The following is a 45,205-nucleotide window of genomic DNA, read 5'->3' as shown; positions in this document are numbered from 1 at the left end:
GTGCGCTTAACGTACTTTGTTTCTGTCTTTTCCATAATGTTACTTTTTGTTGTAACGCTATTTCAGGACTAGACAGTCGTAAAAATAAAGGGGGGGGGGAGAATTGCGGTTGCGGCCAATATCATATTTAATCTTCTGATACTTGGAACATTTAAGTACTACAATTTCTTTATATCGAATTTTTGCAGTTTGCTTGAAGCTTTCGGATTCCATGCTGATTTCCCTATAATTAATCTTGTATTACCTGTTGGTATTTCGTTTTATACATTTCAAGCCTTGAGTTATTCGATTGATGTTTATCGGGGCAATCTCAATGCTACGCGAGATATTGTCGCTTTCTTTGCGTATATCAGTTTCTTTCCACAACTGGTTGCAGGACCTATAGAACGGGCGACGAATCTGTTACCGCAGATGACACAAAAACGTTATTTTGTTTATGGTGATGCTGTTGATGGTATGAGACAAATGCTATGGGGCTTTTTTAAGAAGATGGTAGTAGCTGACAATTGCGCGATGGTAGTTGATGAAGTATGGGCTAATTATTCATCTTTCTCTGGGTTTGTATTATGTCTTGTTGCCATCCTCTTCGCCTTTCAGATATATTGTGATTTCTCCGGTTATTCAGATATAGCTATCGGTTGTGCAAAATTATTTGGTATCAAGTTAATGCAAAATTTCAATCATCCATATTTCTCTCGCAATGTAAGAGAGTTTTGGAACAGGTGGCATATTTCTCTGATGTCTTGGTTCCGAGATTATATCTATTTTCCTTTGGGGGGAAGCCGATGTTCAAAATGGAAGACGATCAGAAATACGATTATTATTTTTATTGTGAACGGTCTTTGGCACGGTGCAAATTGGACTTTTATATTATGGGGAATCTATCATGCATTGCTATTTTTGCCCTTGATTATTTGGAAAAGAGCAAAATACAAAAACGCGGCAACTGCAGGGGAAAACGCATCCTCGGCAAAGGAAGTGATGAAAATAGGATTGACGTTCCTTCTTGTAATGTTTGGATGGGTATTGTTTAGATCGCCGTCTGTTGGTGATGCGTATTTATATGTAAGCAAAATATTTTCGCTGACTTTTTTTGATGTTTCCATAATAGGGAAACGTTGCTTTTTGTATATCACTATTCTTTGTGTATGCGAATGGTTTCGGCGGGGGCATCCGTATGTCCTTGATGAATTGGAAAAAATCGCTTTTTTTAAGGTACGGACGATAAGATGGGCCTTATATTTATGTCTGTTTGGTCTGACGATGTTGTTGGCAGGAGGCCAATCCGATTTTATTTACTTTCAATTTTAAATCGTCATGAAAAAGTTTTTAATTTATATTTCTGGTTTTTCGATACTCGTTTTTATTCTGTTTGGGGGTGTGGAATTATTACTTCTATTAGTTCCTAATGAATATACATATAAATTAAACTATTTGAAAAGACATAAAGACGACATTAAGTGTTTGGTTATTGGCAATAGCCATGCTTCCACAGGAATAGATGCTGGCAGACTTGGAGATAGCGCTTTCAATGCCGCAATATCCGGCCGTTTTATTTATTATGATGCAAAATTGGCCGAACTATATATCCCGGAGATGAGAAATTTACGTTTTGTAATTATGCCTCTCTCTTATGATACGCAGTATTTCAGTTATCAGTATAAGGATATTTGGAATTACCCGTCAGATTTCGAAACAACGTATAGATGTATGTATGCGAAATATGCTGGAATATATTATAACAATGAAAGACAATACTGTTCAGAAATACTCTTTTCGAAGATGAATTTATTGGGTAGATTGTTGGGCCGAAATCAGATTATGTGTGATTCCTTGGGACTTGAACGTTTCCCGCTGACAGAACGTCGAAATGACTGGGATAAGGCCAGTCTTGTTAGGGAAAGACTCAAATCCCACAAAAATGCCGAAAAATGTGTGGATGAAATAACCGGTTATTTTGAACGAATTTGCAAAGTGTGTAAAGATGCAAATGTTCAGTTGATTCTGTTCACAATACCATATTACAAAACCGCAAGAGATAGTGTTACACAAACGGGTGTTAAGGAAATGCATTCAATCGCCGAACGATTATGTCGATGTTATGGTGTAAAATATCATGATTATATGTATGATAATCGTTTCTCTGAAGCTGACTTTAAAAATGCAACGCATTTAAATGAACTGGGAGCAGCAAAATTATCGGATATTATCAGAGAAGATTTTTTGAAGTAGAGTATAATATACATTCTGAATTAACCATTCTCTTGCATAAGGGCATTTATTCATCAAATGTATTATAAAATTCTTTTCACAATAGACAATAGCGATAATGTTGACAGAGATAGACGTCTAATATTGTTTTGATTATTTTAACGTTGTGTCATTTATGCATATCGGAATCGTAACGCTTCCAATACATGACAATTATGGCATGATTTTGCAGAATTATGCCTTGCAAAAAGTTTTAAGGAGTTTGGGTCATACCCCCATAACTCTAAATTTTTTGTATCCGACACCTTTATGGCGGGTTGTGCTATCAACATGTAAAACGCTCTTATTATATTTCATACCAGGAAGGCGGTGTTCGTTTTCCTCTTATCGTGTTAAACAAAGTCCACAAATAAAGGTGTTTGTTGATAAATACATTATTCGCACTCGCCCGATCAGAAGGTATACTCGTAGATTGCTTTGCAAATATCGTATCGAAGGTCTGATTGTCGGTAGCGATCAGGTCTGGAGACCGCGTTTCAACCGCTATCTCGAAGATATGTTTCTGCGCTTCGCACAGCATGAGAAGATACGGAAAGTCGCCTATGCCGCCTCTTTCGGGGTTGGCACCTTGGAATTCAGCGAGCGGCAGTTGCAACGCTGTGCGCCGCTATTGCAACAATTCGATAAGGTATCCGTTCGTGAGGCTTCCGGAGTGGATTTATGTCGGAACTATTTCCATGTCGAGGCCGAACACGTGCTCGACCCGACGCTCCTGTTAGACCACTCCGACTACGAACGGCTTTGTGCCGAGGTCCCGCGCCGCACGGAAAAATTCATGGCCTGTTACATTCTCGACTCTACCGAAGAGCAACGGCGGCATATCGACCGTATGGCGCAACAGATGCATATGACTACAAAATATTTTACCTCCTACCACTCTTCCTTAACCGTGGAAGAGTGGTTGGCGATGTTCCGCGATGCTGCCTACGTGGTTACGGACTCGTTTCACGGTACAGTCTTTTCTATTATTTTCGGAAAGCCGTTTACCACGATTCTCAATAAAGACCGCGGAGAAGATCGATTCACATCGTTACTACGAATGTTAAGCTTGGAGAAATGCTTAATATCTTCGGTGAAAGAGTTGCCGGAAGAATTGTACAATTGGCATATGAATGATGCCGTTGATGCCGTTCTGTCCCTTGCGCGGAAGGCGGCTAAGATCTACTTGCAAGACGCATTAAAGTGAATTTTTGTGTGGGAACGGGATGGATTTATGTATTAGATGTTAATAACAATACTTCGGTAAATAATTAATCAAATACTTTAAAATCAGCGATTTAAATTAATAATGGCTCGCATAAAAAGAATAGATCAAGCGCCTGATTTTCAGTAACTTTATGTTGCCATACATAAATTAAACATGGAAATATCAGGAGCGCTCAACCAATATATGAATATCTGCAGGGATGCCTTTAATAGATATACTACAAAGTTAAACAAAAGTAAGAAATATGTAGTAATGGAGACATTGCTTTTATTTATGGTCATACCAAGAAAAATGGACTTCACACAGCTGGTGCGCTACGGGAACTGAGCGAGCAGTGTTACAGGCAGACTTTTGCGAAGAAGTTTGACTAGGTGCAGTATAATCAGAACCTGATGGAAAAGCTGTTTGGCAGGAATGGCAGAAAGGCAATAGCCATAGATCCGAGCTATATATCCAAATCGGGGAAACATACTCCAAATATCGGTTACTTCTGATCCGGTGTTGCAGGGGCGGCTAAAAGGGGTTTTGAAATACTTGGGATAGGAATCATAGACATTGACATGAAAGACTGTCTCATGTTCAAGGCAGAGCAAACACCAAATGCAGAAAATCTGCAAGGGAAGAATTATACTCTTACTGACTGGTATCTGCATGTATTTAAAGGGAGGAAGGACAGGCCACTGGCCATATCAAAGTACGTAGTGGCTGATGCATATTTTGCAAAAGCAACTTTCGTTCAGGAAATTGCTGAATTGAGATTCCATCTTGTCAGCAGGCTTAGGGACGATGCAAATCTCATGTACATATACAAAGGCAGACCTACAGGTAAAAGAGGGAGGCCTAAAATATATGGAGAGAAAATAGACTTTGAGAACCTCGACTATTCTAAAATGGAAAGAATAGAGACCGGATCGGAAGATGGAGAACTCTATACGCTTATCGCATACTCAAAGACCATGAAGAGGGACATTAGGCTGTCATATGAAAAAACGGGAAAAGAAGGCACCAACTTTACTTTCCCTCTGATGTCAGCATATCCGGTAAAGAGGTCATTGAATTTTACAGGACAAGATTCCAAATCGAATTCTGCTACCGTGATGCAAAACAATACACCGGATTGTATCACTACTAGGCAAGGGATGAAAGAACACTTGACTTCGCATTCAATGCTTCATTTACCGCTATCAATGCGGCAAAAATAATAATACGATGGGCCATTCTCTGTCGAGTCCTTAAAGTCTCTGATTTTTAACTCATATCTGCTTGACCGATTTTTCAAGTTGTCTGGTGCAAGACCAAACAAGAGGATAAATGCTAAACTTGTCAAAGAACTCATTGATATAGTTGCTTACAGGGCAACGTGAAAATATTTACAAATAATTTTATAACTAACTATTATTAATAAATAATGTTCCTCTGTCTCTTGTTTATACTGTGCATGTTATGCACAGTATACAAAATTAATGGCGATCGGAGAACGCAACTGATATTCGTTTGGGGATTCTGTTTTATTTGTTTTATTCTTACCGGAACACGATGGCATTTCGGAGGAGATTGGAGCTCTTATTTAAATTATTTCAATGAAACAAAAACGCTGGATTTTAATCGTAGCGAATTTCAAGCGGATTATGGCTGGATACTGCTGACATGGGCTGTTAAAACAATATGCCCTTCATATATTGTTTTTCAGTTTTTAATGGCTATCATTATTTTTTTACAACCTATCAAAGCATTAAATATTTTTCTCCTGTTCCTTTGTTGTCGTATATGGTATTATTCTCATTGAATAGTGGTGGCATTGCTTATGTCAGGACGGTAATAGCGACATCTATTTTTTTGTATTCATATATTTATGTATCCCAACGAAAGTTTTTCCCTTTTTTATTGTGTGTCTTATTTGCTACTTCTATCCATTTCTCTTCAATAATAGGGTTGCCTTTATATTGGATATATCACAATAAATCTGCATATTCAAGATATCTTATTATTTTCTTATGTTGCTCAATTTTTTTCTATGTCTATGGTCGCTTATTTTTCTCTAATGTATCATTGTTCGGATCATATATTCAATATAAATTAGACCATTACATTACCGGACAAGACGCTGGAATCGATTTTGGAGAGACAATATCATGTGAAAAGGCCATGATAAATCATTTAATAAAGAAAGGAATAATCCTGTTTTTTTTATATGTTTATTGCAGGAAAGAGTATGCTAAAAATCCTGTTTTGAGAGGATTTACGAATATCTTTATAGCTGGTTCAATTATATATTGTTCTTTGGCTCCGCTGTCAATGCAATTTGGCAGAATGGCTCCTTATATGGATTGTGTAGAAATTTTCCTCGTAGCATTCATTTTTTCATGCATACATAAAAGAGCAAATAAAATATTATTCTTTTTAATAATTATTACCATGAGTATCATAAGACTTTGTGGTCATGTCTTTCCCGATCCGCTGCTTTATAATTATCATAATATAATAGAATTATGAAACGAATACTCTATTTGGCATCATTTGATATTTCTCAAAGAACTGGTGGCGGGCTTGCCTCTTTATGCTATTATAATGCGTTATGCCGTATCCGGCCTGGATTGGTTGACCTTGTCTTGCCGGCAGAATGTTGTTGCGGAATATATAAAAATGCCATTGGTTTACCAAAACGTAATTTTATTGATTTTCTCTTTGATTTCAGTATGCATCGTGGCAGAAAGTTTATCAAAAACTTTTTGCGCCAACATGGTCGAGAATATGATATATGCGTAATTAATGACAGCAGGTATGGTGGAGATTTAATGGATATGATACATAATTATGATATCAAAATAGTAATGATACATCATAATTATGAAGTAGAATATTGTATGAGCAATAAAACATGGCAGACCCTCCATGGCATAATTCCGTATTGGGTGTCCTATATTGAAAAAAAAGCATATAGAGATGCTGATGCTAATTGCTATCTCACACGAGATGACATAAAACTAATTACTAATGCTTATGGGGAAAGCCACGGTAAGGCACATCTACTTGGGGTATTCGATTATATGGACTTGGAGTATCGTCCAGCAAATAGTGGTATATTAACCACGGCGATTATAACGGGCAGTTTAAATGACTATCAAACATATCATAGCATACAAATATTTGAAAAGGATTATTATCCAATAGTGCAAAGATTGTATCCTCATATGAATTTGATTATTGCTGGCAGAAATCCTGACAATGTAATACTGCAATTTGAAACACGATATAAAGGAAATATAAAGGTTAGAAAACAATGGATGATGTAATAGAACAGGGCTCTTTTGTAATATGTCCAGTTTGCATTGGAGGCGGATTGAAGTTGAGATTAATGGATGGTTTAAAACGTGGATTGCCTATATTGGTACATAAAGTATCGGCAAGAGGATATGACTGTTTCCATGGTCAGCCTTATTTTCAAGTTTACGAAAGTCCGGAATCTTTCGAGTCTGGACTCAAAAACATTGTAGAATATATGAAAGCCAACACGGCATACAAAGAAGAAATACTTACTACATACAAACAATATTTTAGTTTCAAGGCAGGAGTAAGCCGAATAAATAGAATTATTGAAAATATAAATTGAAACATTCATAAAATGAATACATTGTATTTAACCTTGGATTACGAACTTTTTTTAAATGACCGAACTGGAGATGTCAACAATTGTCTTATTGCACCAACAAATCATCTTATTGCAATCTTGGAGAAATATGATGCAAAAGCCACCTTTTTTGTAGATGTGGCATTTCTTTTCCGTTTGTATGAATTAAAAGCCGAATGGGCGATTTTACAAACTGATTATGATAAAATTGTTGAACAAATTAGAGCGCTGGATCAGAAAGGACATGAAATAGCATTGCATATACACCCACAATGGTTCTATTCGAATTTTGATGGGAAAAAATGGGTAATAGACTATGCATATTATAAATTATCTGACATGCCTCAATCTGATGCAGACAAACGTTTCGTTGATTGTGTGCATCTATTGAAAGGTATTGTAGGACAACCTATAACAGCTTTCCGAGCAGGCGGATATTCGATTCAAGATTACAAATCATTTCCAGAGATACTCCTTTCAAACGGGATATGTAAGGATTCCTCCGTATTACCTGGAATGAAATATGTCTCAAAATTACAATATTATGATTATACATTGTTAAATAGTGCGGACATATATACTTTTAACGACAACATACTTTCCCCCGTTACAGACGGAGATATCCAAGAGTTTCCTATTGCGACTGCAAAAATATCATTTTTACAATATTGTTTCTATAAATTGTACAATAGCATTATAAAAAACAATCAAAATTGGGGCAATGGAGGGGATTTCTCAACCCATAGATGGAAAGAATTTATAAAAAATATTTTACAAAAACTATTTATCTGTACATACATTTCAGCGACTATCGATTATCAGAGTTTCACATCGACTGATTATGTTCTAAAACACATTAAAAATAAATATTCGAATATTGTTATCATTGGACATCCCAAGAATTTTTCGCCGGCGTCACTAAATTATTTACAAAAATTGTTAAATAGCAAGGAATATTGTTTTAATACTCTGTAAATCATGAAAAAAATCTATTTTATATGTGGGGCTCAAGACCCAAGATGTTATAAACGAATACAGGAATTTATCAATAGAGGCTACGAAGTAAAAATATTCAGTTTTGAAAGACAATCCATCAGACCTGTCAATAAATTACCCACAGAATATATTGGTTCGTTTTCTAATACCACACCATATATTCAGCGGATATATATGTATTTTTGTTCTATGTGGCGCTTGTTCCGGAAATATGGAGGAAAGAATGAGTTATGGTATTACTTCGGATTGCCAACCTGTATGTTTGCATTTATCTTCAATAGGAAAGGGTGGTATATTTTAGAAGAATCCGACATGTCACATTTAAATTTGAAAAGTAAATTAATAAGAACTATTTTAGAATACATAAATATCTTCCTTATAAAAAAATCGTTGGTATCTGTTTTTACATCAGAAGGATTTATAGATTTTCATTTCCCCGATAAATCGAAACGTCCCGACAATTTAGCATTAATGCCGAATAAACTGAATCCCAACATAACACAACTGAAAACCGTTGAAAAAAAAACTATTAATGTCTCACGCATTCGTTTCGGTTTTGTTGGCTTTTTAAGATATCAAACCATCTTTAACGTATCAGATGTGATTTCTAAAAATTTCCCTTATCATGAATTTCATTTTTATGGTATCCCAGACAGCAAAAAAAATAGGGAACTATTTGACCAATTAAAGAGTCGGAATAATGTATTTTTTCATGGACCTTTTAAAAACCCTGAAGATTTGCCCACGATATATTCAAATATAGACATTGTCGTGTCCACTTATGATACAACTTCGATAAATGTCTTATATGCAGAGCCGAATAAGTTATATGAATCAATTTATTTTAGGACGCCGATAATCGTCAGTGAAAAAACATTTTTAGCTACACAGGTTTCTAAATATAAATCTGGTTATATTGTCAATCCTTTTTGCGAAGAACAGATAGTGTTGTTAATCAAGAAAATAGAATCTTCTTTACCTGTTATCTCTGCTGCCATGATAAATATACCAAGAGAGACTGCTATCGATTCTGCTGAAGATCTATTTTTAATTATGGACAAAAAATTGTCATCGTCATGAAAAGCCATGGACCGAATGCGTTTTTAATATCATCTATCGGACAGATAAATATACCATGTTTTAATTAACGCCCCATAATATGTATACGATGATTCTATTCCGTGTACACAAGCAAGTAAATTGCGGTAGTATCAGGATTCTTTTGATAAAATGAATATTCCAACTCATTTACGCACAGTTTCTCATCTGCGAATCCGGCAAGTTGTATATCAGATTCGCTATAGGCTGTTCACGCCTTGTTTTCAAAGCCTGTCCGCTACTAATCCTTTTATTCCCCCGAATAGGACAGATTGGATTCCCAAATCAGTCTCGTATAGCAATGGGCAGTTTATGTTCTTGAACTTGTCAGCACCATTCCGTTCGTGGCAAGATGTGTCGAAAGGTATGCTTTGGGCATACAATCTTAACTATATGGATTGGTTGTGCCAGCCCGATATGGATTTTGAAACAGGAGCGGGATGGATTGAACGATTTATCTCTGACTTGCCGAACAATGCCATCGGGTTACAACCCTATCCGACTGCTCTCCGAGGTATCAACTGGATAAAATTCATTGCCAAATACGACGAATGTCTTCCTTCATCGCAACATAAACGTTGGAACGATTCACTTTATTCCCAATACGAGTATCTTTCTCGCCGCTTGGAATATCATCTTTTAGGCAATCACCTGCTCGAAGATGCTTTTTCACTTTATGTAGGAGCGCTATATTTTCGCGATTCAGGATTTTATAGATGCAGTTCAAGATTGTTGCGTGCCCAATTAAACGAACAAATCCTGTCCGATGGAGCACATTACGAGCAGTCACCGATGTATCACTGCATTTTACTTGATCGACTGCTTGATTGTTATAACTTCTCTGCAAATAACATAGCTTTCAATAGTCAGAAGTCAATAACCTTACTACTTGCGCGGAAAGCTTGTCAAATGCTCGGATATTTAGAGAGTATCGTATGGAGAGACGGGACGATACCCCTGTTGAACGATTCAGCATACAATATTGCGCCAACACCTGCTGAAATTTTTGAGTATGCCCGTCGGTTGGGACTTCGGTGGCAGGTGATACCGCTCGGTGCATCGGGCTATCGTAAATTTCTAAATGAATATTTCGAAGCAGTTGTTGATATCGGAAATATTGCAGCACACTACCAGCCCGGACACGCACATGCCGATACGTTCAATTATGAATTGCGTATCGCCGGGCACCCTTTTATTGTGGATACGGGCATTTCGACCTATGAAAAGAATGTCCGCAGACAATACGAACGCTCTACGGCAGCACACAATACGGTATCGATAGGCAATAGGGACTCCTGTGAAGTATGGGGTGGTTTTCGGGTAGGCAGACGGGCGCTGGTGAAAATAATAGACGACACCTCTAAGTATCTTGCAGCTTTTCATAACGGGTTCGGGAAACAGTATCTTCACAAACGTGTATTTTTCTTATCGCAGGACGAATTCACCATAATAGATACACTGCCTACTGAATGTACGGGGGTAAGTTATATACATTTTGCCCCTGGAGTTACTGTTGTGGAATGGGATAAAAAACATATCGTCACAAACCTTGCAGTAATTCACATAAACGGATCCTATAAAATAGAAATAACGGAAGGACTCGTGTCGCAGGAATACAACCGACTACTTCCCGCCAAAATTGTAAATTTTTTTTTACAAAACGATACAATACATCGTTCATTAAAAACCTCTTTATGAAAATACTGTTTTTGGCAGACGGCTTTCCTCCGGAAGTCAGTGCTCAGGCTTCACGCACCTATGACCATTGTCGGGAGTGGGCAAAAAACGGCGACGAAGTAACCGTCATAACGTGTGTTCCGAATTATCCCTATGGGAAAGTGTATTCAGGTTACAGAAACCATTGGCGGCAAGAGGAAACCATAGATGGCATTCGTATAATCAGGGTATGGAGTTATATGGTGCCCAATAAAGGTGTGTTCAAGCGAACACTGGATTATGTCAGTTTTTCGATTACTTCATTCCTCACCGGATTGTTCGTTACAACAGATGTTATTATTGCTACTTCCCCACAATTCTTCACGGCATTGAGCGGCCGAACCCTCGCATTCTGGAAACGTAAACCATGGATTATGGAGGTCCGAGATTTATGGCCGGACAGCATAACGACTGTTGGGGCATTGAAAGACGGCCTGTTTATCCGCTATTTCTCTTGGCAGGAGTTTCGTTGCTACAATGCGGCGAAGAAAATCATTGTAGTAACCGACGCTTTCCGTAAAAAAATTATTTCTCGCGGCATTCCTGCGGAGAAAATCAGTGTCGTGAAAAATGGCGTCAACCGCCAGCAGTTTGCCCCGATGGAAAAAGACAGTCGATTGATTGAAAAATTAGGCTTGACCGGAAAAAAGATTATCGGATACATCGGGACACATGGTATGGCGCATAAGTTGGATTTTATCCTGCAATGTGCCCACAAGTTGGATAACGGGACAAACAATTACCATTTTCTGCTGATGGGCGATGGGGCTGAAAAAGCGAATCTGCTCGAACTAAAAGAGAAACTTGGCTGTAAAAATGTAACAATGCTGGATTCCGTGCCCAAACAGGAAGTACGGCAATATATCTCCATATTGGATATATGTCTTATCAATTTACGGAAAGCGGATCTATTTACGACGGTCATACCCTCGAAAATTTTTGAGAATGCCGCTATGGAAATTCCCATTTTGATGGGTGTTGAGGGGGAGGCGAAAGAGATTGTCGAACACTATGAGGCCGGTATTTGTTTCGAACCGGAAAACGAGACCGATTTCTTCGTCAAACTTGCAGAAATTTGCCATCCGGAAGTTCAGGAACGGTTGCATAAGGGCTGTATGCGTTTGGCCGCAGACTTCGATAGACAAGTATTAGCCAGAAAGATGCAACAAATCATTCACGAAACAATATGAAAAAAGTATTATTGGTCTTCGGAACTCGCCCCGAAGCCATCAAGATGGCGCCGTTGGTCAAGGAGTTCCGGAAACACGACTCCGAGTTCGAGACCGTCGTGTGCGTTACGGGGCAGCACCGCGAGATGCTCGACCAGGTGTTGCGCATCTTCGATATCACGCCCGACTACGACCTCAATATCATGAAGCAGGGGCAGGACCTCTACGACGTTACCGCCCGCGTGCTGACCGGCATGCGCGACGTACTCGACACGGTGCATCCCGATGCTGTCCTCGTTCACGGCGACACGACCACCTCGACGGCTGCCGCGCTGGCGGCGTTCTACCGGCAGATTCCCGTCGGACACGTCGAGGCCGGATTGCGGACACACGACATTTACAGCCCGTGGCCCGAAGAGATGAACCGCCAGATTACCGGACGCATCGCCACCTATCATTTCGCTCCTACGCCGTTGAGCCGTCAAAACCTGCTGGATGAAGGCGTGAAAGACAGACAAATCACCGTTACGGGCAACACGGTCATCGATGCGCTCTATTGGGTGGTGGATAACATCAAACACGATACGTCGCTCTCCCGTTCATTGGAGGAAGAACTGCACACGAGCGGTTACGATACGGCCCGTCTGAACGGCGGTCGGAAAATGGTCTTGATTACGGGACACCGGCGCGAGAATTTCGGTGAGGGATTCATCTCTATATGCCGTGCCATAAAAACGCTGTCACAGCGATTCCAAAAGGTGGATTTCATCTATCCGATGCACCTAAATCCGAACGTGCGGCGGCCGATACACGAGGTGTTCGGTGAGAACCTGTCGGACTTGGGAAATCTGTTTTTCATCGAGCCGTTGGAATACCTGTCGTTCGTCTATCTGATGGAGAAATCGACGGTGGTGCTGACCGACAGCGGCGGCATCCAGGAGGAGGCGCCGGGATTAGGCAAGCCTGTCTTGGTGATGCGCGACACGACGGAACGGCCGGAAGCGTTGGAGGCCGGCACGGTGAAATTGGTCGGCACGGACTACAACAAGATTGTCGGCGAGGTTTCGACTCTGCTCACAGATTCTTCGGCCTACGATCGAATGAGCAAGGCTGTGAATCCGTATGGGGATGGAAAGGCGTGCGAGAAAATTGTAAAGTATGTACACATGTGATTAAAATAAAAGTTATGATTCGGACAAAAGAGGATTTAAGATTGTACCTGCAAAAAGACAAGGAGGCATTGGAAATTACACGCAAACGCCCTCGTATAATCGGTGATGAAATCTGGAAATTCCAGATAGCCCTTCGGAAACATGAATATTATAAAAATTCGGGGGGGGGTATTTTATTGATTATATGGAAATTAATCCATTATCTGCGTGGAATTAGGCTTGGATTCGATATCCCGACCAATGTTTTCGACTACGGACTGCGTATCAATCATTACGGTTATTTAGTCGTCAATGGCAATGCGCGGATAGGTAAATTCTGCGATATACATCAAGGCGTTAATATCGGACAGAATATAGAACCGGGCAGCGTTCCGATGATAGGCGACAATGTGTATATAGGCCCCGGAGCAAAATTGTTTGGTAAGATAACAATTGCAAATCGTATAATGATAGGCGCGAATGCCGTGGTTAACAAATCCTTTTTAGAGGAGAATATCACCATAGCAGGTGTTCCGGCGCGAAAAGTCAAGGACTCCGGAGATCCATATCACAGAAAATAAAGTGAAAGTGATTGAAACAAGTAATGAAATTCTATCTACTCACACAGTAAGCTTTGGCGGACGGCACGGTGAAAATGGTCGGTACGGATTACGAGAAAATCGTCGGCGAGGTTTCGACCCTGCTTACCGACACGGCTGCCTACGAAAAAATGAGTCGCGCCATAAATCCCTACGGCGACGGAAAAGCGTGTGAAAGAATTATCGAATATATAAAATGCAATGACTGATAGAAGTAACAAATGATACCGAAAAAGATTCATTATTGCTGGTTTGGAGGGAATCCGTTGCCCGAATTGGCGCGGAAATGTATTGCCTCGTGGCGGAAATATCTCCCGGAGTACGAAATCAAGGAGTGGAACGAAACCACGTTCGACATTCACAGCAATGCCTATGTCGAAGAAGCATACGAAGCTCGAACATACGCCTTTGTAACGGATTATGTTCGGTTATATGCATTGTATCATGAAGGCGGCGTCTATATGGATACGGATGTCGAGGTCTTGAAGCCGTTAGATGATTTGTTGGGCTATGAGGCGGTGTCTGGATTTGAGGCTCCGTCTCAAATCCCGACTGGCCTAATGGCCAGTCGGGAGGGACACCCTTTCATCAAAGAATTGTTAGCAGACTATGATAACATACATTTCAAACGGGCCGACGGGACCTTGGATATGACGACGAATGTACGCCGTATTACCGACCATTGCCTGCGATACGGACTACAACTGAATAACAAGCAGCAAACGGTAAATGGATTTACATTGCTTCCCAAAGATTATCTGTGTCCGATACAATTTGGACACTGTTTTTTAACGGCTAATACGCTATGTATTCACCATTTTGCAGGCAGTTGGATTACCAAAAGAGATAGGCGAAAAAAATGGTTTATACGATTAATAGGATGGCGACTGACGGTCGTATGCATAAAAATCAAATCTTTTTTTCGGAATTTGTGTGGAATAAGTAGGTAGGTTTTACTTTTATTATGCCTGACACTTATGCCGAAATTTGTGCACATCGCTTTAATCTTTTATGGATATGGTATTTAAAGGAATTTATTATGAAAATCAATATTATTTACATTGTTCCCTCTCTTATCGAATGTGGGCCGATTAATGTGCTGTACAATCTCGTCAAACACTTGGATCGCAATCATTTCGAACCTATAATCGTCGAGTTGCGCGAACATCCGTTGATTGACAGACATAATCATATGTGGTTTGAGAATCAGGGCATCAAAATCGACCGACGAAATTATTCGTTATGGTACATACAGATGAACATCAAGCGTATCGCAAAGGAATTATCAAATAAATATAGCGAACCAAACACAGTGTTTCATGCCCATTGCCATTATCCTACACTGATAACTGCAGCTATGAAAGGTAGGCATACCATGAATACTATTCACAATATATGTGATGAAGATTATGCCATGCAATTTAACCGCTGGATAGCCTGCTATATGGCATATCGTTTTCATAAGTCGTTAAAAAAGTTACCGTTGTGCGCTGCAATATGCGATAGCATGAAAGATTATTATGTGGATGATGGCGCAAATCTTACGGTAGTGCATAATGGTGTGGAAATTCCTCAAATAATTTCAGATAATGAGAAACTGTTGATCCGTGAAAAAGTGGGAATTTCAAGCAACACAATTGTAATGCTCTATCCTGCCGAACTGGGAGAACGTAAAAATCAAAAGTGCATCATTGAGGCTGTAAAGTTGAGTAAACGAACAGACATTGTAATACTATTTGCGGGTATGGGTAAGGAAGCAATAGAAATGATGCTCAAGAAATTTGCGGGTCATGATAGTCGCATTCGTTTCCTTGGTTATCAAAAGGATATGAGAGAGTGGTGGGCGGTAGCTGACTATATGATAAGTGCAGCGTATTCTGAAGGTATGCCTATGGCTGTACTTGAAGCATTGATGCATGGAAAACTTTGTATTTTGTCAGACATTCCGATACATCGTCAGATTGCCACTTCGGTATATGGAAGCGATGCTATTTTATTCGATCCAAACAGTCCTCAAGCATTGGTCTCGATTATTGATAATGGATTTGCTTGTGGTATATCCGAGCAAGAAATTGCCGCCAAAGCAAAGATGATTTATTCGTCAGAGATTATGACTCGTAATTATGAGAAATGCTACAACGAATTAGTGAAATGTTGATATGTGCAGTGCAGCGTATCAGAAAAAAAAGGTTTTGTAATGTACAATCGTGAGATGTGTGAGCATGGAAACACGCCTAACCGTCATACTCATATTGTTTTATATATTTTGTTGCGTGGTCGAAACCACACGAACACACCGGCATAGTGTTTTGGCGCTTGCCTGTTTTGTATTAACTCTTATTGTTGGCTTTCGTTCTCTTGAATGGTCGGATACGGGAGTTTATGCTTATGCATTCCAGCATTATACCAATACTTTATTCCGGTATTCTATGCAGGACGATCCTTATGGGTATGCGGAGGGAGGATTTTATTTTTTATCTTCTTTCATACGGACATTTACTGCGGACTATACGATATATTTCCTGCTTATTTCTGCTATCACGTTTTTTTTCATATACAAGTCATTGAGGGTCTATTGCGTGTATCCTTTAATTGGATTGTGTGTATATATTTCCCGTTTTTTGTTGGATCGCAATATGATGCAAATTCGGGCAGCGCTGGCAATAGCAGTGATAGTATATGCCTTACAATATGTTGCTGAACGCAATTTCAAAAAATATTTCATTTATATTGTGATAGGGTCATTGCTGCATCATAGTATCCTGTTGGCATTGCCTTTTTATTGGTTCAATAAAATTCCTTTTTCGCGTAAGACGATATGCCTAGCAATTGCAGGTAGCTATGTCCTTGCTACACTGTTTAGTCCAATAATCTTCGATAAGGTCGCGGCATTCAGCGCAATATACAATATCGCTCCTTCTTACACTAGTGACACCTCACCTTATACCAGTGGAAAAGGACTGGCCAATCCCATGATATACTATCAAGTCGTTGTCCTGCTGGCCTATACTTATATGGAAAGAAAACTCGTAAACATGACACCCTATTATCAAACCATCAGAAACGGATATTTGTATTCTACAATTATTTTGATACTTATGTCTTCTTTTGCGAGTTTGTCAGGGCGTACAAGTACCATATTTGCCACTTTGGAGATATTTATGATTCCAACATTTTTCGCGGCATTCAAACCGAAAGGCAAATTGGTGGCGTTCTTTGGAATCGGCGTGGTGGTTGCGGGGTTCTTCTATTTGAATATAATACAGTGAGAATTAATTGTATCGTTTCCTCGTTGGCAGACAAGGAACATTTTGTTGGCAAATATAGGAATCCACAAATATAATCATGCCATTTTCAGTATTGCTTTCCTTGTACAGCAAGGAAAATCCGGCTTATTTGCGTCAAAGTTTGGACAGTGTTTTCGGCCAGACCCTACCGCCTGACGAGGTTGTACTGGTAGAAGACGGCCCGCTGACCGCGGCATTGTATGCGGTGGTGGAAGAGTATGCGGGCAAATACCCGGCCTTGAAAATCGTCCCGCTGACCGAGAATGTCGGGCTGGGCCGCGCCTTAAACGAAGGGTTGAAACATTGTTCCCATGAATTGGTCGTCCGTATGGACACCGACGACATAGCGATGCCCGACCGTTTCGAAAAACAGCTTGCGTATATGGCGGCACATCCTGAATGTGATTTGCTGGGCGGGCAGATTACGGAATTTATTGACCGAGAAACGAATATAGTCTGTGCACGCAAGGTTCCTTGCACCCATGAAAAAATACTCATGTGGTTAAAGGGACGAAGTCCCTTTAACCACATGAGCGTAACTATGTTACGCTCACGTGTGATTGCCTGCGGCAATTATCTTGACTGGCATTTTAATGAGGACTATTACCTGTGGATTCGAATGGCACTTAACGGTTGCCGGTTTGCCAATCTGCCGGACACGCTGGTGAATGTGCGTGTCGGAAAGGAGATGTATCGGCGACGCGGTGGCTGGCAGTATTTTAAGAGTACGTCCGCACTGCAAAAATATATGCTCGTTCATGGCCTCATATCTCCCTTGAGGTATATGTTCAACGTTTCGGTAAGGTTTGTCGTGCAAGTATTGATGCCAAACAATGCAAAGCAATTCGTGTATCGGCATTTTCTCAGAAAATAGTCCTTTTCGTAAATTGCTTTTGTAAAACCTTCCCGCTTTTGCTTTTAGAAAATCATGGGAACTCCCGACAGACTGTAAAAGGTTTGTCGGGAGTTCTTTTTTGGAAAAACAGAGAAGGTCACAAAGGGTGCAAACTTCAAACGGTTTTCTCATAAAAAACAAAAAAATGAAAAGTTATAGAATACGGGCTATGTAGGACTGTCAATCGCAATGTTACTGGCACAGCATCACTATGTGAAGGCGGAAAACTCTGTGGCTTGGCACGTTGTTGTATTTCTATATTAACGTAAACTCGGCGAATTTTAATCATTTTGGAAAGATTCGGAGGGCCCAAAATAGTCCTGTCACACCAAGTGGCAGATTATCAATAAATTAGTGCGACACCTTAGGGTCTTTGGTAAACATTTCCGCGGAAAAATAAAAAATACCTTGCCTTTAAAGGCAGCCTATTTTTTATTTTATTCCAAAAAAGTTTGCACAGTCCTGTCACTGTCGCAGCAACCGACTGTGTATCAGCAAATTGGTGCGACAGGACTGTTTTACACATGCCAAAACCCCGTTTTTCTTCCGTCTTTTTTCACGGGCAATTCCTTCCGTCCTGACGCCGTGCCGGTTGACCCCCTGACGAAGTGCTTCCTCCCCTCCTCATAAAGCACTGCATGACACCCTCACGAAGCACTGCGTCGGAACTTCAGGAAGTGCTGCGTGGCGGAGTAAGAGAATAACAAGTCCGCGCAAACTGTGATAGCCGGCAAGGGACGATTCCCAATGGTAGCTGTACGATTTCTCTCTTTTTGTAATAGGCCGATCATTGCCTTTTTGAGAAGAAACTGAGAAGGACACAAAGGATGAAATGCAGAAAAGCAAAATTTCACTTTTATATTTCTCCCATTCTTTCTATATTTGTTCACTGAATAATCGGACGGAGAAAGTTATGGAGAGCGCGACAACAACGTCTCACAACAAACTTCAAACGGTTTTATATAAAAACAAAAAAATGAAAGATTATAGAATAGCCGTAGCCGGAACGGGCTACGTGGGACTGTCGATCGCAACGCTGCTGGCACAGCATCACCAGGTGAAGGCGGTGGACGTGATTCGGGAAAAGGTAGAGAAGATAAACAAACGGATCAGCCCGATACAGGACGAGTATATCGAGAAGTATCTGGCGGAAAAGGAACTGAACCTGACAGCCACGCTGAATGGACGCGAAGCCTACCGGGACGCAGACTTCGTGGTGATAGCAGCACCGACGAACTATGACCCGGTGAAGAACTACTTCGACACAAGCCACGTGGAAGAGGTGATAGACTTGGTGCTGGAGGTGAACCCGGACACCACGATGGTAATCAAGAGTACAATTCCGGTGGGATATTGCCGGAGTCTGTACGTGAAGTATGCACGAGTGTTCCAGAACTCCCCTGCCCTACAAGGCAAGACGTTCAACCTGCTGTTCTCGCCGGAATTCCTGCGGGAGAGCAAGGCACTGTATGACAATCTGCATCCAAGCCGGATCATCGTGGGCTATCCAAAGCTGATCGAGGGACTGGACGAGGAAAACGAAGCCATCCGCACCATTGCCGGCAAGAACCTGGAGGAAAAGGCACGAGAGTTTGCGGCCCTGTTGCAGGAAGGAGCCATCAAAGAGAACATAGACACGCTTTTCATGGGCCTGAAGGAGGCGGAGGCGGTGAAGCTCTTCGCCAATACGTACCTGGCACTGAGAGTGAGCTATTTCAACGAACTGGACACGTATGCAGAGGTGAAAGGACTGGATACGAAAGCAATCATTGACGGCATCTGCCTGGACCCACGCATCGGAACGCACTATAACAATCCGAGCTTCGGCTACGGGGGATATTGCCTGCCGAAGGACACGAAACAGCTGCTGGCAAACTATCGGGATGTGCCGGAGAACCTGATACATGCCATCGTGGAGAGCAACCGGACGAGAAAAGACTTTATAGCGGACCAGGTGCTGCACAAGGCGGGATATTACGACTACTACAACCGGGGGGACTACAACCCGGCAGAGGAACGGAAGTGTACGATCGGGGTGTACCGACTGACGATGAAATCGAACAGCGACAACTTCCGGCAAAGCTCAATCCAGGGAGTGATGAAACGCATCAAGGCAAAGGGAGCGACGGTAATCATCTATGAACCGACGCTGGAGAACGGGACGACGTTCTTCGGATCGGCGGTGGTGAACGACCTGGAGGCTTTCAAACAGCAGTCTAATGCAATCATTGCGAACCGCTACGACGCATGTCTGGACGATGTAAGGGAAAAGGTTTATACAAGAGACCTGTTTAATAGAGATTAGAAGTGAGGGAATCGTTTTAATTCTCCGTTTTCAATTATCCAATGGAATTACTTGTCTACAAAGCATCGGCAGGATCGGGAAAAACGTTTACACTGGCCGTAGAATATATCAAGCACCTGATTGAGAATCCCAGGGCGTACCGGCAGATTTTGGCGGTGACCTTCACAAACAAGGCCACAGCAGAGATGAAGGAACGCATCGTGCAGCAGCTGTACGGCATCTGGAAAGGAGACCGGGACTCGAAAGCGTACCTGAACCGCATCCGGGAGGACTTGAAGAAAGACATGAACACGAAGGAGCTAAGGGAAAGGGCCGGCATGGCTCTGCAGTATATGCTGCATGACTATAGCCGCTTCCGGGTGGAGACGATCGACTCGTTCTTCCAGTCGGTGATGAGAAATCTGGCAAGAGAGCTGGAACTGACCCCCAACCTGAACATCGAACTGAACAACACGGATGTGCTGGACGAAGCGGTGGACAGCCTGATAGAGAAACTGACGCCGGACGCTCCGGTCATGGGATGGTTGTTGGACTACATCAACGAACGCATCGCAGACGACAAACGGTGGAACGTATCGAACGAGATAAAGAGCTTCGGACGGAACATCTTCGACGAAAGCTACTTAGAGAAAGGCGGACTGTTGAGGGAATGCCTGAAGGAGCCCCAACTGATGAAGCTGTACAAGGAAGCGCTGAAGGAGCTGGAAACGGAAGCACTGGAGCAGATGAAAGCCTTCAACGACCAGTTTGAAAAGGAGCTGGACGGTCACGGACTGGCTTCGGAGGATCTGAAGAACGGATCGAGAGGTATCGGAAGCTACTTCCGCAAACTGAGGGACGGGCGACTGAGCGACAAGGACGTGGTGAACGCAACGCTACAGGGATGTCTGGCCAACGCGAACAACTGGAGCACGAAGACGTCGAAGCAACGAAAAGAAATCACGGCACTGGCGGAACGAAGCCTGATACCACTGTTGCAGGAAGCGGAACGCATAAGGCCGCAACGGTGCCGGACGGTGAACAGCTGCCGCCTGACACGCCAGCACTTGAACAAGCTGCAACTGCTGAACCACATCGACGAGGAGGTAAAAACGTTGAACAGGGAGCAGAACCGCTTTCTGTTGTCGGACACGAATGCCCTGCTGCACCGGCTGGTGAGAGAGGGAGACTCGTCGTTCGTATTCGAAAAGATAGGAGCCAGCATCCGTAATGTGATGATCGACGAATTCCAAGATACGAGCCGGATGCAATGGGACAACTTCCGCCTATTGTTACTGGAAGGACTGGCACAGGGAGAAGACAGCCTTATCGTAGGCGACGTGAAACAGTCGATCTACCGCTGGAGGAACGGTGACTGGAGAATTCTGAACGGACTGAAGAAAAAACTGGGACACTTCCCCATCCGACTGGAAACACTGAAGGTAAACCGACGGAGCGAAGCGAACGTGACGGACTTCAACAACCGGGTATTCAGAGAAGTGGTTGACTACCTGAACAGTCTGCATTTGGCCGAACTGAAAACAGAATGCAGGGAACTGAAAGAAGCGTATGAGGACGTGAAACAGGAGTCGGTCAAGGAGAAGGCACGGGGATATGTGCAGGTAGAATTCCTGGAACCGGATGAGGAAAGGGACTATACGGAAGCTACCTTACAAGCACTGGGCAAGTCAGTGGAGGAACTGCTGTCCGAAGGAGTAAAACTAAACGACATGGCCATCCTGATACGCAAGAACAAGCACATCGCACCAATCGCAGACTACTTCGACCGAGAGCTGAAGATACCGGTAGTGTCGGACGAGGCATTCCGGCTGGACGCCTCGCAAGCAGTGTGTATGTTGATAGACGCCCTGCGTTATCTGTCGGACGAAACGGACAGGGTGGCACTGGCTTCGCTTGTGATGAACTATTGTACAGGGGTGAAGGAACAGGAAGGGAATACGGACAGGCTGCTGGCCGGAAACATGGAAGAGCTGTTGCCGGAGGGACTGACCACACGGCGAGAGGAACTAAGGCTGATGCCTCTATACGAACTGCTGGAGGAACTGTTCGGCCTGCTGGAAGTGAAACGGCTGAAGAAGCAGGACGCTTACCTCTTTGCCTTCTTCGACGCAGTGATGGACTACCTGCAGAACCACTCGTCGGACCTGGACGGATTTCTGCATTACTGGGACGAAAAGCTGTGCATGAAGACCATCCCAAGCGGAGAACTGGAAGGCATCCGCATCCTGTCTATCCACAAATCAAAAGGACTGGAATTCCACACGGTGCTGATCCCCTTCTGCGACTGGAAGACGGAAAACGAGACGAACAACCAACTGGTGTGGTGCTCGCCGAAAGAGAAGCCCTATAACGGACTGGGACTGATACCGGTGAACTATTCGCCCCTGATGGCGGAATCGGTGTATCGGGAAGATTATCTGGAAGAACGACTTCAGCTGTGGGTGGACAATCTGAACCTGTTGTACGTGGCCTTCACGCGTGCAGGGAAAAACCTGCTGGTGTGGAGTCGGAAGGGGCAACGGGGAACAATGGCCGAACTGCTGGGCTATGCCCTGCCCCACTTAGCCGAAGGAGGACACGGCACATGGGACGAAGAGAACGAACGGTATGAACGGGGAGTTCTGTGTGTTTCGGAAGAAAAAAAGGAAAAACAGACGGGCAACCGACTGGCACAAAAAGCAACGAAAAGGCCGGTAATCATGGAAAGCCTGAAGCACGAAATCGAGTTCAGACAGTCCAACCGATCGGCGGACTTTATAGCAGGCGTGGACGAAGAGGAGTCGGAACAACGCTTCATCAATCGTGGACGGTTGCTGCACACACTGTTCTCGGCCATACGAACAGAAACGGACATCGAGGATGCCATTAGCAGGTTGGTGTTTGAAGGCGTAATAGGACAGCCGGAAACGGAGGACGAAATCAGGGAATTGACGAAACGGGCTTTTGAGCTGCCGCAGGTAAAAGAATGGTATGACGGAACATGGAAGCTATTCAATGAATGTGACATCATTTGGAAAGAAAACGGAGCATTGAAAAACCGACGTCCAGACCGTGTGATGATGAAGAACGGAAAGCTGGTAGTGGTGGATTTTAAATTCGGAAAGCCCAGTAAAAGTTACAACCGCCAAGTGAAAGGCTATATGCAACTGCTGACGCGTATGGGATATGATCCGAAACAGATGGAAGGATATCTGTGGTATGTAACGGAAGGAGAAATAGAAAAAGTACAAAATGACTCACAAAAATAATGTCATATAAGAATATGAATTATGGAAACATTTCTGCAACTGGTTGCACAAGAACTATATAAAAAAACAGGAAACGACTTGAGCCGGACAGTGGTTGTCTTCCCGAACAAAAGAGCAAGCCTGTTCTTCAACGAACAGCTGGCCGCGCAAAGCGACCATCCGCTGTGGTCGCCGACCTACGTAAGCATCAGCGATTTGTTCCGTCAACTGTCGCCTTGGAAGGCGGGAGATCCCATACGACTGGTGTGTGAACTCTATCGGGTGTTCCGCGAAGAAACGAAAAGCGAAGAGACACTGGACGACTTCTACTTCTGGGGAGAGCTGCTGATTAGTGATTTTGACGACGTGGACAAGAATCTGGTAGATGCTGACCGGCTCTTCGGCAATTTGCAGGATCTGAAGAACATCATGGACGTCCCCGACTACCTGAGCCAGGAACAGGAAGAGGCGATACAAGAATTCTTTCGGAACTTTTCTATCGAGAAGCGGACGGAACTGAAAGAGAAATTCATCAGTCTATGGGATAAACTGGGAGCCATCTATCGACACTACCGCAAACGGCTGGCGGAGTTGGGCATTGCCTACGAAGGCATGATGTACCGCCAAGTGATGGAGGAACTGGATACGCAGCGGCTGGACTACGACCGCTATGTGTTCGTAGGCTTCAATGTACTGAACCGGGTGGAACAGGCATTCTTCCTGCGCCTGCAAGAGGCCGGAAAGGCCTGGTTTTACTGGGACTACGACGTGTTCTACACCCGACGTCCGTCTGAATCGCAGCCACCTTATAAGCACGAGGCTGGCGAGTTTATCCTGCGCAACCTGAAACTGTTTCCCAACCAGTTACCGGAAAGTTGCCTGGACGTGATGAGCCGACCCAAGCAGATACGTTTCCTCTCGTCGCCTACGGAAAACGCACAGGCACGTTTTCTGCCCCAATGGATGAAGGGACTGGAACTGCCGGAGGGAGCACAACAGAAGGAGAATGCCGTAGTGCTTTGCAACGAGGCAATGCTTGTGCCCATACTTCACACTCTGCCTGAGGAGGTGAAAGACGTGAACATCACCATGGGTTTCCCCTTAGCACAGACACCGGTGTACAGTTACATCAATGCCTTGATGGAACTTCAGACCGACGGTTACCGGGCAGACAGCGGGCGCTATATCTATGAAGCAGTAATGGCGGTGCTAAAGCATCCTTACGTCAAACAGCTGTCAACCGAAGCAGAAAAATTGGAACGGAGACTGACACGCGACAACCGCTTCTATCCCCTGCCTTCGGAACTGAAAGCAGACGCTTTCCTGGAACAGATATTCACTCCGCAGACCGGACTGAAAGCCCTCTGTACCTGGCTGACGGAACGGATCAAAGACGTATCGGTTCTGTATCGAAACGAACCGGAAGAGAAAGGAAAAGATATATTTGGACAACTGTATCGGGAATCACTCTTCAAAAGCTATACCCTCGTGAATCGTCTGTTAAATCTATTGGAGACGGGCGAGCTGGAAGGTGTGCGGACAGGCATCCTGAAACGGCTGATAAATCGCCTGCTGACGGCAGCCAACATTCCCTTTCATGGCGAACCGGCCATCGGCATGCAGGTGATGGGCGTGTTGGAGACAAGAAACTTAGACTTCAAAAACCTAATCATACTGTCGCTCAACGAAGGGAAGCTGCCCAAGGCTGGAGGTGAGTCGTCGTTCATCCCCTACAACCTGCGCAAGGCATTCGGCATGACAACCATCGAACACAAGAATGCCGTGTATGCTTACTACTTCTACCGCCTGATGCAACGGGCGGAAAACGTGACGCTGATGTACAACACGTCGACCGACGGACTGAACCGAGGGGAGATGTCGCGCTTCATGCTGCAATTTTTGGTGGAATGGCCGCATGAAATCCGACGGGAATATCTGGAAACAGGGCAATCGCCCCAAACGGAACGGACTATCCGCGTGGAAAAGACCAAAGAAATGGTAGAACGGATGCACCAACGGTACGACGTGGAAAAGCATCCAAAAACCTTCTTCTCGCCCTCGGCACTGAATACGTACTTAGACTGTCGGCTGCGCTTCTACTACCGTTATGTAGCAGGACTGAAACTGCCTGAAGAGGTGACAGCGGAGATAGACTCAGCCCTGTTCGGCACCATTTTCCACCGTTCGGCGGAGTTAGTGTACACCGAACTGACGGAACATGGGAAAGAAATCCGTAAAGAAGATCTGGAAAGGTTGTTGAAGAATGAAGGGAAACTGCAGAGATACGTAGACCGGGCATTCAAAGAAAAATTCTTCCACGTACCGGAAGAGGAACAGCCGGAATACAACGGTACACAACTGATACACGCACGGGTGATTGCTTCGTACCTGCGACAGTTACTGCGCAATGACCTGAACTATGCTCCATTCAGCATGGAAGGCATGGAACAGGAAGTAAAAGAGGTAATGGAAATAGACACACCGGCCGGAAAACTGAAGATACAAATCGGCGGAACCATCGACCGCATGGACAGCAAAAACGACACCCTACGTATCGTGGACTACAAGACGGGAGGCCAACCCAAGACACCGGAAAACATTGCCCAACTGTTCACTCCAGCAGAGGGAAGGCCTAACTATATCTTCCAGACATTCCTGTATGCATCCATTCTCTGCCGCAAACAGACGAAGAAAGTAGCCCCTGCCCTACTCTACATCCATAAGGCTGCGCAGGACACTTATTCACCGGTCATCGAAATGGGGGCGGCGCGTCAACCGAAGCAGCCCGTGAACAACTTCAGCTTCTACGAAGAGGAATTCCACGAAAGGCTCCAGCAACTCCTGGAGGAGATATTCAGCCTGCATACATCATTCGACCAGACGGAACAGACACGGCAATGTGAATATTGTGACTTCAGGCGTCTGTGCAGGCGATGAAGGATGTCAATCTTCCGAGAAATTGTAGTCGGCCATGCTGGCTTGTTCTTCGGTTTCGATCTTACCGGGAATGCTGAAGTCTTTGTCGGAAAAGAGAGCGGCAAGACCGGAAATTTGCTTCAGGCGGAGCACTTCGTCGCGGTCCATACCAATGTTCTTCATAATCCATTCGTCCGTCATGCCGATACGGTCGAGTTCGGCCACAATATCGGACATCAGTTCGATGTTGTGGGTACCACGGGCACGATTGTGGCGGATTGTGGAAGCCATTCGGTTGGATATATCTTTGTCGATAACTACTACGGGAAGCATACCTTTCTCGCGCTCATAGATACGCTTGGACGTTTTCAGTACCTGGTAGCGGTGAAAGCCGTCTACAATAATGTAAATGTCCCGTTTGGAATCATAATAACACACGCAAGGCATAGTAAATCCGTCTTCCCAGATAGACAGTTCGAGCAGCCTCATCTCTGGCGGAGCCACAACATTGGGATTGTAATTGTTGGCTTCCACTTTTTCTACCGGGACAGCCTTTACGGCATAGACAGGACTCATATATTCATCACTACTCATAGCATCATGTTTTTAAATTCTTCCATTATTTTATCTCTCTTGTAGGCATCTTCCTTGTTGATGGAAAAGCCCATGTACTTGCAGATATGATCATTCTTAAGTATGCATACGCATACCCGTTTGTATGTAGGAATCTCACGGAACTCACGGATGTTGATATCGTCCAGATACTCCATGCGAACCGGCTTTTTCCGAGTCTTATAATTGGACTTTGCACCTACTTCGATGGGAATATTCAAATCGCGGAGTTTCTTGATAGTTTCATCACTCAGGCAACCTCCCTTCTTTCTCCAGAACTCAATGCTGACCGTCAGCTTGTTCAGGTAATTACGACGGGCGGGCTCAGGAAGCGTGGAAAGCAGGAATTGCATGTACGACTTCCAGGTATGTCCCTTGGGAAGATTGATTTTATGGCCTGTCCCCATAGCCCGCGTATTGCCGTAAATCCCTGCGAATTGCACACCGTTCACACGACAAATCATCTTACCCCATGTATTGGGATCAATTACCTGATAGAGTCTGAGGCTCTCCTGCGCTTCACCTAAAAAAGGACTGGCCACACGCTGACGTTCGATATTAACTCCAGCCTTATAATAAAGGTCGTAGAGCCTGTTGTAGTCGAAGCGATATTTCCCGTTAGCCACCCAGATATCGGTCGTCTTCCAATCGTAAATGGGATAAGCATTGAATATATCTATACCAATCTTGGAAGTCCAACGATAGGTGTGATACATCTGATACTTACGGGCTAAGTATATGCAACGCCAACGGCTGAAGCTTTCCTGTGTCCGAATACCGATCATATAACAGGAACGATTGGCCTTTTTCCGGTCATGAAGCCATTGGGCAAAGTGCATTTGAAACTCATAGTCCCACATGTTTTCGGCATAGAATTCGAAATCTTCTTTATTATAGCAACCGGGAGGCTTCTGACGTACCCACAGATCTTTCATATCATCATCCCACGGACGCCAAAAAGACTGATACATAGACGTGCAGGTGGAAACCTTTACAGGAACACAGATACGGTAAACTTCCAGAATGTCTTTGTTGGCCTCCAGCATACGATCCACATAATCAATGGTTACCGAATACTGAATCTCGTAGTCGATATGAAATACACAAAGTTTCCGCTTCAGATTGTTCCGACGGATATAGTCGATGCAGAGATTGAGCAATACGCCACTGTCTTTCCCACCCGAAAACGACACACAGACGTTGTCAAAATCTTCAAAAACAATCTTCAGACGTTCCTGCGCCAATTCATATACGTTCTTTCCATACGAATCATTTATCATATTTCCTCCGTTACCTATTCTTAATCATCTTCACGTAACGTTTCCACACATTCACTTCCTCAAATCCCTGCTCACGAAAAACATCACGATCCTCCAGAAAACTGATAGACACCAACGTGTGCTTCTCTTCCGAAGCGACATCTATAATCCTTTGCAACAAAGCAACCAACACCGTATTGTCGCGCTCCTTGATATAGTAGTTATTAATGATCCATCCACTTCTTCGGCGTTCTACAGGGATAAAGCCAACCACAACCTCATCATCATCCACTGCGACAAACCAACGAAAGGCCTGAGTTGTTCGAAAAGGGAAATTATAATTCTGCTTCAAAACAGCAGGATTCATCACCAAAGGGCCGACACATGGATATAAAGCGGCATCCAATCCTTCAAATTCCAATATTTTATTCATATTTATTATCTTCGATTACTTCTAAATAGAAAAACCTTATACGAGGTAAAGATATAGTTTTTCTATCTATCAGCCAAAGAATTATCCCCAAAAATAAGTCTATTAACTTCATAGACTACATTTTTTAACTTTCATATCAGGTCATTGAATTTCAAACAGGAAATGGCCGGTTTCGTATAGGGAAAACAGTGCGATCTTCCGTCGAAAACGCCGTTTTCGTTTTGTGCTTCCTTCTTTAGGTTTGAACTATCCTTGCCCTCCAATCATTCATAAAAAACATTCTATCGACCATGCGCGGCGTATCATAGGAAAAGTTCTAAGCCTCCTTCCTGCCGCGTCGTTCGTAATAACCGATGATAACCAGAGTACCGACAACAAGCAGAACGGTGCAGAGCAGTGAACCTTCGAAGCCGAAATTACCTCCCGTCAGCAGTTCACTGCCCGTCAAACGGAGAGTCAGCAAAGTTTCACCACTGTCCATGCCACTGACTTCATAACCCAACACCGGTCCCTGCAGCCAGTTCCAAAACCAATGCAGCACGATGGGAAAGCACAAGTTACGTGTATATAGGAAGGAAGCACCCAACAGACAGCCCCCTAACAGGACGTTAACAAAGGGCAGGAGTACAAAATTGGGATTGAGCAAATGCATGGCCGAGAAAAGGGCCGATGACAAAAACAGAGCCACAAAGCGGTTCATACCTTCCGAAAGCATCCGTCCCAGCACGAAACCGCGCACCATTATCTCTTCTGTAACAGCCATCAACAGGAAGAGCAGCAGCCTACCCAACAAGTTACGGGGCACTAACTGCACACTCGCTACTTCGACCATCCCTATCAGAAGCGATACACCGAACCCAACGGCATATAGCAACACTGCTACCCCCAATCCAGCCAACAGGTCTTTTCCCCGGCCTTTCAGAGACAATCCCAATAGCGATAAAGGTAGTTTACGCCAACGTAACATCAGTATTGCCGCACTTAGATAACCGACCAGCATCAGCAGACTCTCCAAAACAAGTAAGGGCAAACCGTCTTTCTGTATCTTCATTCCTGATACTATATGTACCACGAAAAGGGGAACGTGCAGAAATACCATAATCAACGTCCCTATCACATAAAACAGCAGAATATCCTTTGCCACTCGACCTGTGGATTTCCATATAATATTGCTTTTCATTTCCATGCTTTAGAAGTCACTTTAATACGCCCGTAAAAATACTAATAAATAAAAGAAAAAAGTTATCTATTATCGACAAATCTTCCGTATCTTTGAGAGCAAATCCTAAAACTGAAAGAAAATGACATTAAGAAACATACTGCTTGTTGCAGCTGGCTTCTGCATCACATGGGGAGGAGCTTACGCCCAAAAGAAGAAAACTTTTTATGTACCCAAAGCGGGTACACTGGTGGAACTGTTGACTGAGAATGAAGCCAACCAGATAACCCATCTCATCCTGCAAGGCAAACTTAACGCTATCGACTTCTGTCATCTGCGAGACGAATTCACCAACCTCAAAGTACTGGATATTTCGAATGCCACCATCAACATGTACACTGGGAAAAACGGTACCTACCCCGACCGCATCTACGTCTATCCGGGTAACTGCATCCCTGCCTACGCTTTCTGCAAAAAACGGAGTGACGGAAGTTTTCAAGGAAAGCAAACCCTGGAACGCATCATCCTGTCGGACAAAACGAAAAATATAGAAGACGCTGCCTTCAAGGGATGTACCAATCTGAAGATTTGTCAGATCAGAAAGAAAAAGGCTCCTAATCTGTTGCCCGAAGCATTGGCCGACAGCATCACGGCGATATTCGTTCCGTTGGGAAGCACGGATTCCTATCGCAACAAGGAAAGATGGGAGAACTTTTCCTTCATTGAAGGAGATCCCACGACGGTTACTGTACAGATTGGCCCCATGAGCAGTCTGGCAAGCGAACTTATGCGTAAAGGCATTCAACCGCGTGACGTCAACTTCCTGACCATCGAAGGCAAAATGGACGAAGCAGATTTCAAGCTGCTCCGTGACTATATGCCGAATCTGGTTTCCGTCAATATGGAAAACTGTACCTCGACTGCTATTCCCGAATATACGTTCACGCAAAAGAAATACATGCTGGACGTTACTCTTCCCAAAGATTTGCAAACCATCGGCCAACGTGCGTTCAGCGGCTGTACCCGTCTGTCCGGTTCCCTGATATTGCCGGGCGGAGTGAAAGCTATCGAATATGGTGCCTTCATCGGATGCGACAACCTGAAGCGTGTAGTAGCAACCGGCAACAAAATTACAACTCTGGGCGACAAACTTTTCGGAGAAAGCGACAACAGAATAGTCTATCAAACAAAACCTTAAAGAAAACGGAATGCAGGTATTCCCTCCCTGTACACCAATAAAGAGGCACGAACCACACCACATATAAACCATACGAATTATTGTAATAGTCAAGATTTGTCAGAACAAATCTTGACTATGCACCTAATTATTGCCAATACCTTAAAAAAAACGGAGGTGTAAAGATACACAATTGTCTTCTTCTCAGACTGCCAATGTGACATAAAAATCGTAACTTTGCGGCGTTTTCTGAAAAAGTAGACATTTTGGCAAAGTTTTTGTCGGAAAGAAGAATAACAGAGACGCGCCGGACACATCCAGTCGTCTACCCGCAACAATAACAAAAAATAAAAAAGATATGGATCCGAAAAAAGAAACCATGAATGAAGAAGAGCTGAAAGACCACACTGCTCATACTGGCCAGGAAGACCAAGGCGAAACAGAAGAAACGGCAACCGAGACACAGGAAAAAGCGGAAACAGAAGAAACTGAGCAAATGGGCGAACTGACTAAACTTCAGGAAGAGCTGGACAACATGAAAGATAAATACCTGCGCCTTTCTGCAGAATTCGACAACTACCGCAAACGCACCATGAAAGAGAAAGCCGAACTGATTCTGAACGGAGGTGAGAAAAGCATCAGCAGCATTCTTCCTATCGTCGATGACTTTGAGCGTGCACTGAAGAACATGGAAACAGCCGAAGACGTAGCAGCTGTCAAAGAAGGCGTGGAACTGATCTACAACAAGTTTATGACCGTCCTCGGACAGAACGGAGTGAAAGTCATTGAGACCAAAGAACAGCCCCTCAATACCGATTTCCACGAAGCTATCGCCGTCATCCCCGCTCAGGAAGAAAAACTGAAAGGTAAAATCTTAGACTGTGTCCAAACTGGATATACATTAAACGACAAGGTTATCCGTCATGCCAAAGTGGTAGTCGGAGAATAAGAAGACAAGCTGAATTATGGAAAAAAGAGATTACTACGAGGTATTAGGAGTAGACAAGAGTGCATCGGCCGACGAAATAAAGAAAGCCTACCGCAAAAAAGCCATCCAATATCACCCCGACAAAAATCCGGGTGACAAAGAAGCGGAAGAGAAATTCAAGGAAGCGGCAGAAGCCTACGACGTGTTGAGCAATCCCGACAAACGCGCCCGCTACGACCAATTCGGCTTTGCAGGCATGAGTGGTGCGGCAGGCAACGGAGGTCCTTTCGGCGGATTCAGTGGTGGCATGTCCATGGATGACATCTTCTCTATGTTTGGCGACATCTTTGGCGGACACGGAGGAGGCTTTGGCGGTTTCGGTTTTGGCGGAGGAGGTGGCGCACAACAACACCGTCGTTCCCGCGGTTCCGACCTCCGAGTCAAAGTGAAGCTCAATCTGACAGAGATATCCACTGGCGTAGAAAAGAAATTCAAGTTGAAAAAGTACGTCACCTGTACCCACTGTCACGGCACCGGCGCCGAAAACAATGGAGGAAGCGAGACCTGTCCTACCTGTAAAGGTTCAGGAACCGTCATCCGTAACCAGCAGACTATTTTAGGTACCATGCAAACACGTACCACCTGCCCTACCTGCGGCGGCGAAGGCAAGGTCATCAAGAATAAATGTAAGGAGTGTGCAGGCGAAGGCATCGTCTACGGCGAAGAAGTAGTAACGGTCAAGATACCGGCCGGCGTAGCCGAAGGCATGCAACTCTCCATGAGCGGCAAAGGAAACGCAGGCAAGCATAACGGCGTACCTGGCGACCTGCTTGTCCTCATCGAAGAAGAACCGGACAAAGAACTGATCCGCGAAGAGAACGATCTCATCTATAACCTCCTGTTGAGCTTCCCTACCGCAGCCTTGGGAGGAGCCGTAGAAATCCCTATCATTGACGGCAAGGTGAAAGTGAGGATCGAACCGGGAACTCAGCCCGGCAAGGTTCTCCGCCTGCGTAACAAGGGACTGCCCAACATCAACGGTTACGGCACCGGCGATTTGCTTGTCAATGTCAGCATCTACGTGCCTGAAACCTTGAGCAAGGATGAAAAGAAAGCACTGGAAGAAATGGAGACATCAGACAACTTCAAGCCGAACGCCTCCGTCAAGGAAAAAATCTTCCGAAAATTCAAGAGCCTGTTCGAATAAACACTTACTTCGATCATAATGAAACAACCAGTCAGTCCGTTTTCCTGCGAAGGAAATAGGCTGAACTGATTGTTATCATCATCCTTCTTCATCCAATCTCTACGTTACGGACAGAAAGGTCAGGACTATATTGGTAGAATTAAGGGTTAGAAAGCGATATTCTCACTATAGTAGGAGTACGTACTCCAGGCTTAACTTCACCATTTATATAAAAGATTGCATTCTTGTAAGGTACAGCTACCGCACCCGCACGAGCCAGCATAGAAGTAGTACATACAGTTTGCCATTCACGATTAATAACATGATAAGCCAATAATTCCCGATTAAACTTATACCATTCTGCAGGATGAGACAAATAATCTGGATCCGGCCGACGCAAAGCCTGTAAAAACACATCTTTATTCACCCCTCCCATACAAAGGAACAAACTATCACCAACTGAGACTGCCGCACCACCGCCCAACGAAACAGCCTCATTGTGACTATCCTGAGGAGAAGACAAAGGTACCCATGTATTTTTCTCCAACAGATATTTATATCCATCTGTCGACAATGAAGCCTCCACTTCCGAAGTAGAAATAGAAAATCCACCCCACATATATATAGCCATTTCACCTGTCTCGTCTTGTTGAGCTGCGCACACCGGCTGAATACGGGGTTTCCCAGGAAATGAAAGAAGTTCAACCCATCCCTCAGAAAGATTATCCAAGTCCAAACGAAAAAAAGCATTGGATGCCTGCCCGTCCTTATTTCCTCCTACAACAAATAAACTGTTATTGACAAGACAACCGGACATATTATCCAAAGCAGAAGGCAAAGAGGGCAAATTTTCCATTTTCAGCTTCCCATTTACCATTGACAAACGGAAAACTTTTTCCATTGCTCCATCCTCATTCATTCCACCCACACAAACAATGCCATCAGGAGTCGAGACAGAAAAACCGTAAGCCACAGGTTGCAGGAGCTCTCCCACTTTTTTCCAAGACAACAAAGAATCGGCCTCAATCGTTGCCGCATAAACATCCTTATAAAATACTTTAGCCCCACCTTTTTCTGCCGGAACATCAGGGAAATTACACCCACCGGCTATCACCAAATCATCACCTATACATCCGGCAAAAGGTGCTGATACGCCTTTTGCAAAGGCCTTATTCTTTAGAGGAGAAACAGACATCAGATGCAAGCTGAGGGCTTCTGATAAAGCAGGCGCATGGGCACAAAAGGTAGATGCAGGAAGCTCCTCACTATTCACCAGATTAGCACGCGTAAAAGGCTGCCAAGCATAACGTATATGACGTGGATGCATGATTTCCTCACTGAAAACTTTTAAGGTATCACCAACAACTTTCACCATAGCCGGTTTATAAAGACCTTCAAATTCAGCCAATTCAAAAGATGTAATAGGAGTATTGCCTGCACCATGCATATCTTTCCCATGATCAAAAAGGACTTCCACCGTTTGTCCATTAAATCTAACAGATTTAAACAATGGGCCAGAAGGAACAATATGCCTCCAACGATATGTCTGATATAACGCCCAACGTGCCAACCGTTCCCCCACAGGCTTCTTATCCCTAGGATGTACATCCAAGGAATCACCTTTATCACTGCTAACAACCATCGCAACATTGGGAATTTTGTCCATCAATCGGCGCTGACTGTCACGAAAAGATGGCCAAGAAGGGCGATTCAAACTGGAAAGCTGTACATAATAAAACGGTAAATTCCTATTATTCCAATTCTTTCGCCAACTATCTATCAACAAAGTAAACAAGCGTTCATGAGCTTCCACGTTATGTGCATTCGATTCCCCTTGATACCAGATAACTCCCCTCAGAGGAAAGTGTTCCAATGGTTGAATCCCAGCTTCGTACAAATAACAAGGCTCATAAGGATGACGTTGCAATTTATTTGTTGACAAACTGACATTCAACGAAGCCCGCTCACGTACCCAAGGCTGTATAAAATCATTAGTACGCCAATTTCTCATAATATCCGGGAAGTGTTTTTCCAATGTCTGGCGGTCAATCCATGACTCAGTAGGCGATCCGCCAACAGCATTACAAATCAATCCAACAGGTACTTTCAAACTATCCTGGAGCATTTTCCCAAAATAATAGGCCACTGCAGAAAATTTTTCCACCGTTTCCGGGGCAGCTACCTCCCAGCAAGCATCTTTATAATATTGTAATTTATTTATCGAATCCAATGCATGCTCACTCCATTTTACTGCATTGGTTTTCCAACGTGCCGTTTGATTAAACAAGCGGATTTCGTTACAATAGGAATCTGGAATATCTGTAGAAGCGGTACTAGCCGATTGCATCATAAATTCCATATTCGATTGCCCCGAACAAAGCCAAACTTCTCCTACAAGCACATTCTCATAACGCAGACACTTCTTCCCATCTGTAACAACCAATGTATACGGTCCTCCTGCTTTCAAAGGAGACAATTGTACCTCCCAATACCCGTCACTCCCAGTTATAGCCGTATGCGATTGTTTCCCTATCGTCACTGTTATTTTATCATCCGCATTGGCCTTTCCTACGATTTTCAATTCTACTTCCCGTTGCAAGACCATATTATCCGTATAGATATCCGGCATACGCAGCCCCCCGAAATCTCCCGTTATTGCCGAATATGCAGCATAAGCCAATTTTTCGGCGCCCTCAGGATTAGGGTGTATTGCATCAGGTAACAAATGTGGATATGCATATAGGGGTTTCTCAAAATCCACATGTTCCACTCCAGTCACACGTACCACCGTTTCAATCAAATACTGAATGGATGTACGCCAATCCCGTGTTCCAGATACAAAACGTGGATGATATACAGTAATCGGCGTTAAACGTGCTACAATTACCCTACAATTCGGATTGACCCTTCTGAATGAATTGATGAGATCTACATAATCACTAACAAAATCATCTTTGTAATTAGGCCAGTTTCGCGGATCGGTATCATTAATTCCCAAATGTATCAGTACAATGTCCGCTGCAAAGTCCAGTGCATCCTTGTATTCTGAAGTACGGATATAGGGATTGTGCCCCTTTGACAACAGCGTAGTTCCTGATTTACCAAAATTTCTTACTTCATAAGCATCACCCAACATCCGCTGTAAACAAACCGGATAAGCTTGTTCGTCACGCAAAGGCAATGTCATTCCATACGTAATGCTATTCCCTACGCAAGCAACCCTAACCGTTTTCCCGATAATTGGAATATTTGTCTGTAGGATTACCCATAATAAAAGACATCCAATAAGTTTCTTCATTTCCTTCCTAAATAAGGTTTTATTATTTCTACCCATTTCAGATAACCTTTACCCAACAGATGCAAACCGTCATTGGTATATTCTATTTTCATCTTTCCTGTCTCACTATCCACAAAACCGTTATATAGGTCAATGTAAACCACTCCTTCTCTATCCGCTATCTCCTTTATCCCGGCATTTATGATCGGAACGATTTCCGGGTGTGAAGTGTGGCTGCCAAATTTCTTATAATAATCGGTCACTGGCAACAAGCTCTGCAAATAGAGCTTGGTTGTGGGGGAGTCACATCTTATTTTTTGTACGATCTTCTCTATTCGCCCCACTATCGTATCGGCAGGCAGTCCGGCACTGACATCATTTATTCCAATCATTAAAAAGATTTTAGCCGGTTTTCCTCTCAAGATAGGAGACAGACGGTCGTAAACTCCCATACAAACATCTCCACTAATACCTCTGTTCTTTACATGGCTATTGTCCAGCAATTCTGCCCATTCAGCCCCGTTGGTAATACTGTTCCCAAGGAAAATAATATCATCCGGTGTCACAGGAAGCTCTTCAAAAAGAGTCGCACGCTGATAGTAAAATGTGGAATACTTGTTTTCTTGAGCCTCTATTGGCAACAAGAACAATGCACATGTCACAATAACAAAAATAACTGTTCTCATAATCTTATTCTTTTTTATTATACAACAAATTAAAGTCTGAAAATTTATGTAGTCAGCATCAACATAGCAACGTTTTCCTAACGACCAAGACTAAGCTGCATCTTCCCGATTATCGTTATTGTTTCAGTTTTTCAGGTGCATAAACCAACCCTTCTACAGCATCAGTTCCATCTGGCGTTACAAATACAACGGTAAACATCCATTTAATCAAACGTACCTCATTTGAACTGAATTTCCCTATCGGCAACTTTAACAAGACCTTATTCCATCCCTTGTTCAGGCCTACTAATATAGGGGGACGGGACACGAAGTTCTCGTTACCTAAAGGTATTTCGTTATCTTTTACCCGATGAGTAGCTGTCCATGTGGGAGGTAGAATCTCTTTATCATTAATCCAAATGCGGCTTCCCTTATAGTCCCATGTACCTTGCAAAGGCGGCAGATCCATTTCCGAACGGCTGTAATTCTGAAATTCTGCCCACAATCCGACTTCTTGTTTCTTGGGAGAATAAACGTAAGTATATGCATAGGCCGTATGATTTTCTTGAGGATCCTGATAAAAAGCAGGCACGATTTTTCCCCAAACGTGGCGAAGATAAATACCTGCACCTATGGCGTCATATGTTTTATATGATTTCCCTTCATAAACATACGTTTCTTTTAGTTCCTTTTCTGGAGGAAATACTTGTTTCAGGTCACCTTCGTTTGGGAAGGCATCCGTTATCTTCCACTGCACGTTCGTCTGCTTAACGTAAGCAAAAGGAAAACCGGTAAAAGTGTTCTTTTTATGCCAAAGCATCCGACGTTCGAAATCTTCAAAATCAAGATAGATATCCGATTGCTTATCTATCGGAAGCATTATACCCCTGCCATTGAAATATTCACTTCCTCCCCCTCTCCATGAACGCTCTGCAACAGCCAACATATTGGGATAAAAATTATTTTCCAACAGAATGTCCATCTCGTTTTCAAGCAAACGATCATTCCACACACACATCATCACTCCAGCCACATTATCACCTCGTCCGGCAGTCCCAACCCTGCTATTGTACAAAGCAACAATATCGCCAAAAGTATCATAATGATTTAAATAATGAAAACGGGAATCTATAAAAGGAACGCCTTCAAGCGCCTTTCCTCTCGATCCCCAAAGTTGCAGCATATCTATTTCTCCTAAACCATATTGCCACCCTGGATTCCATGAAATTACTTTTTTCCCTTTAGAACGCACATAACTAACCATTTCAGGAACAAAATCCTTATCCTTAAACTTCACTTCGTCAGTTCCAATATGAAGATAAGGAACATCGAATGTTTCACAAATCTCATCTAACAACAATTTCAAGATCTGTTTTCCCTCCCTGCTTTGCATATCATGACGAAATGTACGTCTGAAAGCATCACTATGTCCGGGCATATCAATTTCAGGAATCAACAAGACATGATGTTTTTTACAAAAATCTACGAGTTCCCGAGCTTCTTCCAATTTATAATATTTCCCCTTCATTCGAGTCATATTCGAACTGTCATTCAGCATAGGAAATATTTTACTTTCCAATCGCCAGGCTTGATTTTCGGTCAGATGCCAATGAAATGTATTTATCTTAAACCTTGACAAGATGGCTATTTCCCGCTTCAATTCTTCAAGAGACAGATAGCTACGCCCCACATCATGCATGAACCCGCGAATAGGAAATGCCGGCCAGTCCAAAATCTCACAGCCTCTGATTACCACCCGACCACTGTCATAAGCCACCAACTGACGTAAAGTCTGTAAAGCCATATAAACTCCACGTGAGGCTGTCGCTTCAATATCAATTCGTTTTACGCCCACCTTCAGCCGATAAGCTTCATCTGAATGAACCGGAACTTGAAATAGAGAGTCACACAATGTTACCACTATAGAAGAAGAGGCTGTTGACTCAATTATTCCTCCCTGTTCGATAACAAAAGTTTCCAGTTCCTCCCGAAGAACCGAAGAAACAAGTTTCACTTTGTCTATTCGGAAAGAATTTGAATAAAAAAAGACTTGCTGAGGCTTAGGGAGCAAATAATCCTTATCATTTGCCCATAGTGACAATGTACAAAAAAGTCCAAGCAACCAACAAATATTTATTTTCCCATACATAATCAATTATTATTTATCAATTTCAATTGTATAAATCCCCATGTCAGTAAACAACGTACAAATAGAATTATTTATTATCTTGTAGGATGACCAAACTTATCCATAACAAAGAATCCCTGCACGCTGTGTTGGACAAAGATACAATAAAAAAATGAAATACTACCTCATTTATCCGTAGCAAAACATCGTTTTGTCATAATAAAAGCAACCTTATAGAAGTCATAAAACCATTCTTTATCAGTTAAAGACAGGCTGTCAATGGAAATAACTTCCCGTAGAAGGGTTGTTTAGTGGTAAGGTTCTGAAATACAGTTCCGTATTCCATCATATAATAGCTGGCGCAGGAAAGGTGAGCGGAAATCTCTTTGATTACACTTTCTCGGCAAATATTACCCATTCTGAATCGTTTTGAAACGACGGCCGCAAGGAACTGGAAATCATAAAATTACATAGCTTTTATTGCAATATTGTTTTAATGAACTGTTTAAGAAAAGAGATGTCTAAATCGCTTCATTCATAAAATTGCTGCTTTGCAACATTCCCATTCCTCCTAAAATACCAAAACAATCTACAACAAAAGACATTCTATAAAAATTGGAAGAACAGATCATGGCAAATCTAATTCTTCCAATTCTATAAAGTTGATTATATCCTACAAATTCAATACCGTCAAATGAAACTCGTGCAAATTATTCTCCACTCATTTCGTAACCCGGAGTCTGTTCCAATAAGGGGTCATTACTCAAGTCCGAAGTACTAAGCGGCCAAAGTACACGGTAGGCCAAATCTTCCGAAAGGATTGGTTCTACCACAATTTCGGGCGGTGTTGATACTTCCCATTTGTTGGGGCTAAGTTCTTTCATATTCTCTGTGATTTCCAATCCGTAAGCCACGTGACCTTCTTCATGGAACACCAAATGATCCAGCTCACCACAATTTGCACTTACCGACATACGGCGTACATCATACCAACGCTGGCCTTCTTGAACAAATTCCTTATCTTTCTCGTGAAGAATAGCCACTTCGTTTTCTACAAACGAGCCAGCCGTGTAGCCATAAGCAGCCGGATCCCAATTATCACCGTAAGCACGTTCACGAATTAGATTGACATATCTTTCCACATTCGTATTATCTCCTTCCATATTGGCAATTTCTGCCAAAGAGAGATATGCCAACGGCAAACGATATAAAGGCTGGTCGCCGTTGTAGCAACGATAACCGGTACTTTCACGAATGGAGCCCAAATTCTTGCAAACAAAAGTTCCCCGTAACTGCGTAACGGCCTGATCGTGCCAGGAAGCAATAAACGTAGCATCACGACGGGTATCTTCGGCATCGTACTGATACCACAAGGCGTTGGTAAACTGATAGCGACTTACAGACGATGCGACAGTCAGCGGGTTATCCCACAAGTTTCCTTCACTATCATAAGCAGCGCCAATGGTATATCCGGTCACGATTCCATATACATAACTGGAAGGAATACCGTTTGTCACTTCAGTCTCATCTGCATCGAAAGCTAAAATAATCTCCGAGTTTTGTTCATTATCTACGTTGAACACATCGGCAAATTCATCTTGCAGCGATAACCCATAGTTGTTTACTACATTCTGGAAATACGTCTTAGCTATTGCCAAATCACCTGGAATAATGTCCTGATCACCGGTAGCCACCTTAGCACTCCACAAGTAAACCTCACCGGCCAACATCTCGGTAGCAGCCTTTGACCAATAATATTTGGCATTCTTGCTGTCTCCATTGAAGTTGAAAGAAGTCTGATTGCCGAAGTATTCCAACGACTTGGCTATGTCTGCCTTAATCTGAGCTAAAGTTTCCGAAGCCTTGGCACGCCCCATATAGAGAGTAGACTGGTCATAGTTGCCATTCTCTACGTCAGGTGTCAAACGCAAAGGCACACCGCCATAAGCACGATACATCAGAAAATAATAATAAGCACGCATACCATAAACCATACCCAAACAATAATTCTTGGTATCTTCGCTGGAGAAATAGGTAGCATTCTCCACATTATAGATAAAAAGATTGGCGGCAGAAATCAGTCCCCAATACCCTCCGAAATTAGAAACTCCATAGTTAGTCTGTGACAAGTTTTGATCACGAAGATATTGAGCCGAAAGGCTGGCACCATCACTTCCACCGGTCTGCCGGGTATAAGCACCGCCACGGATTTCACCGTAGGTAATATTAATCTGAAAATTAAAACCACGCAATTGAGACATCTGTGCATTCAAGTTACCGATAGCTTGTGATTCCGTCTGCCAGAAATTACCAGCACCATAATAGTCAATAGGGGAAAGATCCAACCAATCCGAGCACGATGACATCCCCATACCTGCGGCCACAAGGGTAGCAGAAACAAAGGTATATAATTTATTTTTTCTCATATTCATGTATATTAAAAAGGTTAGAATGTAATGTCAAGTCCGAAAAGAACTGTACGGGGCAAAGCATAAGTACCTCCCCACCCAGCTGTATTTCCATCTGTATATTGGGTATAGTCAGGAATGGCAGAAGCACTACTAGTCCAATACCCCAAATTCTGCCCTGTAACCGATAGTCTCAAACCTTCACAACGAAATTTACTGCAAAAACTCTTCGGCAAATCATAAGATAGCTGTAATTCACGGAATGCCAAATAATTACCTTTAGTTGCCCAAAACTCGGATGTACGGATATAGTTATTCTTTCCCAACTGATCGGCCCATACATAGCGAGGATATTTAGCATTCGGGTTCTCAGGAGTCCAAGAATCCCAAATATCAGTTGTCATGCTATAGGCACCTTGTCCACAGCCATCAATCCATTGTTTCAAACCATCATAAGTAGTAAAACCTAAACCAAAATCTGTACGTAAATAAAGAGACAAACCTTTCCAAGTAAACGTGGTATTCAAACCGCCATTCCATTTCGGAGTATTAGTACCCAGTACTTTCCGGTCATATGAATCAATGATACCGTCACCATTGATATCCTCGAACATCAGGTCACCACATTCCAATTCATATGCCTTACCAGTCCAGCCCACATCCTGTAGTTTCTGATACCCTTTATCGCCATAGTAAACAGCAATGCTTTGAGACATATCGCAATAACCATCTACCAAATCACTCTCCGAACGAACCATCTTGTCTACCCCGTAGCCTACAATCACATCGTACGGAGTTACACCTTCCTGTAAACCACCTACATAATATGTCTCGTTACCGTTCCCTGTATAGATTTCTGTACCTCCCTGACGATTCTTGTCCAAACCGTTATAAGGAAGTTCCACTACTGTGTTTTTATTATAAGAGATATTGGCACCCAACGTCCAGCTAAAGTCTTTCATCTTGAGCAGGTTTGCATTGATATCAATTTCAATACCACGATTACGGAACTTACCATTATTGTTCGTAATGGAACTCCACCCCGTCGTCGAAGGCAGCACAAGTGATGCATACTTGTCCGATGTCAGACGGTCATAAAACGTAAAACCGAGCGTAAAACGGTTATTCAGGAAGCCTAAGTCAAGACCAATTTCTGCAGTACGTGTCTTTTCCCAGCGAAGATCAGGATTAGACAAGGTTGTCAGACGGAAACCCGTATTCCCGTTATACGTAGATGAACTATAAGCACCATGCAATGTATAAATGCCAATATAATTAGTATCGATGCTGCCATTTACCCCATAGCTGGCACGTAACTTTCCATAATTCACAATCCCCTTCAGTGGAGAATAGAAATCTTCTTCGGAAAATACCCAACCGGCTGACACACCGGGAAAGAATCCCCAACGATTGTTGATCAGGCGGGAGTAACCATCCTCACGGAAAGTAAAAGCCAGAATGTAACGTTCCAGATAATCATATTGCACACGGCCAAAGAAAGACATAATACGTTCACGATTATGCGACGTATCAACCTCACGCTTACCTTCCTCAGTAGAGGTATAACCCAAATCACCGAAATCATCAGTAGGAGCACCATATCCATACGCATAGATAGATTTATACTGTTTATCCCAAAATTCTGTCCCAGCCATGGCATTGATGGTATGATCACCAAACTTACCGTCATAATTTGCTACTAAACTATAGGTTTGGTTGAAATAACGATAGAACGTAGCCCACGACTCTCGATCTGTAGTCATAGCAGTACCCGCCTGATTGGTGTGAAAATCTTTGTTGAAACCTTCATCTGTGTATTCACTGTAACTCCACGCCATGGTTCCACGAAGGCTGAGACCTTTGAAAAGTTTAGCTTCCAAAGTTTGTGTCATATTGAACTTATCCGTCTGGTATTCACGTTCAAACTTATCCACTTCGTACCGATAGTTACCGTCCGATCGGGATGCGCCTAACAAATAGTTACCCTCTTCATCTTCCAAACGGATAGTAGGAGGTGAACTCAAGACACGTCCGAAATAATAACTGTCATTCGTTTGGAAGCCGGGACCATCTTCCCAGTTAGCCCGATTGTAATTAAAAATAGAGCTTGCTTCCAACCAGTCGACAAGTTTATAAGATCCGGTAAACGAGAACGAGTAACGTTTATAGAAGTTATTGACTTTGAGACCATCGGCATCATAATAACCTAAACCTGCATAATACTTTCCACGATCGTTACCACCAGAGAAGCTGAGATTATACTCCTGAGAAACAGCGGGAGTATTAATGTTATAATTACTTACATCCGTATTCTTAAATAAAATCTGTCCATCACCTACAGGATCGTCCATCACCTGCCAACCATGATTTTTTATCAGATTCTGTTGATACTCCGAGCCTGTATAACCTAATACATTATAAACGCTGCTGGAAGTAAGCTCTGTAGCACCGGTTCCTACACTACTGGAACTTGAAGTCAAGTTACCGGTTGCCGTACACCAAGGAGTATTGGCATAGGCTTTACGCAACCAATAAATGTAACCTTCCGCATCCATCATATCATAAGTTGGTACATAGTATTGTGCACCCACTTTCATATTAAAGTTTATCTGGGCCTTTCCCTGCTTTCCCTGTTTGGTAGTTACAAGAATAACACCATTCGCAGCACGCGCACCATAAATAGCTGTTGCACCGGCATCTTTCATCACTTCCATCGATTCAATGTCGTTTGAATTCAGATCACTCAATCCGTCTGTACGAATCTGACCTCTACCACAACAAGCGGGCTGCCTGTACCATTATAACTTGTACCACCACGAAGCGTTATAGACGGAGTAGAACCGGCAAAACCGGAGGTCTGTTTCACTTTAACACCGGAAATGGCACCAACCAACGCTTGAGCAGGATCACCATATGAACCTACGGTTAAAGTTTCTTCACTAACACTCGATACAGAATTTGTCAACTTTCCACGTTTTTGCTTGACACCATAAGCCAGCACAACGACTTCATCCAACGTCTGTGTATCTTCCACCAACATAACTTTGATAAAAGACTGTCCTACATACTTAATCTCTTGAGACACATAGCCCACAAACGAAATCTGAATAATGTCTCCATCCTTCACACCTTCTATGGTAAAATTACCATTGATATCGGTCACGCCACCATTACTGGTACCTTTGATAATCGCCGCAGCACCAGTCACTGGACCGAACGAATCTTCAACAATACCAATCACTTTCCCTGTTTGCTGGGATACACTAACATTCTGTTGGTTCTGTACAACTTCGGCCATTGTACTCACAGGGATTGTCATACTCCCTGCCAACAATACAAGACTAACAAAATTAATCCTCTTTAACATAGGCAATAAATTTAAATATAATAAATTATGAAAGACATTAAAAAAGTGCTTCCACACACATAAAAGTTAGTGGTCAATTTAGGGCGTCCAACAGTATACACTCGTCGAGAGACGTTTGCCCATGTTGTTTTTCCCCTGTTG

General features: G+C 43.2%; 32 protein-coding genes and 2 pseudogenes. 24 read left to right on the top strand and 10 right to left on the bottom strand.

Features of this window, described 5'->3' with window-relative positions; translation table 11 throughout:
* Positions 1 to 189: 189 nt before the first annotated feature.
* From Q0Z70_RS05645 to Q0Z70_RS05550, 21 genes and pseudogenes are all read left to right on the top strand, one after another.
* The gene (locus Q0Z70_RS05645) at positions 190 to 1,311 is read left to right on the top strand and encodes an MBOAT family O-acyltransferase (protein WP_298073140.1); all 1,122 of its coding nucleotides are present in this window, start codon (positions 190 to 192) and stop codon (positions 1,309 to 1,311) included.
* A 6-nt stretch (positions 1,312 to 1,317) separates the two neighbouring features.
* A complete protein-coding gene (locus Q0Z70_RS05640) occupies positions 1,318 to 2,232 on the top strand; it encodes a hypothetical protein (RefSeq protein WP_298073139.1) in 915 nt (304 codons plus the stop codon).
* A 154-nt stretch (positions 2,233 to 2,386) separates the two neighbouring features.
* Positions 2,387 to 3,457 carry a polysaccharide pyruvyl transferase family protein gene (locus Q0Z70_RS05635; RefSeq protein WP_366807153.1) on the top strand — a complete coding sequence of 357 codons (1,071 nt, stop codon included), beginning with the start codon at positions 2,387 to 2,389 and terminating at the stop codon, positions 3,455 to 3,457.
* A gap of 596 nt (positions 3,458 to 4,053) precedes the next feature.
* Positions 4,054 to 4,680, top strand: coding sequence for a transposase (locus Q0Z70_RS05630; RefSeq protein WP_298073137.1), 627 nt, complete (start codon positions 4,054 to 4,056; stop codon positions 4,678 to 4,680).
* Positions 4,681 to 4,886: 206 nt separating this feature from the next.
* Positions 4,887 to 5,971: pseudogene (locus Q0Z70_RS13550) on the top strand (EpsG family protein).
* The gene (locus Q0Z70_RS05625; protein WP_298073136.1) at positions 5,968 to 6,771 is read left to right on the top strand and encodes a hypothetical protein; all 804 of its coding nucleotides are present in this window, start codon (positions 5,968 to 5,970) and stop codon (positions 6,769 to 6,771) included. Before Q0Z70_RS13550 ends, Q0Z70_RS05625 begins: the two are co-directional and overlap by 4 nt.
* Complete coding sequence (locus tag Q0Z70_RS05620; protein ID WP_298073135.1) at positions 6,759 to 7,088, top strand: hypothetical protein; 330 nt, start codon at positions 6,759 to 6,761, stop codon at positions 7,086 to 7,088. The genes Q0Z70_RS05625 and Q0Z70_RS05620 overlap by 13 nt, the downstream gene beginning before the upstream one ends.
* Before the next feature lie 12 nt (positions 7,089 to 7,100).
* Entirely contained in the window at positions 7,101 to 8,081 is a 981-nt protein-coding gene (locus Q0Z70_RS05615) for a polysaccharide deacetylase family protein (RefSeq protein WP_298073134.1), read from the top strand.
* A gap of 3 nt (positions 8,082 to 8,084) precedes the next feature.
* Entirely contained in the window at positions 8,085 to 9,182 is a 1,098-nt protein-coding gene (locus tag Q0Z70_RS05610) for a glycosyltransferase (RefSeq protein ID WP_298073133.1), read from the top strand.
* A 411-nt stretch (positions 9,183 to 9,593) separates the two neighbouring features.
* Positions 9,594 to 10,898 (top strand): alginate lyase family protein, encoded by a 1,305-nt coding sequence (locus tag Q0Z70_RS05605; RefSeq protein ID WP_298073132.1) that lies wholly within the window; start codon positions 9,594 to 9,596, stop codon positions 10,896 to 10,898.
* Positions 10,895 to 12,106: a glycosyltransferase family 4 protein gene (locus tag Q0Z70_RS05600; RefSeq protein ID WP_298073131.1), complete on the top strand. Its 1,212-nt coding sequence runs from the start codon at positions 10,895 to 10,897 to the stop codon at positions 12,104 to 12,106. The genes Q0Z70_RS05605 and Q0Z70_RS05600 overlap by 4 nt, the downstream gene beginning before the upstream one ends.
* A complete protein-coding gene (wecB, locus tag Q0Z70_RS05595) occupies positions 12,103 to 13,257 on the top strand; it encodes a UDP-N-acetylglucosamine 2-epimerase (non-hydrolyzing) (protein ID WP_298073130.1) in 1,155 nt (384 codons plus the stop codon). The genes Q0Z70_RS05600 and wecB overlap by 4 nt, the downstream gene beginning before the upstream one ends.
* A 14-nt stretch (positions 13,258 to 13,271) precedes the next feature.
* Complete coding sequence (locus Q0Z70_RS05590) at positions 13,272 to 13,817, top strand: serine acetyltransferase (RefSeq protein WP_298073129.1); 546 nt, start codon at positions 13,272 to 13,274, stop codon at positions 13,815 to 13,817.
* A gap of 50 nt (positions 13,818 to 13,867) precedes the next feature.
* A pseudogene (locus Q0Z70_RS05585) lies at positions 13,868 to 14,044 on the top strand (UDP-N-acetylglucosamine 2-epimerase); the annotation flags it as partial.
* A 12-nt stretch (positions 14,045 to 14,056) separates the two neighbouring features.
* Entirely contained in the window at positions 14,057 to 14,785 is a 729-nt protein-coding gene (locus Q0Z70_RS05580) for a glycosyltransferase (RefSeq protein WP_298073128.1), read from the top strand.
* 89 nt (positions 14,786 to 14,874) lie between these two features.
* A complete protein-coding gene (locus Q0Z70_RS05575; protein ID WP_298073127.1) occupies positions 14,875 to 15,993 on the top strand; it encodes a glycosyltransferase family 4 protein in 1,119 nt (372 codons plus the stop codon).
* 64 nt (positions 15,994 to 16,057) lie between these two features.
* A complete protein-coding gene (locus Q0Z70_RS05570; RefSeq protein WP_298073126.1) occupies positions 16,058 to 17,104 on the top strand; it encodes an EpsG family protein in 1,047 nt (348 codons plus the stop codon).
* A gap of 76 nt (positions 17,105 to 17,180) precedes the next feature.
* Entirely contained in the window at positions 17,181 to 17,996 is an 816-nt protein-coding gene (locus tag Q0Z70_RS05565) for a glycosyltransferase (RefSeq protein WP_298073125.1), read from the top strand.
* Positions 17,997 to 18,993: 997 nt separating this feature from the next.
* Entirely contained in the window at positions 18,994 to 20,322 is a 1,329-nt protein-coding gene (locus tag Q0Z70_RS05560) for a nucleotide sugar dehydrogenase (protein ID WP_298073124.1), read from the top strand.
* A gap of 41 nt (positions 20,323 to 20,363) precedes the next feature.
* The gene (locus Q0Z70_RS05555) at positions 20,364 to 23,570 is read left to right on the top strand and encodes an exodeoxyribonuclease V subunit beta (protein ID WP_298073123.1); all 3,207 of its coding nucleotides are present in this window, start codon (positions 20,364 to 20,366) and stop codon (positions 23,568 to 23,570) included.
* A 21-nt stretch (positions 23,571 to 23,591) separates the two neighbouring features.
* Positions 23,592 to 26,486, top strand: a complete 2,895-nt coding sequence (locus tag Q0Z70_RS05550) for a PD-(D/E)XK nuclease family protein (RefSeq protein ID WP_298073122.1) — start codon at positions 23,592 to 23,594, stop codon at positions 26,484 to 26,486.
* Between the two features lie 6 nt (positions 26,487 to 26,492).
* Here Q0Z70_RS05550 and Q0Z70_RS05545 read toward each other — a convergent pair whose 3' ends face one another.
* The 4 genes from Q0Z70_RS05545 to Q0Z70_RS05530 all read right to left on the bottom strand — a co-directional run bounded on the left by Q0Z70_RS05545 (position 26,493) and on the right by Q0Z70_RS05530 (position 29,820).
* Positions 26,493 to 27,059 carry a ParB/RepB/Spo0J family partition protein gene (locus tag Q0Z70_RS05545; RefSeq protein ID WP_298073121.1) on the bottom strand — a complete coding sequence of 189 codons (567 nt, stop codon included), beginning with the start codon at positions 27,057 to 27,059 and terminating at the stop codon, positions 26,493 to 26,495.
* Entirely contained in the window at positions 27,056 to 28,357 is a 1,302-nt protein-coding gene (locus tag Q0Z70_RS05540; protein WP_298073120.1) for a DUF3440 domain-containing protein, read from the bottom strand. Before Q0Z70_RS05540 ends, Q0Z70_RS05545 begins: the two co-directional genes overlap by 4 nt.
* Positions 28,358 to 28,367: 10 nt before the next feature.
* Positions 28,368 to 28,769 (bottom strand): hypothetical protein, encoded by a 402-nt coding sequence (locus tag Q0Z70_RS05535; protein WP_298073119.1) that lies wholly within the window; start codon positions 28,767 to 28,769, stop codon positions 28,368 to 28,370.
* Positions 28,770 to 29,085: 316 nt separating this feature from the next.
* Positions 29,086 to 29,820, bottom strand: coding sequence for a CPBP family intramembrane glutamic endopeptidase (locus tag Q0Z70_RS05530; protein ID WP_298073118.1), 735 nt, complete (start codon positions 29,818 to 29,820; stop codon positions 29,086 to 29,088).
* Between the two features lie 250 nt (positions 29,821 to 30,070).
* Between Q0Z70_RS05530 and Q0Z70_RS05525 the strand changes: the two genes are divergently transcribed.
* The 3 genes from Q0Z70_RS05525 (at position 30,071) to dnaJ (ending at position 33,240) form a co-directional block, all read left to right on the top strand.
* Positions 30,071 to 31,126 carry a leucine-rich repeat protein gene (locus Q0Z70_RS05525; RefSeq protein ID WP_298073117.1) on the top strand — a complete coding sequence of 352 codons (1,056 nt, stop codon included), beginning with the start codon at positions 30,071 to 30,073 and terminating at the stop codon, positions 31,124 to 31,126.
* A gap of 337 nt (positions 31,127 to 31,463) precedes the next feature.
* Positions 31,464 to 32,054, top strand: coding sequence for a nucleotide exchange factor GrpE (locus Q0Z70_RS05520; RefSeq protein WP_298073116.1), 591 nt, complete (start codon positions 31,464 to 31,466; stop codon positions 32,052 to 32,054).
* A 16-nt stretch (positions 32,055 to 32,070) separates the two neighbouring features.
* Positions 32,071 to 33,240, top strand: a complete 1,170-nt coding sequence (gene dnaJ, locus Q0Z70_RS05515) for a molecular chaperone DnaJ (protein ID WP_298073115.1) — start codon at positions 32,071 to 32,073, stop codon at positions 33,238 to 33,240.
* A gap of 139 nt (positions 33,241 to 33,379) precedes the next feature.
* Here dnaJ and Q0Z70_RS05510 read toward each other — a convergent pair whose 3' ends face one another.
* The 6 genes from Q0Z70_RS05510 to Q0Z70_RS05485 form a co-directional block, all read right to left on the bottom strand.
* Positions 33,380 to 36,517, bottom strand: a complete 3,138-nt coding sequence (locus tag Q0Z70_RS05510) for a cyclically-permuted mutarotase family protein (RefSeq protein WP_298073114.1) — start codon at positions 36,515 to 36,517, stop codon at positions 33,380 to 33,382.
* Positions 36,514 to 37,182: a GDSL-type esterase/lipase family protein gene (locus tag Q0Z70_RS05505; RefSeq protein WP_298073113.1), complete on the bottom strand. Its 669-nt coding sequence runs from the start codon at positions 37,180 to 37,182 to the stop codon at positions 36,514 to 36,516. The genes Q0Z70_RS05510 and Q0Z70_RS05505 overlap by 4 nt, the downstream gene beginning before the upstream one ends.
* A 115-nt stretch (positions 37,183 to 37,297) precedes the next feature.
* Positions 37,298 to 39,310 carry a family 20 glycosylhydrolase gene (locus Q0Z70_RS05500; protein ID WP_298073112.1) on the bottom strand — a complete coding sequence of 671 codons (2,013 nt, stop codon included), beginning with the start codon at positions 39,308 to 39,310 and terminating at the stop codon, positions 37,298 to 37,300.
* Positions 39,311 to 39,999: 689 nt separating this feature from the next.
* Positions 40,000 to 41,715, bottom strand: a complete 1,716-nt coding sequence (locus Q0Z70_RS05495; protein ID WP_298073111.1) for a RagB/SusD family nutrient uptake outer membrane protein — start codon at positions 41,713 to 41,715, stop codon at positions 40,000 to 40,002.
* A gap of 20 nt (positions 41,716 to 41,735) precedes the next feature.
* A complete protein-coding gene (locus tag Q0Z70_RS05490; protein WP_366807154.1) occupies positions 41,736 to 44,402 on the bottom strand; it encodes a SusC/RagA family TonB-linked outer membrane protein in 2,667 nt (888 codons plus the stop codon).
* Between the two features lie 38 nt (positions 44,403 to 44,440).
* A complete protein-coding gene (locus Q0Z70_RS05485; RefSeq protein ID WP_298073109.1) occupies positions 44,441 to 44,995 on the bottom strand; it encodes a carboxypeptidase-like regulatory domain-containing protein in 555 nt (184 codons plus the stop codon).
* Positions 44,996 to 45,205: the final 210 nt, after the last annotated feature.

Origin of the sequence: uncultured Bacteroides sp., from assembly GCF_947632445.1 — a bacterium.
Classification (GTDB): domain Bacteria; phylum Bacteroidota; class Bacteroidia; order Bacteroidales; family Bacteroidaceae; genus Bacteroides.
This window is presented reverse-complemented; position numbering and strand designations above follow the sequence as displayed.

Coding starts and splice junctions, on each gene's coding strand:
- Q0Z70_RS05640 (WP_298073139.1), top strand. CDS start 1,318: ATGAAAAAGTTTTTAATTTATATTTCTGGTTTTTCGATACTCGTTTTT.
- Q0Z70_RS05635 (WP_366807153.1), top strand. CDS start 2,387: ATGCATATCGGAATCGTAACGCTTCCAATACATGACAATTATGGCATG.
- Q0Z70_RS05630 (WP_298073137.1), top strand. CDS start 4,054: ATGTTCAAGGCAGAGCAAACACCAAATGCAGAAAATCTGCAAGGGAAG.
- Q0Z70_RS05625 (WP_298073136.1), top strand. CDS start 5,968: ATGAAACGAATACTCTATTTGGCATCATTTGATATTTCTCAAAGAACT.
- Q0Z70_RS05620 (WP_298073135.1), top strand. CDS start 6,759: ATGGATGATGTAATAGAACAGGGCTCTTTTGTAATATGTCCAGTTTGC.
- Q0Z70_RS05615 (WP_298073134.1), top strand. CDS start 7,101: ATGAATACATTGTATTTAACCTTGGATTACGAACTTTTTTTAAATGAC.
- Q0Z70_RS05610 (WP_298073133.1), top strand. CDS start 8,085: ATGAAAAAAATCTATTTTATATGTGGGGCTCAAGACCCAAGATGTTAT.
- Q0Z70_RS05605 (WP_298073132.1), top strand. CDS start 9,594: ATGGATTGGTTGTGCCAGCCCGATATGGATTTTGAAACAGGAGCGGGA.
- Q0Z70_RS05600 (WP_298073131.1), top strand. CDS start 10,895: ATGAAAATACTGTTTTTGGCAGACGGCTTTCCTCCGGAAGTCAGTGCT.
- wecB (WP_298073130.1), top strand. CDS start 12,103: ATGAAAAAAGTATTATTGGTCTTCGGAACTCGCCCCGAAGCCATCAAG.
- Q0Z70_RS05590 (WP_298073129.1), top strand. CDS start 13,272: ATGATTCGGACAAAAGAGGATTTAAGATTGTACCTGCAAAAAGACAAG.
- Q0Z70_RS05580 (WP_298073128.1), top strand. CDS start 14,057: ATGATACCGAAAAAGATTCATTATTGCTGGTTTGGAGGGAATCCGTTG.
- Q0Z70_RS05575 (WP_298073127.1), top strand. CDS start 14,875: ATGAAAATCAATATTATTTACATTGTTCCCTCTCTTATCGAATGTGGG.
- Q0Z70_RS05570 (WP_298073126.1), top strand. CDS start 16,058: ATGGAAACACGCCTAACCGTCATACTCATATTGTTTTATATATTTTGT.
- Q0Z70_RS05565 (WP_298073125.1), top strand. CDS start 17,181: ATGCCATTTTCAGTATTGCTTTCCTTGTACAGCAAGGAAAATCCGGCT.
- Q0Z70_RS05560 (WP_298073124.1), top strand. CDS start 18,994: ATGAAAGATTATAGAATAGCCGTAGCCGGAACGGGCTACGTGGGACTG.
- Q0Z70_RS05555 (WP_298073123.1), top strand. CDS start 20,364: ATGGAATTACTTGTCTACAAAGCATCGGCAGGATCGGGAAAAACGTTT.
- Q0Z70_RS05550 (WP_298073122.1), top strand. CDS start 23,592: ATGGAAACATTTCTGCAACTGGTTGCACAAGAACTATATAAAAAAACA.
- Q0Z70_RS05545 (WP_298073121.1), bottom strand. CDS start 27,059: ATGAGTAGTGATGAATATATGAGTCCTGTCTATGCCGTAAAGGCTGTC.
- Q0Z70_RS05540 (WP_298073120.1), bottom strand. CDS start 28,357: ATGATAAATGATTCGTATGGAAAGAACGTATATGAATTGGCGCAGGAA.
- Q0Z70_RS05535 (WP_298073119.1), bottom strand. CDS start 28,769: ATGAATAAAATATTGGAATTTGAAGGATTGGATGCCGCTTTATATCCA.
- Q0Z70_RS05530 (WP_298073118.1), bottom strand. CDS start 29,820: ATGAAGATACAGAAAGACGGTTTGCCCTTACTTGTTTTGGAGAGTCTG.
- Q0Z70_RS05525 (WP_298073117.1), top strand. CDS start 30,071: ATGACATTAAGAAACATACTGCTTGTTGCAGCTGGCTTCTGCATCACA.
- Q0Z70_RS05520 (WP_298073116.1), top strand. CDS start 31,464: ATGGATCCGAAAAAAGAAACCATGAATGAAGAAGAGCTGAAAGACCAC.
- dnaJ (WP_298073115.1), top strand. CDS start 32,071: ATGGAAAAAAGAGATTACTACGAGGTATTAGGAGTAGACAAGAGTGCA.
- Q0Z70_RS05510 (WP_298073114.1), bottom strand. CDS start 36,517: ATGAAGAAACTTATTGGATGTCTTTTATTATGGGTAATCCTACAGACA.
- Q0Z70_RS05505 (WP_298073113.1), bottom strand. CDS start 37,182: ATGAGAACAGTTATTTTTGTTATTGTGACATGTGCATTGTTCTTGTTG.
- Q0Z70_RS05500 (WP_298073112.1), bottom strand. CDS start 39,310: ATGTATGGGAAAATAAATATTTGTTGGTTGCTTGGACTTTTTTGTACA.
- Q0Z70_RS05495 (WP_298073111.1), bottom strand. CDS start 41,715: ATGAGAAAAAATAAATTATATACCTTTGTTTCTGCTACCCTTGTGGCC.
- Q0Z70_RS05490 (WP_366807154.1), bottom strand. CDS start 44,402: ATGAAAGATGCCGGTGCAACAGCTATTTATGGTGCGCGTGCTGCGAAT.
- Q0Z70_RS05485 (WP_298073109.1), bottom strand. CDS start 44,995: ATGGCCGAAGTTGTACAGAACCAACAGAATGTTAGTGTATCCCAGCAA.